Origin of the sequence: Streptomyces gottesmaniae, assembly GCF_031845845.1 — a bacterium.
Lineage (GTDB): Bacteria > Actinomycetota > Actinomycetes > Streptomycetales > Streptomycetaceae > Streptomyces > Streptomyces akebiae.
In genome coordinates, this window is the sequence record NZ_JAVRFJ010000043.1 from 57,672 (window position 1) to 101,585 (window position 43,914).

The 43,914-nt window shown below is 70.4% G+C and carries 46 protein-coding genes, 1 tRNA gene, 1 pseudogene and 1 riboswitch (1 of these 49 cut by a window edge); of the genes and pseudogenes, 16 read left to right on the forward strand and 32 right to left on the reverse strand.

Features of this window, described 5'->3' with window-relative positions; genetic code table 11:
* A protein-coding gene (locus RM704_RS36320; RefSeq protein WP_033531160.1) for an alpha/beta fold hydrolase crosses the window boundary here: on the reverse strand, positions 1 to 284 show its start. It extends 556 nt beyond the left edge of the window; 284 of the gene's 840 nt are visible here — the first part of the coding sequence; it begins with the start codon at positions 282 to 284; its stop codon lies beyond the left edge, outside the window.
* A gap of 74 nt (positions 285 to 358) precedes the next feature.
* Between RM704_RS36320 and RM704_RS36325 the strand changes: the two genes are divergently transcribed.
* Both RM704_RS36325 and RM704_RS36330 read left to right on the forward strand, forming a co-directional pair.
* Complete coding sequence (locus RM704_RS36325) at positions 359 to 556, forward strand: hypothetical protein (RefSeq protein WP_033531159.1); 198 nt, start codon at positions 359 to 361, stop codon at positions 554 to 556.
* A gap of 49 nt (positions 557 to 605) precedes the next feature.
* Positions 606 to 908: a hypothetical protein gene (locus RM704_RS36330; protein WP_033531158.1), complete on the forward strand. Its 303-nt coding sequence runs from the start codon at positions 606 to 608 to the stop codon at positions 906 to 908.
* Positions 909 to 939: 31 nt separating this feature from the next.
* On the opposite strand, the gene RM704_RS36335 is transcribed toward RM704_RS36330, so the two are convergent.
* A complete protein-coding gene (locus RM704_RS36335; protein ID WP_033531376.1) occupies positions 940 to 1,914 on the reverse strand; it encodes a GlxA family transcriptional regulator in 975 nt (324 codons plus the stop codon).
* 185 nt (positions 1,915 to 2,099) lie between these two features.
* Here RM704_RS36335 and RM704_RS36340 point away from each other — a divergent pair, with 185 nt between their 5' ends.
* Together RM704_RS36340 and RM704_RS36345 are read left to right on the forward strand one after the other, a co-directional pair.
* Positions 2,100 to 2,561 (forward strand): hypothetical protein, encoded by a 462-nt coding sequence (locus tag RM704_RS36340; RefSeq protein WP_033531157.1) that lies wholly within the window; start codon positions 2,100 to 2,102, stop codon positions 2,559 to 2,561.
* Positions 2,562 to 2,632: 71 nt separating this feature from the next.
* On the forward strand, positions 2,633 to 3,133 hold the full coding sequence (locus RM704_RS36345; protein WP_033531156.1) for a hypothetical protein: 501 nt from the start codon (positions 2,633 to 2,635) through the stop codon (positions 3,131 to 3,133).
* Between the two features lie 122 nt (positions 3,134 to 3,255).
* Here the strand turns inward: RM704_RS36345 and RM704_RS36350 are convergent.
* The 3 genes and pseudogenes from RM704_RS36350 to RM704_RS36360 form a co-directional block, all read right to left on the reverse strand.
* Positions 3,256 to 3,735 (reverse strand): annotated as a pseudogene (locus tag RM704_RS36350) (hypothetical protein); the annotation flags it as partial.
* Between the two features lie 62 nt (positions 3,736 to 3,797).
* A complete protein-coding gene (locus RM704_RS36355) occupies positions 3,798 to 5,264 on the reverse strand; it encodes an MFS transporter (protein WP_033531155.1) in 1,467 nt (488 codons plus the stop codon).
* 58 nt (positions 5,265 to 5,322) lie between these two features.
* Entirely contained in the window at positions 5,323 to 6,660 is a 1,338-nt protein-coding gene (locus RM704_RS36360; RefSeq protein ID WP_033531154.1) for a DUF445 domain-containing protein, read from the reverse strand.
* Positions 6,661 to 6,894: 234 nt separating this feature from the next.
* Between RM704_RS36360 and RM704_RS36365 the strand changes: the two genes are divergently transcribed.
* Positions 6,895 to 8,220, forward strand: coding sequence for an SGNH/GDSL hydrolase family protein (locus RM704_RS36365; protein ID WP_033531153.1), 1,326 nt, complete (start codon positions 6,895 to 6,897; stop codon positions 8,218 to 8,220).
* 89 nt (positions 8,221 to 8,309) lie between these two features.
* Here the strand turns inward: RM704_RS36365 and RM704_RS36370 are convergent, their stop codons facing one another.
* Genes RM704_RS36370 through RM704_RS36385 form a run of 4 tightly spaced genes read right to left on the reverse strand, consistent with a single transcriptional unit; the run spans position 8,310 to position 11,886 of the window.
* Positions 8,310 to 9,116: a DUF1707 SHOCT-like domain-containing protein gene (locus RM704_RS36370; RefSeq protein ID WP_033531152.1), complete on the reverse strand. Its 807-nt coding sequence runs from the start codon at positions 9,114 to 9,116 to the stop codon at positions 8,310 to 8,312.
* 34 nt (positions 9,117 to 9,150) lie between these two features.
* Positions 9,151 to 10,170 (reverse strand): ABC transporter ATP-binding protein, encoded by a 1,020-nt coding sequence (locus tag RM704_RS36375; RefSeq protein WP_033531151.1) that lies wholly within the window; start codon positions 10,168 to 10,170, stop codon positions 9,151 to 9,153.
* Between the two features lie 2 nt (positions 10,171 to 10,172).
* Positions 10,173 to 11,093, reverse strand: a complete 921-nt coding sequence (locus RM704_RS36380) for an ABC transporter permease (RefSeq protein WP_033531150.1) — start codon at positions 11,091 to 11,093, stop codon at positions 10,173 to 10,175.
* Entirely contained in the window at positions 11,086 to 11,886 is an 801-nt protein-coding gene (locus RM704_RS36385; protein ID WP_033531149.1) for an ABC transporter permease, read from the reverse strand. Before RM704_RS36385 ends, RM704_RS36380 begins: the two co-directional genes overlap by 8 nt.
* Before the next feature lie 298 nt (positions 11,887 to 12,184).
* On the opposite strand from RM704_RS36385, the gene RM704_RS36390 reads away from it, so the two are divergent.
* On the forward strand, positions 12,185 to 15,739 hold the full coding sequence (locus RM704_RS36390; RefSeq protein ID WP_311592159.1) for a transglycosylase domain-containing protein: 3,555 nt from the start codon (positions 12,185 to 12,187) through the stop codon (positions 15,737 to 15,739).
* A 10-nt stretch (positions 15,740 to 15,749) separates the two neighbouring features.
* Here the strand turns inward: RM704_RS36390 and RM704_RS36395 are convergent, their stop codons facing one another.
* The 3 genes from RM704_RS36395 to RM704_RS36405 all read right to left on the reverse strand — a co-directional run bounded on the left by RM704_RS36395 (position 15,750) and on the right by RM704_RS36405 (position 16,945).
* Positions 15,750 to 16,070 carry a DMT family transporter gene (locus tag RM704_RS36395; protein WP_033525046.1) on the reverse strand — a complete coding sequence of 107 codons (321 nt, stop codon included), beginning with the start codon at positions 16,068 to 16,070 and terminating at the stop codon, positions 15,750 to 15,752.
* A gap of 35 nt (positions 16,071 to 16,105) precedes the next feature.
* A riboswitch (guanidine-III (ykkC-III) riboswitch) is annotated at positions 16,106 to 16,179 on the reverse strand.
* Positions 16,180 to 16,251: 72 nt separating this feature from the next.
* Positions 16,252 to 16,593, reverse strand: a complete 342-nt coding sequence (locus RM704_RS36400) for a GroES family chaperonin (RefSeq protein WP_033525031.1) — start codon at positions 16,591 to 16,593, stop codon at positions 16,252 to 16,254.
* A 22-nt stretch (positions 16,594 to 16,615) separates the two neighbouring features.
* Positions 16,616 to 16,945: a DUF3618 domain-containing protein gene (locus tag RM704_RS36405; RefSeq protein ID WP_033525030.1), complete on the reverse strand. Its 330-nt coding sequence runs from the start codon at positions 16,943 to 16,945 to the stop codon at positions 16,616 to 16,618.
* Between the two features lie 104 nt (positions 16,946 to 17,049).
* Between RM704_RS36405 and bcp the strand changes: the two genes are divergently transcribed.
* The 4 genes from bcp (at position 17,050) to RM704_RS36425 (ending at position 19,082) form a co-directional block, all read left to right on the forward strand.
* Positions 17,050 to 17,517, forward strand: coding sequence for a thioredoxin-dependent thiol peroxidase (gene bcp, locus RM704_RS36410; RefSeq protein WP_033525029.1), 468 nt, complete (start codon positions 17,050 to 17,052; stop codon positions 17,515 to 17,517).
* 139 nt (positions 17,518 to 17,656) lie between these two features.
* Positions 17,657 to 18,298: an HNH endonuclease signature motif containing protein gene (locus RM704_RS36415; protein ID WP_033525028.1), complete on the forward strand. Its 642-nt coding sequence runs from the start codon at positions 17,657 to 17,659 to the stop codon at positions 18,296 to 18,298.
* Complete coding sequence (locus RM704_RS36420; protein ID WP_033525027.1) at positions 18,295 to 18,984, forward strand: HNH endonuclease signature motif containing protein; 690 nt, start codon at positions 18,295 to 18,297, stop codon at positions 18,982 to 18,984. The genes RM704_RS36415 and RM704_RS36420 overlap by 4 nt, the downstream gene beginning before the upstream one ends.
* A gap of 14 nt (positions 18,985 to 18,998) precedes the next feature.
* Positions 18,999 to 19,082: transfer RNA gene (locus RM704_RS36425), tRNA-Leu, on the forward strand.
* 45 nt (positions 19,083 to 19,127) lie between these two features.
* Here the strand turns inward: RM704_RS36425 and rdgB are convergent.
* The 4 genes from rdgB to RM704_RS36445 all read right to left on the reverse strand — a co-directional run bounded on the left by rdgB (position 19,128) and on the right by RM704_RS36445 (position 21,369).
* Positions 19,128 to 19,730, reverse strand: coding sequence for an RdgB/HAM1 family non-canonical purine NTP pyrophosphatase (gene rdgB, locus RM704_RS36430; RefSeq protein WP_033525045.1), 603 nt, complete (start codon positions 19,728 to 19,730; stop codon positions 19,128 to 19,130).
* 41 nt (positions 19,731 to 19,771) lie between these two features.
* On the reverse strand, positions 19,772 to 20,170 hold the full coding sequence (locus tag RM704_RS36435; RefSeq protein WP_033525026.1) for a hypothetical protein: 399 nt from the start codon (positions 20,168 to 20,170) through the stop codon (positions 19,772 to 19,774).
* 159 nt (positions 20,171 to 20,329) lie between these two features.
* On the reverse strand, positions 20,330 to 21,067 hold the full coding sequence (rph, locus tag RM704_RS36440; RefSeq protein ID WP_033525025.1) for a ribonuclease PH: 738 nt from the start codon (positions 21,065 to 21,067) through the stop codon (positions 20,330 to 20,332).
* 68 nt (positions 21,068 to 21,135) lie between these two features.
* Positions 21,136 to 21,369 (reverse strand): PTS sugar transporter subunit IIB, encoded by a 234-nt coding sequence (locus tag RM704_RS36445; RefSeq protein WP_033525024.1) that lies wholly within the window; start codon positions 21,367 to 21,369, stop codon positions 21,136 to 21,138.
* A 277-nt stretch (positions 21,370 to 21,646) separates the two neighbouring features.
* Here RM704_RS36445 and RM704_RS36450 point away from each other — a divergent pair, with 277 nt between their 5' ends.
* Positions 21,647 to 22,924, forward strand: coding sequence for a PTS transporter subunit EIIC (locus RM704_RS36450; RefSeq protein WP_033525023.1), 1,278 nt, complete (start codon positions 21,647 to 21,649; stop codon positions 22,922 to 22,924).
* 146 nt (positions 22,925 to 23,070) lie between these two features.
* Here the strand turns inward: RM704_RS36450 and RM704_RS36455 are convergent, their stop codons facing one another.
* The 11 genes from RM704_RS36455 to RM704_RS36505 all read right to left on the reverse strand — a co-directional run bounded on the left by RM704_RS36455 (position 23,071) and on the right by RM704_RS36505 (position 31,556).
* A complete protein-coding gene (locus RM704_RS36455; RefSeq protein ID WP_033525022.1) occupies positions 23,071 to 23,823 on the reverse strand; it encodes an MBL fold metallo-hydrolase in 753 nt (250 codons plus the stop codon).
* A gap of 453 nt (positions 23,824 to 24,276) precedes the next feature.
* The gene (locus RM704_RS36460) at positions 24,277 to 25,227 is read right to left on the reverse strand and encodes a PLP-dependent cysteine synthase family protein (protein ID WP_033525021.1); all 951 of its coding nucleotides are present in this window, start codon (positions 25,225 to 25,227) and stop codon (positions 24,277 to 24,279) included.
* Between the two features lie 6 nt (positions 25,228 to 25,233).
* The gene (locus tag RM704_RS36465; RefSeq protein ID WP_013003250.1) at positions 25,234 to 25,512 is read right to left on the reverse strand and encodes a MoaD/ThiS family protein; all 279 of its coding nucleotides are present in this window, start codon (positions 25,510 to 25,512) and stop codon (positions 25,234 to 25,236) included.
* A gap of 121 nt (positions 25,513 to 25,633) precedes the next feature.
* Complete coding sequence (locus RM704_RS36470) at positions 25,634 to 25,729, reverse strand: putative leader peptide (protein ID WP_309474684.1); 96 nt, start codon at positions 25,727 to 25,729, stop codon at positions 25,634 to 25,636.
* A gap of 157 nt (positions 25,730 to 25,886) precedes the next feature.
* The gene (locus RM704_RS36475; protein WP_033525020.1) at positions 25,887 to 26,954 is read right to left on the reverse strand and encodes a LacI family DNA-binding transcriptional regulator; all 1,068 of its coding nucleotides are present in this window, start codon (positions 26,952 to 26,954) and stop codon (positions 25,887 to 25,889) included.
* Positions 26,955 to 27,042: 88 nt separating this feature from the next.
* Positions 27,043 to 27,465 (reverse strand): M67 family metallopeptidase, encoded by a 423-nt coding sequence (locus RM704_RS36480; RefSeq protein WP_033525019.1) that lies wholly within the window; start codon positions 27,463 to 27,465, stop codon positions 27,043 to 27,045.
* A gap of 148 nt (positions 27,466 to 27,613) precedes the next feature.
* On the reverse strand, positions 27,614 to 29,059 hold the full coding sequence (locus RM704_RS36485; protein ID WP_033525018.1) for an amino acid permease: 1,446 nt from the start codon (positions 29,057 to 29,059) through the stop codon (positions 27,614 to 27,616).
* Positions 29,060 to 29,433: 374 nt separating this feature from the next.
* Entirely contained in the window at positions 29,434 to 30,036 is a 603-nt protein-coding gene (locus RM704_RS36490; RefSeq protein ID WP_033525017.1) for a DUF2017 domain-containing protein, read from the reverse strand.
* Between the two features lie 11 nt (positions 30,037 to 30,047).
* Positions 30,048 to 30,365, reverse strand: coding sequence for an ATP-dependent Clp protease adapter ClpS (gene clpS / locus RM704_RS36495; RefSeq protein WP_033525016.1), 318 nt, complete (start codon positions 30,363 to 30,365; stop codon positions 30,048 to 30,050).
* 213 nt (positions 30,366 to 30,578) lie between these two features.
* Entirely contained in the window at positions 30,579 to 30,764 is a 186-nt protein-coding gene (locus tag RM704_RS36500) for a hypothetical protein (RefSeq protein WP_033525015.1), read from the reverse strand.
* Between the two features lie 9 nt (positions 30,765 to 30,773).
* The gene (locus tag RM704_RS36505) at positions 30,774 to 31,556 is read right to left on the reverse strand and encodes a hypothetical protein (RefSeq protein ID WP_157856637.1); all 783 of its coding nucleotides are present in this window, start codon (positions 31,554 to 31,556) and stop codon (positions 30,774 to 30,776) included.
* A gap of 279 nt (positions 31,557 to 31,835) precedes the next feature.
* Here RM704_RS36505 and RM704_RS36510 point away from each other — a divergent pair, with 279 nt between their 5' ends.
* Both RM704_RS36510 and RM704_RS36515 read left to right on the forward strand, forming a co-directional pair.
* Positions 31,836 to 33,164 (forward strand): nicotinate phosphoribosyltransferase, encoded by a 1,329-nt coding sequence (locus tag RM704_RS36510; RefSeq protein WP_033525013.1) that lies wholly within the window; start codon positions 31,836 to 31,838, stop codon positions 33,162 to 33,164.
* Between the two features lie 313 nt (positions 33,165 to 33,477).
* Positions 33,478 to 34,065, forward strand: coding sequence for an isochorismatase family protein (locus RM704_RS36515; protein WP_033525012.1), 588 nt, complete (start codon positions 33,478 to 33,480; stop codon positions 34,063 to 34,065).
* A gap of 22 nt (positions 34,066 to 34,087) precedes the next feature.
* Here RM704_RS36515 and RM704_RS36520 read toward each other — a convergent pair whose 3' ends face one another.
* Both RM704_RS36520 and RM704_RS36525 read right to left on the reverse strand, forming a co-directional pair.
* Positions 34,088 to 34,441, reverse strand: coding sequence for a hypothetical protein (locus tag RM704_RS36520; protein ID WP_033525044.1), 354 nt, complete (start codon positions 34,439 to 34,441; stop codon positions 34,088 to 34,090).
* Between the two features lie 123 nt (positions 34,442 to 34,564).
* Positions 34,565 to 36,922 carry an immune inhibitor A domain-containing protein gene (locus RM704_RS36525; RefSeq protein WP_192829544.1) on the reverse strand — a complete coding sequence of 786 codons (2,358 nt, stop codon included), beginning with the start codon at positions 36,920 to 36,922 and terminating at the stop codon, positions 34,565 to 34,567.
* 426 nt (positions 36,923 to 37,348) lie between these two features.
* Here RM704_RS36525 and RM704_RS36530 point away from each other — a divergent pair, with 426 nt between their 5' ends.
* Positions 37,349 to 37,636 (forward strand): hypothetical protein, encoded by a 288-nt coding sequence (locus RM704_RS36530; protein ID WP_033525011.1) that lies wholly within the window; start codon positions 37,349 to 37,351, stop codon positions 37,634 to 37,636.
* A 108-nt stretch (positions 37,637 to 37,744) separates the two neighbouring features.
* Here RM704_RS36530 and RM704_RS36535 read toward each other — a convergent pair whose 3' ends face one another.
* Together RM704_RS36535 and RM704_RS36540 are read right to left on the reverse strand one after the other, a co-directional pair.
* Entirely contained in the window at positions 37,745 to 38,446 is a 702-nt protein-coding gene (locus RM704_RS36535; RefSeq protein WP_033525010.1) for an RDD family protein, read from the reverse strand.
* A gap of 93 nt (positions 38,447 to 38,539) precedes the next feature.
* Positions 38,540 to 40,279 carry an RDD family protein gene (locus RM704_RS36540; protein ID WP_078936912.1) on the reverse strand — a complete coding sequence of 580 codons (1,740 nt, stop codon included), beginning with the start codon at positions 40,277 to 40,279 and terminating at the stop codon, positions 38,540 to 38,542.
* Positions 40,280 to 40,555: 276 nt separating this feature from the next.
* Here RM704_RS36540 and RM704_RS36545 point away from each other — a divergent pair, with 276 nt between their 5' ends.
* Positions 40,556 to 40,969 (forward strand): SsgA family sporulation/cell division regulator, encoded by a 414-nt coding sequence (locus tag RM704_RS36545; protein ID WP_033525008.1) that lies wholly within the window; start codon positions 40,556 to 40,558, stop codon positions 40,967 to 40,969.
* Between the two features lie 10 nt (positions 40,970 to 40,979).
* On the opposite strand, the gene RM704_RS36550 is transcribed toward RM704_RS36545, so the two are convergent.
* Entirely contained in the window at positions 40,980 to 42,386 is a 1,407-nt protein-coding gene (locus RM704_RS36550) for an FAD-binding oxidoreductase (RefSeq protein WP_033525007.1), read from the reverse strand.
* A gap of 89 nt (positions 42,387 to 42,475) precedes the next feature.
* On the opposite strand from RM704_RS36550, the gene RM704_RS36555 reads away from it, so the two are divergent.
* Positions 42,476 to 43,914, forward strand: a 1,439-nt coding sequence (locus RM704_RS36555; protein WP_311592182.1) for a tetratricopeptide repeat protein, incomplete at its 3' end; no start/stop codon positions are given.

The following is a 43,914-nucleotide window of genomic DNA, read 5'->3' on the forward strand; positions in this document are numbered from 1 at the left end:
GCCAGGCCGAGTTCACTGATCACCGTCACCGCGTCCCGTACGCACGCAGCCCGGCTCATGTCCGCCGGGCGGCGGGTACTCGCACCGTGACCCCGGCCGTCGTACATCACGACGCGGTGGCCGTCCGCCAGGAGCGGCGGCAGGAGGTCGTCCCACTCCCCCATGTGGCCGGCAAGGCCGTGCAGGAGGAGGAGAGTGCGGTCGTGCGCGTGGGGCGGCGTGTGGTCGCGGTGGGCGAGGCGGACCCCGTCCGGGGTGGTGAGGCGGGTGGTGGTGGGCGGCATCGGCCGATGGTCTCAGTCGGCGGGGGTGCGGGGGCGGAGGCCTGGCCCGGGCGGGGGCGGCCCGGCCCGGGGGCGTGGACGGCGGCCCCATCGTCTCCGGCCGGGTCGCGTCCGCGCACCAACTCGGCGCGGCCGCCTCCGCGTTGCTAGGCGCCACGGCCCGCGATCTCTTCGGCGCGTACGACGTCGTCTGGACCACCCTCAGCGCGGTCTGCGGGGTCGGTCCCGGCCGGCCGTGGCCGTACGGGGGCCGAGGGGAGTCCGGCGGGTGACCGCGCAGTAGCCTCGGCCGGGAGACGTCGACGCAGGAGGCAGACAGGCATGGCGAAGGTTCCGACGGCGGCGGTGGCCGCGAGCGGGCTCATCGGCGGGTACGGGGTGGCTCGCTGGACGAAGAAGCGGCCGTTGGGCGGGGCGGTGCTGGCGGTGGCGGGAGCCGCGGCGGCCCGGCAGTGGCAGAAGGCGGCCGGGGGCAGGGCGGCGGGCGCGCTGACCGCCGGGTACGTGGCCGCGTTCGCAGGGTCGCATCCACTGGCGAAGAAGGTGGGGGCCTGGCCGGCGGTGTTCGGGGTCGCCGGGGTGGTGGCGTTGGCCTCCTGGGTGGTGACCGACCGGAAGGGTTAGGGGTTCCGTCCGGAAGAGGGGCAGGTGGCGTTCATGAACGCCCCCTCGGCCCACCACCCTCCCCCCGGAACGCCCGCCGGTACGCGTACGGGCTCGTCCCCACCACCCTCTTGAAGCGGTCCCGGAAGGCCGTCGGGGAGCCGAAGCCCGCCTGGGTCGCGATGCGGTCGACGGTGTGGTCGGTGGACTCCAGGAGGTACTGGGCGCGGCGGACCCTCGCCCGGTGCAGCCACCGCAGGGGCGTCGTGCCCGTCTGTTCGCGGAAGCGGCGGTTCAGCGTGCGGGCGCTGGTGCCGGCGTGGAGCGCGATGTCGTCCAGGGTCAGATCCCGCTCCACGTTCTGCTCCATCCAGCGCAGCAGGGGCTCCATGGTGGCGCCGGCGGGTGCCGGGGGCTGGTCCTGCACGATGAACTGCGCCTGGCCGCCCTCCCGTTCGAGAGGCATCACACACATCCGCGCGGTGAACGCGGCGACCGCCGAGCCGTGGTCCCTGCGGATCATGTGCAGGCACATGTCCATGGCCGCGGCGGCACCGGCCGACGTCAGGAACTGGCCGTTGTCGACGTAGAGGACGTTCGGGTCGACGGTGATCTCCGGGTGGCGGGCCGCCAGGTCGGGGGCCGCGATCCAGTGCGTGGTGGCGCGCAGCCCGTCCAGCAGGCCCGTCGCGGCGAAGATGAACGCGCCCACGCAGATCGACGCGATCCGCGTCCCGCTCGCCGCGGCGGCGTGCAGCGCCTCGGTCACCCCCGGCGGCAACGGCAGGGTCGGGTCGGCCGTCCCCGGCAGGATGATGGTGTCCGCCTCGGCCAGCACCTCCAGCCCGTACGGCGCCCGCACGCTGAACGGCCCCGCCTTCACCACCCCGTCCGCCGCCGCCGAGCACACCCGCACGCGGTAGGCCTCTCGCCCGTCCGGCAGCCGCGCCCAGCCGAAGGTGTCGACGGGGGCCGACATATCGAAGGGGATCACGTCGTCGAGCGCCAGTACGGCAACGGTGTGCATGGCGAGAGCGTAGGCCCGCACCTGATTTCCGCCAAGCCGCCCGGCAGCCCGTCGAACCCGCCCCGACCTCGTCGCTTCCTCACTTCGCCCCCTACTCACCCTCATCCCGGCCCTGGCGAGAATCCGTCGCCCTCTGGCAATCTCGCCACTACTCCCCCTCGTCACCCACCCCGTACGGTCCCCCCGTGACCAAGTTCCTCCTCTCCCTCCACGTCCTCGCCGCGATCATCGCCGTCGGGCCCGTCACCGTCGCGGCCAGCATGTTCCCGCCGAGCGCCCGCAAGGCGCTGGCCGAACCCGACAGCGAGCGGGCGGTGTCGGCCGTACGGCTGCTGCACCGGATCTGCCGGGTCTACGGCGGTGTGGGCATCGCCGTGCCGGTGCTCGGCTTCGCCACGGCGATGAGCATGGGGGTGCTGAAGGACGCCTGGCTGATCGTGTCGATGCTGCTGACCGCCCTCGCGGCCATGGTCCTGCTCGCGCTGGTGCTGCCCCGGCAGGAGGAGATCCTGGAAGGGATCGGGGGCACCGCCGTCGGCCCCAGGGCCACAGCCCGACTCGCCATGTTCACGGGCGTGTTCAACCTGCTGTGGGCGACGGTCACGATCCTCATGATCGTGCGGCCGGGTTCGACCACCGGAGCCTGAGACCTCCCCGAATCCGCAGGGGCCTCTCCCCCGGCTTCACATCGGCCCACCGGCGGGTGCATGATCCGGCCATGCATCCACAGCAGTCGCCCTCCCAGGCCTACCTCGCCTCCGTGGCCGCCCGTCTCGCCGCCGACGAATGCCGTACCTGGTGGGAGGAGTGGGCCGGGGTGCCCGTGCTCGTCGGGCGCCGGGCCGACTTCCGGTGGAGCTGGATGGGGACGAAGCTGCATCTGTTCACGGTCGCGGCGGCCGTCCAGGAGATAACCATCCCGACCATCGAGACCTTCACCGACCAGGTGCTGACGTACGCGAAGAAGACCAAGGGCGGTCTGCCGGTCGGCCTCCAGAACGGTGTCGCCGCGTTCCCGGTGCTGGTCAGCGACCGGGTGGACCCGGCGGCCGTGCGCTGGGCGGAGGCCCAGCAGCGCAACAAGTGGGCGTGCATGGCCCGGCCCGTGGTGGTCGACAGCGTCCAGCAGTACGTGGGCTCGTACCGGGGCACCCCGGCCATCGGCCTCGTCTACTCCTCGTACTTCGAGGACAAGGCCCGACGGTACTTCTACGGCTGACGGGCTCCCGAACGGCGGCCGGGCGGCGACTGCTCGGCGAACCGGGCGGTGGCCGATCGGTTCTGGGACCCAGCGGTGGCCGAACGGTCCTGGGACCCGGCGGTGGCCGAACGGTCCTGGAACCGGCCAGTGGCCGAACGGTCCTGGGACCGGCTGTGGATCAGCCACCGCTCGTCCACCGGATCCGTCCGGAACCGGCGTGCCACCGAGGACGCGACCAGCACCCACGCGCCGAGCACCAGCGTGAAGAAGGCCCAGGACAGAGGCCATACGGCCGCGTCCGGTGGCTCGGTGGGCGCGTGGAAGGACACGTACATCAGCGCGGACGGCGGCACGGCGACCAGGAGCAACGGCCAGGCCAGGGCGTCCCGGTGGCCGAAGTAGGCCGCGAGGACCAGCAGGACGAGGGCGAGGACGACGACCCCCGTGACGGTCACGGGGGTCGTCTCCGTGAGGGAGCCCTCCAGTTCGGGGCGGTCGCGCAGGTCCCAGGGGAGACACAGGCGGTACGTGGCCGCGGCGAGCGCGGCGCCGAGCAGGCGGGTCAGCCAGCGTTCCGGCCAGGGGCGCGTGCGCAGGGGGCGGAGCAGCTTCTCGGTCATGCGTACGAGGGTTCCCGTACGCGTGCCGAGCCGACAGAGTACGGATACTCAGTCCGCCCTACTCATGTCTCATCAGAACCCCGCGCCGACAACGGCTCCGCGATGTCCTCCAGCGACCGCCGCTCCGCGCGCACCGCGAGGAGCGCCGCCACCAGCCCCGCCGCGCACATCAGGCCCGCGCCGATCTGGAAGGCGAGGACGGTGTCGGAGACGACACCGGACTTCGTCAGCTCGGCGAAGATCAGCGGCCCGCTGATACCGCCGGCGGCCGTACCGATGGCGTAGAAGAAGGCGATGGCCATGGCCCTGGTCTCCATGGGGAAGACCTCGGAGACGGTGAGGTAGGCGCTGCTCGCCCCGGCCGAGGCGAAGAACAGCACCACGCACCAACAGACCGTCAGGGTCACCTCGTCGAGCGAACCCCGGTCGAACAGCCAGGCCGTGCCGAAGAGCAGCAGACCGGAGAGCAGATACGTCCCCGAGATCATGATCCGGCGGCCGACCGTGTCGAACAGCTTGCCGAGCAGCAGCGGGCCGAGGAAGTTGCCGGCGGCGATGAAGGCGAAGTAGTAGCCGGTGTCGGAGGTCGGGACGTCGTAGAACGTGGTGAGGATCGCGCCGAAACCGAAGGTGATCGCGTTGTAGAGGAACGCCTGGCCGATGAAGAGGGAGAAGCCCAGGACGGCACGGCGGCGGTAGCGGGAGAAGACCGTACGGGCGATCAGACCGAAGCCGACGCCGCCGCGCTGATGGATCGTCATCTCCCGGTCGGCCGACGGCAGCGGGCGGCCCTTCTCCTCCGCGACTTGCTCCTCCACCTCCGCCACCAGCCGTTCGGCCTCCTGTTCCCGGCCGTGGATCAGCAGCCAGCGGGGGCTCTCGGGGACGTTCCGGCGCACCAGCAGGATCACCAGGCCCAGCACCACGCCGAGGGCGAAGGTCAGCCGCCAGCCGACGTTCGCCGGGAAGAGGTCGGTGTTCAGGGCGACGATCGACAGCAGCGAGCCGCCGATCGCGCCGAGCCAGAAGCTGCCGTTGATGACGATGTCGACGCGGCCCCGGTACTTGGACGGGATCAGCTCGTCGATCGCGGAGTTGATGGCCGCGTACTCGCCGCCGATGCCGAAGCCGGTGAGGAAGCGGAAGACGAAGAACCACCAGGAGGAGAAGGAGACGGCCGTCAGCGCGGTCGCCACCAGATAGACCGCCAGCGTCACCATGAACAGCTTCTTGCGCCCGAACCGGTCGGTCATATGGCCGAAGAAGAGGGCGCCCGCACAGGCGCCCGCCACATACAGGGCAGCCGCTATGCCCGTGACCTGCGCGGACGTGATGGGCAGTCCGCTGCCCTCCTCGGAGAGCCGACCCGCGATGTTGCCGACGACGGTCACTTCCAGACCGTCGAGGATCCACACGGTGCCGAGTCCGATCACGATCGTCCAGTGCCAGCGCGACCAGGGCAGACGGTCCAGGCGCGCCGGCACGGCGGTGGTGATCACACCCGGTGACTTCGGGGCTGTGACGGACATGGGTTCGGGCTCCCTCCACATCGAGCGAACTCGCCCCGAGTGCCCTGCCGAACAGCGGTTACGCCCCCAACGCCCGCGACACCGTGTAGATGAGGAGCCCGGCCAGCGAACCCACGACCGTGCCGTTGATCCGGATGAACTGCAGGTCACGGCCGATGTTGGCCTCGATCTTCCTCGTGGTGTGCTCGGCGTCCCAGCTCGCGACGGTCTCGGTGATGAGGGAGGTGATCTCGGCGCGGTAGGTGGTGACGACGTGCACGGCCGCGCCCTCGACCCACTTGTCCACCTTGGCCTGCGCGCTCGGCTCGGTGGCCATCCGGGTCCCCAGCGACAGCAGGGACGCGCGGACCCGCAGCCGCAGTTCACTGCGCTCGTCCTCGGCTGCGGCCACGATCATCGACCGTACGGCCGTCCAGGCGGAGGCGATCAGGTCCTGGACCTCGCCCCGGCCCAGCACCTCGCCCTTCAGCCGCTCCACCCGCGCCCGGGTGTCCGTGTCGGACTGGAGGTCGGTGGCGAAGTCGGTGAGGAAGCGGTCGAGGGCGCCGCGCGCCGGGTGCGTGGGCGAGTCGCGCATCTCGGTGGCGAAGCGGAGCAGTTCCTTGTAGACGCGCTCGCCGACCTTGCGGTCCACGAAGCGCGGGGTCCAGCCGGGGGCGCCGCCCTCGACGGCGTCCATGACCTGCGTGTCGTGCAGCACCAGCCAGTCGTGGGCGCGGGTGCAGATCAGGTCGACGACCCGCCGGTGTCCGCCGTCCGTGACGACCTTCTCCAGCATCTTGCCGATACCGGGCGCGATCTCCTGCGCGTTCGCCCGCCGGGTGATCGCCTCCCCGACCACCGCCTGCACGTCCGAGTCGCGCAGCACGGTCAGCGCGCCCCGCAGCGCGGTCGCCAGTTCGGCCGTCACCCGGTCGGCGTGCTCCGGCTCGGCGAGCCACGCGCCGAGCCGGCTGCCGATGCCGACGGCCCGCAGCCGCTGCCGTACGACGTCCTGGGAGAGGAAGTTCTCACCGACGAACTCACCCAGCGAAACACCCAGTTGATCCTTCTTGGTGGGGATGATCGCGGTGTGCGGGATGGGCAGTCCGAGCGGATGCCGGAACAACGCGGTCACCGCGAACCAGTCGGCCAGCGCGCCCACCATGCCCGCCTCGGCCGCCGCCGCGACATAGCCCGCCCAGGCACCCGCACCCTCGTGCGAGGCCCACTTGGCCAGCACGTAGACCAGCGCCACGAAGAGCAGCAGCCCGGCCGCGATGAGTTTCATCTGCCGGACGCCGCGCTGCTTCTCCTCGTCGGCGGCGCTGAAAGTGGTCATGGTGCGGTGCGAGGCGCGCGCCCCGGCGCCCACCGCCGCCTCGGGCTGCGCTTCTTCCGCTTTCGTACGGTCCATTCACTCCACCCGTTCCCTGTCCCCCGTACACATTGTCCCGTTCCTCATCTCTTCACCGCTTGGTGAACGTGACCTACTCCATGACGTACTCCCGGAACGGAACAGGAGTTCCCCGCGTCTGTCCGGGCGGGGGAACCGATGGGGGTTCTCGCAAGCAACCCCCATCCCATGACGCATCATGGGGTGATCACATCGGAGCCTCGGGGCTCCACAGCCCGAGGAGTAACACACCGCATGACCAAGCAGCACGGTTATGCACTTCTGGCGGCCATGGCCGCCCTGATCGTGGCCGTCTCGGCCGCGATATACGTCGGCGTCGGCATCGACGACGGCACCCCGCGGCAGGAGACCTTCGCCCGCGCGCCCCACAACAGCGCCGCCCCCGCCTCCACAGGCGTCTGGGTCGGCGCCTGGGCCGCCTCGCCGAACGGGTCGGAGCCGGGCACCGAGCGGGACGGCCTCGCCGGCCGCTCGGTGCGCAACGTGGTGCACACGACCGCCGCCGGTACGAGTGCCCGCGTCACCCTGTCCAACCTCTACGGCCAGCAGCCGCTGACCATCACTCACGCCTCGCTCGCCGTCGCCGCTTCGACCGACACCCCGGCCGCGGCGGCCGAGACCATGCGCCGCCTCACCTTCGCCGGCAACCCGACGGTCGTCATCGCGCCGGGTCGGCAGGTGGTGAGCGACGCCGTACGGGTGCCGATCCCGCACGACAGCGACGTACTGATCACCACCTACTCCCCGACCCCCTCCGGCCCGGTGACCTACCACACGCACGCGCGGCAGATCTCCTACACCGCCGAGGGCGACCAGGTCGCGGACGTCACCGGTACGCCGTACACCACACAGTCACTCCACTGGCGGTACGTCACCGCCCTGGACGTGCTGAGCAACGAGTCCGAGGGCACGGTCGTGGTCCTGGGCGACTCCCTCACCGACGGCGTCTCCTCCACCGTCGGCGAGAACCGGCGCTGGACGGACGTCCTCTCCGGGCGCCTCCGCGCGGCCGCCGGCTCCTCCGACACGCCCCGCTACAGCGTCGTCAACGAGGGCATCAGCGGCAACCGCGTCCTGACCGACGGCAACGGACGGCCCGCCGAGAACCCCAGCGGCCTCTCCCGCTTCCAACGCGACGTACTGGGCCGAACGGGTGTCAAGGCCGTCGTCATCGACCTCGGCGTCAACGACATCCTCAGGAACCCGGGCCGCGCCGACCCCGAGGCCATCACCGAAGGTCTGCGCCGGCTCGTCGACCAGGCCCACGCCCGGGGCCTGCGTGTCGTCGGCGCCACGCTCATGCCGTTCCACGGCCACCGCGGCTACTCCGACCAGCGCGAGTCCGTCCGCCAGGCCATCAACGCCATCATCCGCTCGGGCAACGTCTTCGACTCCTACGTCGACTTCGACAAGGCCCTGCGCGACCCCTACGACCCCCGCGGCCTCCGCCCCGACTACGACTCCGGCGACCATCTGCACCCCAGCGACAAGGGCTACGCCCGCATGGCGGAGGTCTTCGACCTGGAGAAGCTGAAGGGGTCGGCACCGGCGAGGCTGTGACGCTCACTCCGGTTCAGGGGAGCGGCCCGTAAGGGACGCGGGGAACTGCGCGAGCCACCACAGCGCACCCGCACCCGGCACTACACGGTCTACCGCTCCCCATCCCTACGCCGCTCTCTCTCCCTGTCCCGCTCACGCCGCATCCCATGCACCTGATCACGACGGGAGGCATGCAACTCGCGCCGGGCTTCACGGCGCTCCAACCGCTCCTGCCGCCGCGCCTCCTTCAGCCGCTGCCGCTCGGCCTTGGGCACCTTCCGCTCCACCCCGACCCCGCCCCAGAAGGCGAACCCGGTGAGAACCACCCGCGGGGCGCCCGGCTCCCCCGGCACCCCCTCCTCGCTGTGGTCGAACCCGCCCATGACCCCGATGCCCCGGACCACGACCTCGACCCCGGGCGGCACGATCACATTGATCCCGCCCATGATCGCCACACAGTTGATGGTGACCTCTCGCTGCGCGAAGTACGCGTCCCGCAGGTCCAGTTCCCCGCCGCCCCAGAACGCGAAGCAGTCGAACCGCTCGGGAACGGTCCACCGCCCCTTGCGCTCGAACCCGGACATGATCGCCACGCCCCAGGTGGAACTGCCGACGCCGCCGACGATCCGCTCCGGCCAACTCTCGTCCACCGCAGGCCCCTTGACCAACGACACGGACGGCTGCGGCACGACGGCCGGCGGTGCCACGGCCCCCGCACCGGGCAGGTCCCGGGTGATCGGCGCCAACTCGCCGTACGTCCGGGCCTTGTACGTCGCGTCCAGCCGCTCCTCGAACTCCTCCATGTCGAGCCGCCCCTCAGCGAGCGCGTCCCGCAGCTGCTCGGAGACTCGTTCACGATCGGCGTCGGAGGCACGAAGATCCGCGGCGGCCGGAAGATCCGGCGTGTCGTCCGTCATACGAATCAGCCTACGAGGAACCCCGTCCGGGGTGCTACGACACGGCGGGCCCCGGCTCTCCCACCTGTTCCCCCGTGCGTCCCGCCACCCGCTCCGCCTGCTGCGCGTACATCTGGGCGATCACGGCCTCGATGTCCGGCTCCCGCACGGAGAGGTCCACCAGCGGATACGCGGACGCGATCCGCGCCACCAGCGGGGCCGCCGACTCCGACGCCGGGAACGCCAGCCACTGCCGGGGCCCCTCCACCCGTACGACCCGGGCGGGCGCGGCCTCGATCGGCGGCAGCTCCCGCTCCAGGTCCACCACGAGCGTCCGCTCGCTCTCACCCACCTCGTGCAGCCCGGCCAGCGGGCCGTCGTACATCAGACGCCCGTGGTCGATGACCATCACCCGGCGGCACAACTGCTCGATGTCCTGGAGGTCGTGCGTGGTGAGCAGCACGGTCGTGCCCCGCTCGGTGTTGAGGTCCTTGAGGAACTCGCGGACCTTGGCCTTGCTGATGACGTCGAGCCCGATCGTCGGCTCGTCCAGGTACAGCACCTCCGGGTCGTGCAGCAGAGCCGCCGCGATGTCCCCGCGCATCCGCTGCCCGAGCGACAGCTGCCGTACGGGCACATCCAACAGGGCCGCCAGATCGAGGAGTTCGACGCAGCGGTCGAGGTTCTCGCGGTAACGGGCGTCCGGGATGCGGTACATACGGTGCATCAGCGCGTACGAGTCGATGAGCGGCAGGTCCCACCAGAGGGTCGTCCGCTGGCCGAAGACCACCCCGATCCGCCGGGCCAGCCGCGTCCGTTCCCGGGAGGGGTCGATGCCGGCGACCCGCAGCCGGCCCCCGCTCGGTGTCAGGATCCCCGTCAACATCTTGATGGTGGTCGACTTCCCGGCACCGTTCGGCCCGATGTAGCCGACCATCTCGCCGCGCGCCACCGTGAACGAGATCGAGTCGACCGCCCGCACCTCACGCCGCTCCCGGCGCAGGAACCCGGTCTTCCTGCGGACGTCGAAGACCTTCTCGACATGGTCGAGTTCGATGAACGCGCTGTCTGCCACGCTTAGCTCCCTGTACTCCGATACGAACGCAGCCCCGCCCGCCAGGCCCACCCCGCCAGCGCACAGCACGCCACCCCGACCAGCGGGGGCGCGAAGGCCAGCCAGGTCGGCAGGTCGAGGGGGTAGGGGCGGCCCAGGACGTACAGTCCGGGCACCCAGTTGACGAAGGCGAGCGGCAGGACGAAGGTCACCCCGCGCACCAGGTCCTTGGCGAAGAGGGCCGGCGGGTACTGCAGGAGGGTCGCGCCGCCGTACGTGAAGGCGTTCTGCACCTCGGAGGCGTCCTGCGCGACGAACTGGAAGGCCGCGCCCCCGACGAACACCGCGGCGAAGATCAGCCCGCCGCCGCACACCATCAGCGGGATCATCAGCACCTTGAGCGGGGTCCAGGCGATGTCGAGCGTGACCAGGGCGTAGACGAGGACGAACAGCCCCTGGGTGATCCGGCCGAGGCGGCGCAGCGCGAACTTGTCGGCGGCGACCTGGGCGAGCACCGGCACGGGGCGTACGAGGAGGGTGTCCAGCGTGCCGTCGCGGACCCGGCGCCCGAGCCGGTCCATCGAGCCGATCATCAGATCCGCGAGGCCGAAGGCGACGGCGGAGGTGCCGTAGAGGAGAGCGATCTCGGACAGGCCGTAACCGCCCAACTCGTCGACCTGGGAGAACATCAGCAGGATCGCGACGAAGTCGAACGAGGTCGCCGCGAAGTTCCCGAAGGTCGTCATGGCGAAGGAGGCGCGGTAGGCCATCGTGGAGCGGATCCACATGGCGGCGATCATCCGATAGGCGCGCAGCCCGTCCCGTAGGCGGCTGCTCACGCCGTACTCGCCGAAGGGGTGCTGCTCCCCCGCCGTTTCGCCGGCCGCCCCACCGGCCGTCCGTCCGGCTCTCGTGACCTGCGGCACTTCGTCGAGGTCAGCCACCCTGGACCACCACCTTCCGGGTGGCCGCCGACTGGATCAGTCGTCCGACCGCGAGCAGGACCGCGGCCCAGGCGAGCTGGAAGGCGTACGTCCCCAGGGGGTCGGCCTCGCCCAGCAGGACGTCCGCCGGGGCCTGGAGCAGCGCGGACCAGGGCAGGACGCGGGCGAGGTCGCCGAGCGCGCCGGGGAAGACGCTCAGCGGGAGGAGCATCCCGGAGAAGAAGACTCCGGTGAGCCAGGTGATCTGCATCGCTCCGGCGCCGTCGAGGAGCCAGAAGGCCCACAGCGCGACGATGTAACGGATCGCGAAGCTGACGAGCGCGCCGAAGGCGACCGCGACGAGACAGGCGATCCACGGCAGCGGGCCGGAGGGCAGTGCCAGGTCGAAGAAGAGGGCACCGCACACCATGGGCACGACACCGCGTCCCAGCAGCTGGAACAGGGCGCGGCCCATGTCCGCGGCGAGCCACCACAGCTGGAGGTCGACGGGCCGGTACAGGTCGACCGCGATGTCCCCCGTCCGGATCCGCTCGATCAACTCCTCCTCGAAGCCGACGCTTCCCAGCACCATGACCGCGAACATGGCCTGGCCGACCCATACATAGGTGAGGGCCTGCGCCTGGTCGTAGCCGCCGAGACCGGGCTTCTCGTGCCAGAGGGCCAGGTACGTGTATGCGAGGATGAAGCCGAAGACGGTGTTGGTGAACACCCCCGCGGCGGTGGCCACCCGATATGTCGCGTACCGCCTGAAACCACCGGCGGCGACGGCGGCGTACAACCGCCCTGTGCCCACGAGGAAACCTCCATCCGCTGCGAAGAGTTAGGCGAAAGGCCGAGGCCTGGACCGATTCGGGCCGAAGCGAAGAAGCCTAGTCCGCGGCCGGAGTGGCCTGCCACGCGTTTTCGGGGCGGACCGCGGGGCGGACGGTGGCGCTCATGGGGCGCGCGGGGCACGTGCCGTGATCCGGGAACGGATCGCACGGTGCGAGAGTCTTCACTCAGGGGCACAGAACCGGCCCGGAGTGGGCGCAAAGCGTACGAGTCCGTACGGAAATGAACGTACGACGCGGAAACAGGAGCACGGCAGCACGATGAGCGACGAGCCGCAGCCGAAGCGGAACGGCCCGGGCTGGGCACCGAGAGACCCGGAGCCACGCACTCCGGGCACACCTCCGGGGCCCGGCGCCAACGCCGCCAGGAAAACGCCCACCGGCAACCCCGGCCCGGCCTCCGGCAAGGGAGCCGCGTCCGACGGGCAGCCGAACGGAAGGCCTCCGGCGTCCGGCACGCGTCCGGGCACGCATTCGGGCACGGCTTCCGGCGACGACGGACGGCCCGGCACGGGTTCCGGCGGACAGCCCGGCCCGGCGTCCGGCCGAGAGTCCGGCGCGGGTTCCGGGGGACGGCCCGGCGCGGCTTCCGGCGCGGGTTCGGGCGGACGGCCCGGAGCGGCGTCCGGCGCGCGGCAGGACAGCCCCGGCCCGGCCTCCCGCGACCGCGCGGCGGCAGCGCCCGGCGCCCGCCCCGGAGCACCCTCCGACGGCAACCCCGCCCCGGCTCCCGGCGCGCGTTCCGGTACGGCTTCCGGCACGGCTTCCGGTGGCGGTGGGAGGCCCGACACGGCCTCCCCCGGCAAGCCCGGCCCCGCGTCCGACGCACGGCCGGACGGACGCCCCGGAGCGGCCTCCGGCGGCGGTCGGCCTCAAGCGACACCGAGCGGCACGCCCGGTGGGCAGTCCGGTGCCGAGCCCGGCTCCACTCCTCCCGGCTCGGCACCCGGCGGAAAGTCCGCTGCGGCGGCCGGCCGGCCCCCGCGGGCCGAGTCGGCGACGCCCGCCGACCGCAAGTCCGCCCGGACTCAGGACGGTCGGACCGGCGGCGCGCGCGGCGGTGACGCCGCCGGAGTCCGTGACGCCGGGCACGACGGCGCAACAGCCGGGGTGCCGGACGCCAGGGCGGCGAGGGCCGCCCGCGCGGCCCGGGCCGCCAAGGCCGCCGGGATCACCGGGTCCGCCGGTGCGCAGGGCGGCGACCCGGCCGGTCCCCGCGACGGCAACACCACCGCGGCCTCCGTCACCAAGGCCACCGGCCCCCACACCCCCCGTACGCCGGGCGCGGCCGACGACACCCCCACCACCACCCTGGGGATCACACCGGCCCGGAAGCCGGCCCCCGCGCCCGCCCGGCCCGCCGCCGACACGCCCACCCAGGCACTCGGCGTCATCCCCGCCGAGAAGGCCGCCCCCAGGACCGCCCCCGCGACTGTCGGCGCGACCGCGGCCGCGCCCGCCGCCGTGCCCGACATCACCCCGGCCCCCGCCGGCGGCGGCAAGGGCAAGAAGCCCAAGCGGCCCAAGCGCACCGGCTTCAAGCGGCTGATCCCCACCTGGCGCATGGTGCTCGGCGCCTTCGTGGTCGGCGTCATGCTGATCGTCGGCGCGTTCGTGCTGGGCTACAACCTGGTCCACATCCCCAAGCCGCAGGACGCCGCGACCAAGCAGTCCAACGTCTACCTGTACGCGGACGGCACCCAGATCGCCCGCGACGGCGAGGTCAACCGCGAGAACGTCCCCCTGTCGAAGGTCTCCAAGGCGGCCCAGCACGCCGTCCTGGCCGCCGAGGACCGCGACTTCTACTCCGAGCCGGCCATCGACCTCAAGGCGATGGTCCGCGCGGCGTGGAACACCGCGACCGGCAAGGGCAAGCAGTCCGGCTCGACCATCACCCAGCAGTACGTGAAGAACTACTACCTGGCGCAGGACCAGACCGTCACCCGCAAGGTGAAGGAGTTCTTCATCGCGATCAAGCTGGACCGCGAGGTCACCAAGGACGAGATCCTGGAGGGCTACCTCAACACCAGCTTCTTCGGCCGCAACGCCTACGGCATCCAGGCCGCCGCCCAGGCCTACTACGGCGTGGACGCCGACGAACTCACCGCCGAGCAGGGCGCCTACCTCGCCGCCCTGGTCAACGCGCCGAGCATGTACGACGTCGTCGCCCACCCCGAGAACAAGGACGCGGCGGTCGCCCGCTGGAACTACGTCCTCGACGGCATGGTCAAGGAGGGCTGGCTCAAGCAGTCCGAGCGGACCGGCGCCAAGTTCCCGATGCCGAAGCAGGCCACCACGTCGACCGCCTTCTCCGGCCAGCGCGGCTACCTCGTCGAGGCCATCAAGTCGTACCTCTACGACCACAAGATCATCGACGAGGAGGCGCTGGAGAACGGCGGTGGCTACCGCATCACCACCACCATCCAGCCCAAGATGCAGGACGCCTTCATCAAGGCCGTCGACGACCAGCTGATGGACAAGCTCGACAAGAAGAACCGCAAGGTCGACAACTACGTCCGCGCCGGCGGCGTCTCCATCGACCCGAAGACCGGCAAGGTCATCGCGATGTACGGCGGCATCGACTACACCAAGCAGTACGTCAACAACGCGACCCGCCGCGACTTCCAGGTCGGCTCCACCTTCAAGCCGTTCGTGTTCACCTCCGCCGTGGAGAACGCCTCCAACACCCAGAGCGGCCAGGCGATCACCCCCAACACCGTCTACGACGGCACCAACAAGCGCCCCGTGGTGGGCTGGCCCGGCCCGGTGTACGACCCCGAGAACGAGGACTACGTCAACTACGGCAACATCTCCGTCCGCCAGGCCACCCAGAGCTCCGTGAACTCGGTGTACGCGCAGATGGCCGTGGACGTCGGCCCCGAGAAGGTCGAGAAGACCGCGATCGACCTCGGCCTGCCCAAGAACACCCCGGACATGAACCCGTACCCGTCCATCGCCCTGGGCACCGCCACCGCGAGCGTCCTCGACATGACGGAGGCGTACGCCACGCTGGCCAACCACGGCAAGCACGGCACGTACACCATGATCGAGAAGATCAGCAAGGACGGCGCGGTGATCAAGCTCCCGACCACGGAGTCCACGCAGGCCGTCAGCCGCAAGGCCGCCGACACCACCACCTCGATCCTGCAGAGCGTCGTGCAGAGCGGCACCGCCACCGCCGCGCAAGCCTCCGGCCACCCGGTCGCCGGCAAGACCGGCACCGCCGAGGAGGACAAGGCGGCCTGGTTCGCGGGCTACACCCCCGACCTCGCCACCGTCGTCTCCGTGATGGGCCAGGACCCCAAGACAGGTGCCCACAAGCCGCTCTACGGCGCGATGGGCCTGCCCCGCATCAACGGCGGTGGGGCGCCCACCGAGATCTGGGCGCAGTTCACCAAGGCCGCCCTGAAGGGCAAGAAGGTCAAGGAGTTCGACCTCGACCTCCAGGTCGGCGCGGACGTCGTGATCACCCCGCCCAGCACCCCGGCCGACGAGCCGGGCGCCACCGGCGAGGAGGAGACCGGCGACCCCACGGGCGACCAGGAGACCAGCGACCCGACGGACGGCGGCACCGACGACGGGACCGCCACCGGCGGCACACCCACGACCGACGGCGGCACCACCTCCACGGGCGGCACGGCGACGGACGGGGGCAGCACCTCCACCGGCGGGCCGACGACGGACGGCGGAGCCACCTCCAACGGCGGCGCGACGGCGGACGGAGGCACGACGGACGGCGGAGCCACGGCCGACGGAGGCACGACGGACGGCGGAGCGACCTCAGGGGGCGATACCTCGGTGGGGCCGTTCGGGTAGCCGCGGCTGCTCAGTGACCGGAGGTGGCCTTCAACCCCACCACGGCCACGAGCAGCAGACAGACGAAGAAGATCCGGGCGGCGGTGGCCGGCTCCCCCAGCCACACCATGCCGAACACCGCCGCCCCGGCCGCGCCGATGCCCACCCACACGCCGTACGCGGTGCCGATGGGCAGCGTGCGGGCGGCGTGGGACAGCAGCACCATGCTGGCGACGATGCCGGCGCCGGTCAGCACACTGGGCAACGGCCGGGTGAATCCGTCGGTGTACTTCATCCCGATCGACCAGCCGACTTCGAGCAGTCCGGCGACGACGAGCAGAACCCAGGCCACGACGAGCACCTCCGCGAGAGATCAACAGACCAACAGGTGCGTCGTCTTTTCCTTCTCGCCTGTCCCGGTACGGCGCGTCTCGTCGGGTCCTTCACCATAGCAAGCAGACAGCGTGAGGGGCTGGTGACCATGGTCACCAGCCCCTCACGCCTAGGAAAGCAATGCGCCTGAGGAAAACTCCTCAGAGATACAGGCCCGTGGAGTCCTCCGACCCCTCGAACCGGTCCGCGGCCACGGCATGCAGATCGCGCTCCCGCATCAGGACGTACGCCACGCCCCGCACCTCGACCTCGGCGCGGTCCTCGGGGTCGTAGAGGACCCGGTCACCGGGCTCCACGGTCCGGACGTTCTGCCCGACCGCGACGACCTCGGCCCAGGCGAGGCGCCGGCCGACGGCCGCCGTCGCGGGGATCAGGATGCCGCCACCGGAACGCCGCTCGCCCTCGGCCGTGTCCTGCCGCACGAGCACACGGTCGTGCAGCATCCGAATGGGCAACTTGTCGTGCTGGGTCTTCTCGCTCACACTCCGAACCTACCTGTCCCCGTCAGAGCCGACGACGCCGCGTGCCGAGGGCGAGGAGCCCGACCACGGCGACGACCACGAGGGCGACGGGCACGATGCGCTCGACCCGGGGCGCGCCGTCGTCGTCGACGAACTGGCCCCGGACGTCGCTGACGACACGATTGACCGAGACGTACGCCGCGCCGAGGGTGTGGTCGATGTTGGAGACGACCTTGGCCCTGGCGTCGCCCACGATGGTCTTGGGGTGTACCCGGACGCCGATCTCGTCGAGCGTCTCGGCGAGGTTGTCGCGGCGGCGCTTGATGTCCGCCTCGATCTCGGCCGGTGTCCTGATGTCCGAGCTCTCCGCCACCGCGGGGCCTCCCGTAGTCGGTTGTCCCTGAATCCCTTGGTTCCACACAGTCTGTCAGCTCCACCCGGCGCGGCACCGCCAGGGCCCGCCATTACGCTGGACCGATGAGCGAGCGACTCCAGCCCGGCGACGTGGCCCCCGCCTTCACCCTCCCGGACGCCGACGGCAACGAGGTGTCCCTGTCCGCCCACAAGGGCCGCAAGGTCATCGTCTACTTCTACCCGGCCGCCCTGACCCCCGGCTGCACCAAGCAGGCCTGTGACTTCACCGACAACCTGGAGCTCCTCGCGGACGCCGGGTACGACGTCATCGGCATCTCCCCCGACAAGCCCGAGAAACTCGCCAAGTTCCGCGAGAAGGAGTCCCTGAAGGTCACCCTTCTCGGCGACCCCGACAAGACGGTGCTGGACGCCTACGGCGCCTTCGGGGAGAAGAAGAACTACGGCAAGACCTACATGGGCGTCATCCGCTCCACGATCGTCGTGGACGAGGAGGGCAAGGTCGAACACGCCTTGTACAACGTCCGCGCGACGGGCCACGTAGCCAAGATCATCAAGGATCTGGGCATCTGAGGCCCGCTTGATCGTCTGAGAACGGCTCGTACCGAAGTGATCCGGTACGAGCCGTTCCGCATTTCGGGCGTGACTGTCCGATCGGCAGTTCGTTACTCCATACGAGCCACGAACTGATGGCCGGAAGGGAGGGGAACCGATGGGAACCAGTGCGTACCCGAAGGAGCGGCTGGAGGAGGCGGCCCTGGGGGCGCGAACGCTGTCGGAGGCGTTGGGAAGACTGGGGGTGGATTCGAAGAGTTCGACGCGGCGGTACCTCTTCGAGCGGATGAAGAGACTAGGGGTGGATGTCTCGCACTTCGAGCGGGAGGGCGTGAAGTGGACACAGGAGATCCTTCAAGAGGCCGTTGCGGCGTCGACGAACATGTGCGAAGTCCTTCGGCGTCTCGGGCTTGAGGTCGTCGGTGGACACCACACGCACATCAGTCGCCGGATCAAGGCGTACGGCATCGACACCTCGCACTTCCAGGTGCCGAACCAGCGGGGCAAGGCATGGCGTCCCCGAACGCCAGAAGGCCTGCTCGTCGAGCAGCGGACCGGCGAGGCTCGACGCATCCCGAGCGATCGGCTCAAGTGGGCGATGACGACCACGGGCGTACCGGAGCGATGCGCCATGTGCGGTACGGACGCGGTGTGGCGAGAGCGCCCGCTTCCCCTGGAGGTCGACCACATCAACGGCAACTGGCGCGACAACCGTATCGAGAACCTGCGGCTCCTGTGCCCCAACTGCCACTCGACGACGGACAGTTACCGGGGGCGCGGCAAAGGGCGCACTTCATGAGCAGCGGCGTGCAGTACACACGGGAGCGGCTGGAACAAGCAGCAGCGCAGTGCTCCGACATCGAGGAAGTCATCGCCTTCTTCGGCACCCGGCCATACGGCCAACTGCGCCGCCATCTCTTGCGGCGCTTCGATCACTTCGGGATCGACGTGTCGCACATGCCCCGTCAGAGGCGAGCGAGGGCAGCGCCGGCCAGACCAGCCGCCGACGAGCTGCGCCGAGCGGTCGAGGGAGCAACCTCCCTTGCGGATGCGCTCCGCACGCTGGGGATGGAGCCCTACAACAGCAGGCTGCGCGCCCAGTTCCGCTGCTGGGTGATCGAGGACGGTCTCCACACTTCCCACTTCCTGGGGCAGGCCCACCAACGAGGTCGGCCGGGCACCACACCTCTCAGGCACGCCGGAGACATCCTGGTCCGGCACGACGGCACCCGTCGGACGAGAACGCACCTGCTCCGTAGAGCGCTCTTGGAAGTGGGCGAACCCGAGGAGTGCGCCGAGTGCGGAATCGGACCCACGTGGCTCGGCAAGCCCATGACGCTGGAGGTCGATCACATCAACGGGGACTGGAGCGACGACCGGCGCGAGAACCTGCGGCTGCTGTGCCCCAACTGCCATGCGGTCACCAGCACCTGGTGCCGAGGCGGACAACGACGCTCTGCCCAGCGTACGCGGCCATACCGGTAGCATGGCGGGCGTACGCGGCCGTGGCGGAATTGGCCTACGCGCAACACTTAGGATGTTGTGGGAGAAATCCCTTGAGGGTTCGAGTCCCTCCGGCCGCACGCCATTGATTCGAAGGCCCGCCTCCACCAGGCGGGCCTTCGTCATCAGCCCAACAGCTCCCGCAGCACCGGCACCAACCCCCGGAACGCCTTCCCCCGATGGCTGATCGCGTTCTTCTCCTCCGCCGTCAGCTCCGCACACGTCCGGGTCTCGCCCTCCGGCTGGAGGATCGGGTCGTAGCCGAAGCCGTTCGTGCCCACCGGCGCATGCCGCAGCGCGCCCCGCAGCTGTCCCTCGACCACCCGCTCCGTACCGTCCGGCAGCGCGAGGGCCGCCGCACACGCGAAGTGGGCGCCCCGGTGTTCGTCGGCGATGTCGCCGAGCTGGGCCAGGAGCAGCTCCAGGTTGGCCTTGTCGTCGCCGTGGCGGCCCGCCCAGCGGGCGGAGAAGATGCCCGGGGCGCCGCCCAGGACGTCGACGCAGAGGCCGGAGTCGTCGGCGATGGCGGGGAAGCCGGTGGCGCGGGCGAGGGCGTGGGCCTTCAGCAGGGCGTTCTCGGCGAAGGTGACGCCGGTCTCCTTGACGTCGGGGACGTCCGGGTAGGCGTCCGCGCCGACGAGGTCGTGGCTCAGGCCGGCGTCGGCGAGGATGGCCTTCAGCTCGGTGAGCTTGCCGGCGTTGCGGGTGGCGAGGATCAGGCGGGTCATGCCCACCAGTATCGCGATCCCCGCCGCCCGGGTCGCTCGGGTTACGAGGTGCAGACCTTCGTCAGTTCGCCCGCGGCGTCGGTGATGCCGCTGATGTCGGGCGTGGTGTCGCCGTTCTCCACGGCGGTGCGGGTGTCGGTGACGGCCTTCTGGAGCGAGTCGACGGCCTTGTTGACGTCGGCGTTGTCGGTCTTGTCGCCGATCTCGTCGAGGTTCTTGTCGATGGAGGTGAGGGACTCCTCCAGCTGTGTGGGGTCGTCCGCCGCGGTCTGCACGGCCTGCTGGAGGTCGTTCACGCTCTGGGCGATGGCATCGGCGGTCTGGACGCAGTCCAGGGCCTTGTTCACGGCGTCGCAGCCGGTGGTGAGTCCGGCTGTCAGGGCGACGGCCGCTACGGCTCCGGCTATGGCGGTCGTACGACGTCGTCGGCTCGCGGCCATGGAACGGTCCTCCTGTTGGATGCAGGCCTGACGGCCCCGGGGTACGGCAACTGCCGATGTGGCCGGGTGCACGGTGGTGTGCCGTGCACCCGTATGTGCAAGGACGCGGGCGGGGCCGCGGTGGTTGCCACCGGCGGGCCGTCGCTCTTGGTGCATCCTTTACCTTTCGAGGACGGTATCAAGCGCCTTGCGCTGCAGGAGCGCCAGCTCCGTGCAACCGGAAACGGCGAGGTCCAGCAGGGAGTTGAGCTCCTCGCGGGCGAACGGCTCGGCCTCGGCGGTGCCCTGGACCTCGACGAAGCGGCCGTCGCCGGTGCAGACGACGTTCATGTCGGTGTCGGCCTTCACATCCTCCTCGTAGCGCAGGTCGAGGAGGGGGACTCCGCCGACGATGCCGACGGAGACCGCCGAGACGGTTCCGGTGAGGGGCTGCCGGTTGGCCTTGATCAGCTTCTTGCCCTGGGCCCAGGAGACGGCGTCGGCCAGGGCGACGTACGCGCCGGTGATGGCTGCCGTACGGGTGCCGCCGTCGGCCTGGAGGACGTCGCAGTCGAGGACGATGGTGTTCTCGCCGAGCGCCTTGTAGTCGATGACGGCGCGCAGGGAACGGCCGATGAGGCGGGAGATCTCGTGGGTGCGGCCGCCGATCTTGCCGCGTACGGACTCGCGGTCGCCGCGGGTGTTGGTGGCGCGGGGGAGCATGGAGTACTCGGCGGTGACCCAGCCCTCGCCGCTGCCCTTGCGCCAGCGCGGGACGCCTTCGGTGACGGAGGCGGTGCAGAAGACCTTCGTGTCGCCGAAGGAGATGAGGACGGAGCCCTCGGCGTGCTTGCTCCACCCGCGTTCGATGGTGACCAGGCGGAGCTGTTCGGGCGTGCGGCCGTCGATTCGAGACATGCCGCTGAGCTTAGGGGGTGTCGCAGGACACCCCCTCACCGCGTTCGGGGCCTCGGGGCCCAGGGGCGCTACATCATGTCCTCGATCTCCGCGGCGATGGGGTCGGCGTCGGTGCCGATGACGACCTGGATCGCGGTGCCCATCCTGACGACGCCGTGGGCGCCGGCGGCCTTGAGGGCGGCCTCGTCGACGAGGGAGGCGTCATGGACCTCGGTACGCAGCCGGGTGATGCAGCCCTCGACCTCGTCGATGTTGTCCAGGCCGCCGAGCCCGGCGACGATCTTCTCAGCCTTGGTGGCCATGGCGCTTCTCCCTGATGACCGTGTGGAGCGTTCCGAATCGTTCGCGACTGGTCTACACCACGCGGGGGTCACCCGCCAAGCGGGGGAGTTCGCCGGGCGGGAACGGGGGGCGAAGGCCCGGTGACATCACGAAGGCATAAAACGGGAATCGCGGGTTCCTTGGCCGACCCCTCGCGTGCTACAACAGGTCTACACCACTGAATGGTGTAGACCTCTCCCGTGCTGCCCTCCCCCACACTCCCGTCCCTGGGTGGCGCCCTGCCTGATGGAGGAAGTTGTGACCACGGCCAGCGCCGCTCCCGCGGCCGCAGACAACAAGGGCCCCGGCTGGGGCTCCCGCACCATGGCTGTGCTGCAGCGTATCGGCCGCAGCCTGATGCTGCCGGTCGCCGTTCTGCCGGCCGCCGCCCTGCTCGTCCGGCTCGGCAACGCGGACATGCTCGGCCGCGAGTCGTTCCCCGAGTTCATCACCAAGTTCGCGAGCTTCATGGCGGCCGGCGGCGGTGCCATCCTCGACAACATGCCGCTGTTGTTCGCGGTCGGCATCGCGATCGGCTTCGCGAAGAAGTCGGACGGCTCGACCGCCCTCGCCGCGGTCGTCGGCTACCTCGTCTTCCAGAAGGTCCTCGGCACCTTCACCGACTCGAACCTCCCGCAGGTGGCCACGGCCGTCGACGGCAAGGTCGTGATGGTGGACGCGAGTGTCAACGCCGGCGTCCTCGGCGGTGTGGTGATGGGTCTGGTCGTCGCCCTGCTCTACCAGCGCTTCCACCGCACCAAGCTGCCCGACTGGGCCGGCTTCTTCGGCGGCCGCCGCCTGGTGCCCATCCTGGCCGCCTTCGCGGGCCTGTTCATCGGCATCGTCTTCGGTTACATCTGGCCGGTCCTCGGCGCGGGTCTGCACAACTTCGGCGAGTGGCTGGTCGGTTCCGGCGCGGTCGGCGCGGGCATCTTCGGCATCGCCAACCGCGCGCTGATCCCGGTCGGCATGCACCACCTGCTCAACTCCTTCCCGTGGCTGCAGGCCGGTTCGTACGAGGGCAAGAGCGGTGACATCGCGCGCTTCCTGGCCGGCGACCCGACCGCCGGACAGTTCATGACCGGATTCTTCCCGATCATGATGTTCGGCCTGCCGGCCGTCTGCCTCGCGATCTACCACACGGCCCGCCCCGAGCGCCGCGCGGTGGTCGGCGGCATGATGTTCTCCCTCGCGCTGACCTCGTTCATCACCGGTGTCACCGAGCCGATCGAGTTCACGTTCATGTTCATCGCCCCGGTCCTGTACGCCATCCACGCCGTTCTCACCGGTGTCTCCATGGCCCTGACCTGGGCACTCGGCATGAAGGACGGCTTCGGCTTCTCCGCCGGCGCGATCGACTTCGCCCTCAACCTGGGCATCGCCACCAAGCCCTGGGGACTGCTCCTGGTGGGTCTGTGCTTCGGCGTCCTCTACTACGTGATCTTCCGGTTCGCCATCGTCCGCTTCAACCTGCCGACCCCCGGCCGCGAGTCGGACGAGGAACTGGCGGAGCTGCAGAAGGCGGAGGCCAAGTAGCCGCCACGGCTCCCCGAACACACGGAAGGCCCCCGGAGTCCGCTCCGGGGGCCTTCCTCGTACGTCGTGCTCGAATCGCGTACGCCGTCTCCGTTCGCGTACGCCGTCTCGGGTCGCGTACGTCGTGCTCGGATCGTGTACGGCGCTCAGATCTCGTACGACACCCTGGGCACCGCCAGCTCCACCGGGCCGTCGTACACCGCGCGGGCGTCGACGAGGTTGACCTGGGGGTCCGTCCACGGGGGGACGTGGGTGAGGACGAGACGGCGGGCGCCTGCCCGGGCGGCCGTCTCACCGGCCTCGCGGCCGTTGAGGTGGAGGTCCGGGATGTTCTCCTTGCCGTGCGTGAAGGCGGCCTCGCACAGGAACAGGTCGGCGTCGCGGGCCAGTTCGTCCAGGGTGGAGGTGACGCCGGTGTCCCCGGAGTACGTCAGGACCCGGCCGCCGTGTTCGATCCGGATGCCGTAGGCCTCGACGGGGTGGGCGACCCGTTCCGTGTGGACGGTGAACGGGCCGATCTCGAACGTGCTCGGCTTGACCGTGTGGAAGTCGAAGACCTCGCTCATGGAGGAGGCGGACGGGGTGTCCGCGTAGGCCGTGGTCAGGCGCTGCTCGGTGCCCTCCGGTCCGTAGACCGGGATGGGGTCGCAGCGGCCGCCGTCGTGCCGGTAGTACCGTGCGACGAAGTACGCGCACATGTCGATGCAGTGGTCGGCGTGCAGATGGCTGAGGAAGATCGCGTCGAGGTCGTAGAGACCGCAGTGGCGCTGCAGCTCGCCCAGGGCACCGTTGCCCATGTCGAGGAGCAGCCGGAAGCCGTCGGCCTCTACGAGGTAGCTCGAGCAGGCCGATTCCGCGGAAGGGAACGACCCCGAGCAGCCGACGACGGTGAGCTTCATGAGAGCTGGAACCTCCGCGCTGGCGTGAAGTCGTGACAGTCGTGTCAGTCGTGACGTGCAGACGGGTTGCGAATTGCAGTTGGCGGGGTTGCGAAGGACGGACATGGGTGCAGCACGAGTGGTGCGGTCCGTTGAGCGTAAGGCGCAAAAGGGTGGGTCGCTCCTCCGCCAGGGGCCGTTGTGGGCGAACTCACCTGTGCTGTCACCGGTTCGGCTGGTGGTGGGGGCGTCGGAGCGCGCGCGAGCCGGGGTGATGGGGTGCGGGAGGGCGTGGGGGCGTGCGGGTGGGTGCGTTGTCGGGTGCGGGTGCGTGAGGGTTGGTCGCGCAGTTCCCCGCGCCCTGAAAAGCAGGGGCTGCGCCCCGTGCTCTTCAGGCCCGCGGGGCCTTCAGGGGCGCGGGGAACTGCGCGAGAAGCCCCACGCGCCCGCAGCCGACGACACGGCCGGCAGGCGCTACGCCCAGAGCTGGCCCTGCAGCGTCTCGATGGCCTCTTCCGTCGTCGCGGCCGTGTAGACGCCCGTCGAGAGGTACTTCCAGCCGCCGTCGGCGACGACGAAGACGATGTCGGCCGGCTCGCCGGACTTCACGGCCTTGTTGCCGACGCCGATCGCGGCGTGCAGCGCGGCCCCCGTGGAGACGCCCGCGAAGATGCCCTCCTGCTGCAGCAGCTCCCGCGTACGCGTCACCGCGTCGGCCGAGCCGACGGAGAAGCGGGTGGTGAGGACGGACGCGTCGTACAGCTCCGGCACGAAGCCCTCGTCGAGGTTGCGCAGGCCGTAGACGAGGTCGTCGTAGCGCGGCTCGGCCGCGACGATCTTGACGTCCGGCTTCTGCTCGCGGAGGTAGCGACCCACGCCCATCAGGGTGCCGGTGGTGCCGAGACCGGCGACGAAGTGCGTGATGGAGGGGAGGTCCGCGAGGATCTCCGGGCCCGTCGTCGCGTAGTGGGCACCCGCGTTGTCCGGGTTGCCGTACTGGTAGAGCATCACCCAGTCGGGGTGCTCGGCGGAGAGCTCCTTGGCGACGCGTACGGCCGTGTTGGAGCCGCCGGCGGCCGGGGACGGGATGATCTCCGCGCCCCACATGGCGAGCAGCTCACGCCGCTCCTGGGAGGTGTTCTCGGGCATGACGCAGACCATGCGGTAGCCCTTGAGCTTGGCCGCCATGGCGAGGGAGATGCCCGTGTTGCCCGAGGTGGGCTCCAGGATCGTGCAGCCGGGGGTCAGCCGGCCGTCCTTCTCCGCCTGTTCGATCATGTGCAGGGCGGGCCGGTCCTTGACCGAACCCGTGGGGTTGCGGTCCTCCAGCTTCGCCCAGATCCGGACGTCGGCGGACGGCGACAGCCGCGGCAGGCGCACCAGAGGGGTGTTGCCCACCGCGGCCAGCGGGGAGTCGTAACGCATGGGTGATCAGGCCATGCCGCCGGCCACGGCCGGCAGGATCGTCACGTTGTCGCCGTCGGACAGCTTGGTGTTGATGCCCTCCAGGAAGCGGACGTCCTCGTCGTTCAGGTAGACGTTGACGAAGCGGCGCAGTTCACCGCCGTCCACGATGCGCGCGTGGATGCCCGTGTGACGGCTCTCCAGGTCGGTGAACAGCTCGGCGAGGGTGGCACCGGCCCCCTCCACCGCCTTCTGACCGTCGGTGTACTGGCGGAGGATGGTGGGGATGCGGACCTCGATGGCCATGGTGTGCGGCTCCTGTCGGGAGTGGTCGGGTCGGTGGGCGCGCGGCGGCGCGACGCGCGAGGTGCGTGGTCACACAGGTGAGGGCGCCGCGGCTCACAGCCGTACGGCGGCAGGATCGGCGTCAACAGATGGCGCTGGCAAGCCTGCACAGGTCGACGTGCAGCCGCGCCACGAGCAGTGCGCCCGGCGTCTTCTCGCTCACGTCGTCAAGAACCATGGGCTCATCGTATCGATTCCCGGTCCGGGTCCCGGAATGTGATCCCACATGCCGGACGGTTTCGGGCCGGGGAGTGAGACGGCGCACCTCAGCGGCCGCGCGGTCGTGTGCTCGACGGCCGCCCGGCTGTGCGACGGTGCCCCCTGCGGCGCCTGCCTCAGGCGGATCGCCGTACGACGAGCCGGGTCGGGGTGACCACCGAGGACCGGGGGCCGGGCGCCGTCGCCCGGCCGTCCGCCGGGCCGTCGTCCGTGTGGCTGAACAGCAGCCGGGCCATCAGCCGGCCCATGCCCTCGATGTCCTGGTGGACGGTGGTCAGCGGCGGGTCGGTGTGTTCGGCGATGGCCGCGAGGTCGTCGAAGCCGACGACGGCGACGTCGTCCGGCACCCGTCGGCCCCGCTCGCGCAGCACCTGGAGGGCGCCGGAGGCCATGAGGTCGGAGGCGACGAAGACGGCGTCCAGGTCGGGGCGGCGGTCGAGGAGCGCGGCCATGGCGTCGACGCCGCCCTGCCGGGTGTAGTCGGAGTGTTCGACGAGGAGGGGCGACGCGTCCGGCAGGACGTCCCGGTAGCCGTCCAGGCGGTCGAGTGCCGAGGCCTCCTGGCTCACGGGTCCGGTGACGGTCGCGACGCGTTCCCGGCCCAGCGAGACCAGGTGGCGGACGGCCTCGCGGGCGCCGCCCCGGTTGTCGGCGTCGACGTACACGCGGTCGTGCGCGGGCTCGCCGTCGCGGACCAGCGGCCGGCCGCCGAAGACGGCGGGCAGGCCGAGCCGGTCGATCATGCCGGGCAGCGGGTCGTCGGCGCGCAGGGAGAACAGCAGGGCGCCGTCGACGTGGCCGCCGCCCAGGAAGTCACCGACCCGCGGGTACTCCTCGGGCTCCTCCAGGAACAGCAGGACGGGCTGGGCGCCGTGGGCCACCAGTTCCTTGCGGATGCCGCGGAGGTGGAGGTCGAAGAAGGGGTCGATGAAGAGCCGGTTCTGCGGCTGGCTGGCGACGACGGCGATGGCGTTGTTGCGGCGGGTGACCAGCTGGCGGGCGGCGGAGTTCGGTACGTAGCCCAGTTCGGCGATGACCTCGCGGACCCGTTCGACGACCTCCGCGCGCACCTTGTCCTCGCCGTTGATCACCCGCGACACGGTGGACTTCGAGACCCCCGAGCCACGGGCCACGTCGTCGAGGGTGGGGCGCCGGCCGGGCAGTCGTCGCGTCTGTTGTGTCAACACCGTCTCCGTCGCGGGCCGTTGGGTGCGTGCGCGTGCGTACGCGTGGGCACGACCACCGTAGCCGCGAACGGGGCCCGCCGACGGCTCAGTACGCGTCGACGATCTTCACTTCCTCCTCGGTGATCTCGCCCTCGACGATCCGGTACGAGCGGAACTGGAAGTCGCCGAGGCCGTCGGTGTCGGCGGTGGAGACGAGGACGTAGTGGGCGCCGGGCTCGTTGGCGTAGGAGACGTCGGTGCGTGAGGGGTAGGCCTCGGTGGCGGTGTGGGAGTGGTAGATGACCACGGGCTCCTCGTCGCGGTCGTCCATCTCGCGGTAGAGCTTGAGCAGGTCGCCCGAGTCGAACTCGTAGAACGTGGGCGACATGGCCGCGTTCAGCATCGGGATGAAGCGCTCGGGGCGGTCCGAGCCCGCCGGGCCGGCGACGACGCCGCACGCCTCGTCGGGGTGGTCCTTGCGCGCGTGGGCGACGATCTGGTCGACGAGGGCCTGGGTGATGGTCAGCATGTTCGCAAGAATAAGCAGGCGCGCGAAGCGCTCGTTCGGGGTGGTGGTGGGAGACGGGCGGGAAAGCAGAGGGCCGCCCCGTACCGAAGAGTGGTACGGGGCGGCCCACATGCTGGGAACAGGGGCGCGGGGCCCTTGGGGTGTCGGGTCAGCCGACCTTCTCGAACTCCGTGTCGCGGCGCCCGGTGACCTCCGGGTTGCGGGTCTTCAGCACGGCCCAGCCGATGCCGAGGGCCGCGGCCCAGCCCGCCATGACGTAGAGGCAGACGCGGGAGTCGGCGTCGTAGGCGATGAGGCCGGTGACGAAGAGGAGGAAGACGATGGCGACCCAGCTGCACTTCGCGCCGCCCGGGGCCGGGAAGGACGAGGCGGGCAGGCGGCCGGCGTCCACGCCGCGGCGGTAGAGGACGTGGCTGATCAGGATCATCAGCCAGGTCCAGATGCCGGCGGCGGTGGCGACGGAGACGACGTAGCCGAAGGCCTTCTCGGGGACGATGTAGTTCAGGATCACGCCGATGCCCATGAAGAGCACGGAGACGGTGATGCCGAACGCCGGGGTCTTCGTCGACGACAGCCTGCTGAAGATCCGGGGGGCTTCGCCGTTGTCCGCGAGGGTGCGCAGCATGCGGCCGGTGGAGTACATGCCCGAGTTGCAGGAGGACAGGGCCGCCGTCAGCACCACGAAGTTGACGATGGCGGCGCCCGCCGGGATGCCGATCTTGGCGAAGGCGGCGACGAAGGGGCTCACGCCGGGCGCGAACTCGGTCCACTTCACCACGCAGAGGATGACGGTGAGGGCGCCGACGTAGAAGAGCGCGATCCGCCAGGGCAGGGTGTTGATGGCCTTGGGGAGGGTCTTCTCCGGGTTCTCGGACTCACCGGCGGTGACGCCGACCAGTTCGACGGCGAGGTAGGCGAACATCACGCCCTGCAGGGTCATCAGGGAGGAGCCGATGCCCTTGGGGAAGAAGCCGTCGTAGGCCCAGAGGTTGGAGACGGCGGCGGTGTCGCCGGCGGCGCTGAAGCCGAAGGTGAGGACGCCGAGGCCGATCACGATCATGCCGAGCAGGGCGGTGACCTTGACCATCGAGAACCAGAACTCGATCTCGCCGAAGAGCTTCACCGAGATCAGGTTGGCGCCGAAGAGGATCACCAGGAAGACCAGGGCGGTCACCCATTGCGGGATCTGGGGCCACCAGTAGTTGACGTAGATCGCGGCGGCCGTGAGTTCGGCCATGCCGGTGACGACCCACATCAGCCAGTACGTCCAGCCGGTGAAGTAGCCGAAGAACGGGCCGAGGAACTCGCGGGAGTACTCCGCGAAGGAGCCCGACACCGGGCGGTACAGGAGCAGCTCGCCGAGCGCCCGCATGATGAAGAAGATGATGACGCCGGCGAGGGCGTACATGAAGATCAGACTGGGGCCGGCCTTGGCGATGTTCGCCCCGGCTCCCAGGAAGAGGCCGACGCCGATGGCGCCGCCGATCGCGATCATCTGGACCTGGCGGCTGCCGAGCCCGCGCTCGTACCCCTCTTCGGGTGCGTCGCCGCGCACGGCTTCGTCGCCGTTCTTGTTGACCTGAGCGGAGGTCATGTGTGGTGCGCCTTTCTCCACGCTGGGCCGATCCGAGCCGTTCGTCGACCCCGGATCGGGTTCCGATCCCCCCGGATGTGATGGAGCAGTGCCTGGTCGGAGATGGCCGACTCGGTGGCGCACCCGAGCGGACATGGGTGGCGTCCGTCGGGCGGTCGTGAAGATTTAACACGGCCGCCCCGGTGATCGACTGGACGTCGTGTGGCGCAGAGCACAGGGAGAAGCGGACAAAGAACACCCGCGAGGGCATCCCTCACGGGTGCGGTGACACGATCGTTATCCGGATTTGAGTGTCCTCTGAGCGAACACGAGGCGAATCCGGGAGGACCCGAAGAGGCGAATCCGGGAAAGTCCGAAAAGGCCACAAAGGGTACTTAAGGCATCAACGTCGCGACGAGCGAGTCCTGGAGGCCGCCCAGCCACAGATAGGCCATCACCATCGGCTTGCGCGGGTCCTCGTCCGGGAGGCGGTAGAGGAGGTCGGTGTCCTCCTCGTCGACGACGTCGAGCCGGGAGCCGATGGCCAGACGCAGGTCGTTGAGGCAGCCGAGCCACTGCCGGGACTCCTCCGCCGACAGCTTCAGCACGGCCCCGCCCTCTCCGGTCGCGGCCAGCGCGTCCAGGGAGTGGATCACCGCGAGGGCGTTGTCGCGCTTGCCGGCCCGCAGGTCGTTCTCGGTGAAGCGGCGGAACTCCGAGGAGTACGCCCGCTGCTCCTCGGCCTCCTCGGCCGTCGGGGTGCCCTCGGGGTCGCTGTAGGCGTCCGGGAACAGCCGGAGCAGGACGGGGTCCTTGGGCGGTTCGCTCGGGCCCTCGGCGAAGAGTTCGGCGAGCGGATCGTCGGAGGCGTCCTCGGCCGGTCCCGGACCGATCAGCTCCAGGAGCTGCACCGCCAGCGAGCGGATGATGGAGATCTCGACCTCGTCGAGCGCGACGGCCGCGCCGCCGCCGGGGAGCGCTTCGAATTGTCCTGGCATCAGGTGCGTCGCTACTTCCGGTCCTGCTGGAGGGTGGCCCACAGACCGTAGCCGTGCATGGCCTGCACGTCGCGTTCCATCTCCTCGCGTGTTCCGCTGGAGACGACCGCGCGGCCCTTGTGGTGGACGTCGAGCATGAGCTTGGTGGCCTTGTCCTTCGAGTACCCGAAGTACGTCTGGAAGACATACGTCACATAGCTCATGAGGTTCACCGGGTCGTTGTGGACGATCGTCACCCACGGCACGTCGGGTTCGGGTACGGCGAAGACCTCCTCCGCCGACTCGGTCTTCTCGATCTCCATGGGTACGGCTGCCGTCACATGACCCATGCTGCCACGCGAGCTCCGTTCACGCGGACACCACCCCGGACGGCTGAGTGGGTGTGGGTGCCCTTGCCAGAAGTCATGCTCAGCGCGTCCTGCCGGACGTCGGACACCCACGGCTGCCGCTCATAGATCGTAAAGAAACCAATGTTGCTCCATCTCACAGATGGAGCAACATTGGCTATCACTTTTCCACGAATTACGGTATCGGAGACGGCGCTATTGATTGCGAGCAGCTCCAGCGACCGTGCTCCTCCTGTACCGCACAGAGAAGAAGGCGATGACAGCGATCTGAGCCACAAGCCAAACCGCCAACTCAATCACCCCGAACCTCCCACCCATTACCGTCAGGATCGCAATAAATACGGCGACGGTCAGAGCGATCTTCAGGACGAGCATCTTCATGAAATTCCCTTAAGATCCGGTGCTGAACGTGACTTTCCCGCTTCCCCTCACCTTTGTCTTCACCCAGGGGTAGGTGTAGGCGCATGCGATGTTACCTATGTAGCAGTGAGCTATCTTCCGCTTCATGTAGGACGTGGCAGAGGATGCCGGAACAGCACTCTTCTCGTTCTTCATGCGCTCCTTCACCTCGATCCAATCCAGGGCGTTGGAGACGTCATCGGCCCTGTACCGCCACGCCCTGACCTTACCGTCCTTGTAGTTGAACTCGGCCCAGTGGTGGTACTTGTAGATGACATCGCGGGCGTAGCTGTAGTGGGTCCTGGTGACGTGCGTCTTCTTCCACTTGCCGCCCGTGATCTGGATCCCGAACCGGTTGGGTGCCGCAACCTCCGTCTCGGCCGGCGTCGTCACCGCGTCAGCGACAGAGCTGTCCGCCCCCGCAGACGGCGTCAGTTCCGCGAGTTCCTCGGCAGTCAGCGGTTCCCCATTGATGGGTGAAACCAGTTGACCACTGTCGGTGACCTCGGCCTCCTTCACCACGACCGTCGGCTCCTTGCGCGGGTCGGGCAGAGCAGCTGCTAGATCAGGGTTGGTCATGATGAGATCGATGTCAGCCTGCGTCCAGCCACCCTCGAGGGTTCGCTTGATCGCGGCTTGCACGGCCGGATCGGCCGGATCGGCAACAGATTCAGCAGCAGAGCTCACTGGCGCCAGCACCGTCAGCAGAACTGCGAAAGAAGAGAGTGCGCCAGTAGCCAGGTAGCGCTTCTTGCGAGGCAGAGTTGCCTTCATTACGTATCCCCCATTTATCGACTCGGAAAGCGCAGCCGTCAGGTTTCTGCGCCGCCGATCTGTTCGACAGACTAAGCCGCCCACTTACGGCTTTACAAGAGCGATTTCGCGTACCCATCAGCAGTTTCCCGCCACCCCATGACGCCCCGCAGAAATGTCCTTGATTCCGATTTGACCACTTCCGTTCACTGCGGTACGAGCCGAAAGCGCGACTCCACAACGCCCCGACACCCAGAAGGGAAATCGTCAGAGTGACGAGATGGGGGTACCATCGGTGCCATGGATACAGCGGATCTTGGGTTGCCGGTGGACGTTCCGTCAACGGCGCTCTTCACCGATCACTACGAGTTGACGATGTTGCAGGCCGCCCTCACAGCGGGCACCGCCGGTCGACGTTCGGTCTTCGAGGTCTTCACCCGGCGACTGCCGGAGGGACGCCGGTACGGCGTGGTCGCCGGCACCGGGCGGGTACTGGACGCGGTCGAGAACTTCCGTTTCGACCCCGGCGTCCTCGGCTTCCTGCGCGAACGCTCCGTCATCGACGCCGAGACCCTCGACTGGCTCGCCGGCTACCGCTTCGGCGGCGACGTGTGGGGCTACCAGGAGGGCGAGGTGTACTTCCCTGGCTCGCCGATCATGCGGGTCGAGGGCACCTTCGCGGAGTGCGTGCTCCTGGAGACCGTGATCCTGTCCATCCTCAACCACGACTCGGCGATCGCGGCCGCCGCCTCCCGGATGTCCAGCGCCGCCGGGGGGCGCCCGCTGATCGAGATGGGCGCCCGGCGCACACACGAGCTGGCCGCCGTGGCCGCCTCGCGCGCCGCGTACGTCGGCGGCTTCACCTCCACCTCGGACCTGGCCGCCGGCTTCCGCTACGGCATACCGACGGTCGGCACCAGCGCCCACGCCTTCACGCTGCTCCACGACCGCGAGCGGGACGCCTTCCAGGCCCAGGTGGACTCGCTGGGCCGCGACACCACGCTGCTCGTCGACACGTACGACGTCACCGAGGCCGTACGGACGGCCGTGGAGATCGCCGGGCCCGAGCTCGGCGCCGTGCGCATCGACTCCGGTGATCTACTCCTCGTCGCGCACCGGGTGCGGCAGCAGCTGGACGAGCTGGGCGCGACGAACACCCGAATCATCGTGACCTCGGACCTCGACGAGTACGCCATCGCCTCGCTGGCGGCGGCGCCCGTGGACGCGTACGGCGTCGGGACGCAGCTGGTGACCGGCTCGGGGCACCCCACCTGCTCGATGGTCTACAAGCTCGTCGCCCGGGCGGAGTCCGCGGACCCCACGGACCCGCTGGTCCCGGTGGCGAAGAAGTCCAGCGGCGGGAAGACGTCCGTCGGGGGCCGCAAGTGGGCGGCCCGGCGGCTGGACGAGCACGGCGTGGCGGAGGCCGAGGTGGTCGGCACCGGGCCGGTGCCGGACGACCTCCGGGAGCGTCAGCTGCTCGTGCCCCTGGTCAAGGACGGCCGGGTGCTCTCCCGGGAGCCCCTGGACGTCGTACGCGAACGGCACGTGAGCGCGCGGGCCGGTCTGCCGCTGTCGGCGACACAGCTGTCGCGCGGCGAAGCGGTCATTCCGACGGAGTACGTCTGAGCCGCTCGGCTCGGCGCTGGAGGGCGGCGGGCGGGGGCACGCTGGGGGTGAGCCGGAGTTGAATGTGGCCGGCGCGCTCTGCCGCGAGCCCCCGAGCGCCCGCGCGGTGGGTCTGTGACCCGGTCCGCGCATCGGGCGAGCGCCGGATGCCCCCTCCCGAACAGGCCTCGAAGTCTCTAGGCTCGGAAGTTCGTAGTTTCGAGTGCCGAGAAGTACCGAGTCGTACCGAGAAGTGCCGAAGTGACGAGTCCTGCCGCCCGTACCCGCACCCCACCCACACCCGAGAACCGAAGAGTCTAAGGACACCGACACCATGCGCCGCGCCTTGATCGTCGTCGACGTGCAGAACGACTTCTGCGAGGGGGGCAGCCTCGCCGTGGCCGGCGGTGCCGATGTGGCCGCCGCCATCACCGAGCTGATCGGCCAGGCGGCCGGTCCCGGCTACCAGCACGTCGTGGCCACCCGTGACCACCACATCGCACCCGGTGGCCACTTCTCCGACAACCCCGACTACGCGCACTCCTGGCCCGCCCACTGTGTCGCCGGCACGGAGGGGGTGGGCTTCCACCCGAACTTCGCCCCGGCGGTCGCCTCCGGCGCGGTGGAGGCCGTGTTCGACAAGGGGGCGTACGCGGCGGCGTACAGCGGTTTCGAGGGCGCCGACGAGAACGGCGTCTCCCTCGCCGACTGGCTCCGCGCCCGCGACATCAGCGAGGTCGACGTCGTCGGCATCGCCACCGACCACTGCGTACGCGCCACCGCCCTGGACGCCGCCCGCGAGGGCTTCCGCACCCAGGTCCTCCTGGACCTGACCGCCGGCGTGGCCGAGGAGACCACGGAGCGGGCCCTGGAGGAGCTGCGCGAGGCGGGCGTGGAGCTCTCGGGCAAGCCGGTCGTGTAGGCCCCGACGGGCGCCCGGCCGCTCACACCCGCACGGTCGGCCTCCTCAAAAGTGCCCTGATCGGGTGCCACAGTTCCGGCGTCGTCGAGGCCGGGCAGACCGCGGACGTGCGCCATATCAGGCCGTCCGGATGGTGCAGGACGGCCGTGATCTCGTCCAGGGTCGGGGGCGCCGCGTTGCCGCGGAGGTAGATCGCCCGCATGCCCAGGTTGCGCAGCCGGGTCAGGGCCCGGGCGCGGTTCGCGGCCAGGACGAGAACCCGCACGGAGCCGTCGTCCTGCGGAGCCCACGACGTGCCCGGAGTGGTCGCCCCGGGCAGGTTCAGGGCCACGACGACATTGCCGTCCGGCAGTTTGCAGAAACCTCCAGCGGCCATGCAGGTCACACCCCCGTGAGCGTCAGTGTCAATAAGAAAACCACACCACGCACCTAAACACGTCCGGCCGCGACCCGCCAAGAGGGTCACGGCCGGACATGCTCTGACCTGCGGAAACGCTGTTTACTTCACCGCGGGGCCCACCTGGACCGAGATCGTGGAGCCATCCTTGGCCTCCTTGACGATCTTGATCTTGGTGTTGGTGTCAGTGATCTTGACACCGGCGAGCGGGGTCGTCTCGTCGTAGTAGGTGCTGGTCCGGTCGTTGAACGTGGACACACCCTTCGACGACGGGATCTTCGTCAGGACGTCCGCCTTGTGCAGCTTCAGACCGTCGGTGCGGTAGAGGCTGAAGGGCGAGTCGTAGGACTGGATCCGGCTGCGCATCACCGTGCCGTCGGCCCACTTCAGCGCCGTCGGGTGCGAGTCGACCGGCAGGACGAGACCCGTACCGGGGTGCACGCTGGTGTTGTTGTCCGCCTGCGAGGTGTCCCACTTCCAGATCAACAGACCGTTCTGGTAGGGGAAGTGCTCCACCCAGGACGGACGCGTGGTCGAGAAGCCGAAGTTGTACGGGCCGACCTTCAGCGTCTTGTCGTACGACACGTACTGACGGTTCTCGGCGATGTAGTACTGCGCGTAGTCGTCCGTGATCGATGCGCCCACCCGGGAGAAGCCCTTGGCGGTCCAGGCCGCGTCCGCGCTCTCCGCGTCGTCCGCGAAGACTGCGGAGCCGTCGGCGGTCACGGTGATCGAGTCGGCCGTGAAGCCCTTGGGGGACACGCCACTGTCCGTCTGGTAGCGGAAGCGAAGGTCGACCTTCTGGCCCGCGTAGGCGTCCAGGGAGTACGACAGCTTTTTGTGCGCGGCGGAGGAACCGGTCAGCGCGGGCTTGCCGCTGGCGTCGCGCGGGATCGCCGCGCCGTCCATCGTGCCGTCGACGGCCGTCCAGTTGGCACCGCCGTCGGTCGACACCTCGGTGTAGAGGTAGTCGTACTTGTTCTCAATGTCGTACCAGGCGTCGAATGTGAGCACGGCCGAGGACTTGCCCGTGAGGTCAACGGAACGGGTCAGGGTGCTGGAGAGGTTGTTCCCCCTGCCGCTCCACCACTGCGTCGACCCCTGCGTCGGCTCGACGATCTCGGTGGTGACCTTCTTCTTCGGCAGCTCGACCACCAGGGCCTGCTTGTCCTTGGTGTTGTACTCCGCGACCCCCAGCTTGTGCTTCGACTTCGTCGCGGCCTTCGCCGTGTCGTAGTCGAGCCAGCCCAGCTGGAGCTTGTCCCAGGCGGTCATGTCGCCGGGCAGGTCGCCGATGGCCTCCTTGCCGGTGCCGAGCCAGGAACCGGAGGACATCAGGGTCCAGAATCCTGTGGAGTTGTCGCCGTCGCCGGTGGTGTCGTAGTGGTCCGGCAGACCGAGGTCGTGGCCGTACTCGTGGGCGAAGACACCGAGGCCGCCGTTCTCCGGCTGGATGGTGTAGTCGCCGACCCAGATGCCGGTGTCACCGATCTTGGCGCCGCCGAGCTTGTTGCCGTCGGGGCCCGTGGCGCCCGCGTCGGAGCCGAACGCGTACCAGCGGTGCGCCCAGATGGCGTCCTCGCCCTGCGCGCCGCCGCCCGCGGACTCGTCCTCACCGGCGTGCACGATCTGGAAGTGGTCGATGTAGCCGTCGGACTCGTTGAAGTCGCCGTCGCCGTCGAAGTCGTAGCGGTCCCACTGGTCGAACTCGGCGACGTCCGCCTTGATCTCCGCGTCGGTGCGCCCCGCTGCCTTCTGCTGGGCGACCCAGGACGTGAGACCGTCGCTGACCACGTTCCACACGCTGGAGCAGGTGGACTGGCCGCAGTAGTTGGAGCCGTAGCGGGCCTCGTTGTAGGGGACCTTGACCCAGTCCGAGACCTCGCCCTCGATCGAGTAGCGGCCCGAGGACTGCTTCTCGTAGTACTTCTTCATCGACTCGGTCTTCTTGCCGGTGCCGAAGTACAGGTCCTGGAAGTGCGCCTGGTCGTAGTCCGCCTGCCAGGCCGTGGAGTTGTCCTGGGTGCGGTCCGGCTCGGCTATCTGGTTGTGCAGCGGACCGGGGGTGCCGCCGTAGCGGCTGTCGATCTCGTCGCCGAACTCGACGAGGATCGTGAAGATCTTGTCGGTCTTCTCGCGGCCGAGCTCGACGTACTTGCTCTTGCCCTTCTTGCTCTTCAGCTGCACGACCTGCGAGCCCTCGCGGTTCTTGACCGTGGCGTCGCCGGATATGACCTGCTGCAGGGCCTCCTCGCGCTGGGCCTCCTGGGTCTTGCTCAGGGGGCCTTCGAGGTCGTGGTCGTCGGCGTGCTCGTGGTCCGCCGGGTCGTGCCGGTCGACGGCCGACGCGGGAGCGGTGTCCGCGGCCTGCGCCACGGTCAGGGCGGACATGGTCGCCGCCGCCGTGGCGAGTGCGACGCCGATCGCCGCCGCTCTGAACGTCCAGGGTTTGTTGCTCACTTGAGTTCCTCCCCCGCGTACCGTTCGCGCGGAAGGGGGATGGCCCCGGTCGTGGAGGTCCGCGCGCGGTATACGCGTGTAGTCAAGTGGCGCCATTCGACCGGAGTTTCGACATAAAAAACAGATCTTGACTTGGACAGGTCAAGTGGATTATCGGCGTCCAGGGGAAGCGGTTGTTTGTTACCCGGTCGTTATGCGGGCGACTCACCCGCCCTCCCGAACCGGCGCGCATATGCGGCCCCTTGCCGGACCCCATGAATCCGTGCGCCCCCCGTGCACCCGGCACCGTGTGTCAGGTCACGCTTACCCGTCGTTCCACTCGGGCACCCTGGCGAATAGAGTCGATTGGCGGAGCGCCGGAGGTCGGCAGAAGCCAAGCCGACCGCACTGCTTTACCTTTGATTCCCACCCGAGGACACGATTGCCATGCCTCGTCCGACGACCGCACAGCTCGCCTACGGCTCCTGCACCGTGATCTTGTCGACCCTCGCCATGCTGCTGCTGTCCCAGACGAGTTCCGGTGTGGGCATCGCGGTGATCGCACTGTCCGCCCTGGCCCTCGGCCTGCTCGTCGCGCTGACGGTGCCGCTGCCCAAGTCCGCGGGCGGCGCCGCCACCCGCCCGAGCCCGAGGGCCGCCGCCCCGGCCCGGAGCCGGGTGGCCGCGCGGTCCGAGCCGGTACGGGAACCCGTGCACGAGCGCATGAGTTCCTGACCCTGCACTCGGTGACAGTGTGACGAAACGCTTCGGCGGGCCCGTGGACCACGGACCCGCCGTCATCGTGCGCCCCCCGTGCTCGACCGGTCGGCTGGACCGGTCCGCTCAACCGGTGCTGACCACCACTGTCTTGGCCGCCTTGTCGTGCAGACCCTGCTTGTAGGGCTTGTCGAAGAAGCTCCAGCCGCCCGCGATCGCCGTCCAGATGCAGGCACAGCAGAAGGCGAAGGGGATCCACAGCACGGCAGCCCGGATCAGCGCGGTCTGCACGGAGGGCGTGGAGCCGTCGTTGAGGTTCGCCACCCGCAGTCTCATTAGCTTCTTGCCGAGGGTCTGGCCGTTCCTGACGGTGAAGAACGTGTCGTAGGCGATGTAGAGGACCGCCGCGAGCGCCTCCTGGCCCAGGGACTTGCCGAACTCGAAGTCGTCCGAGTCCACCGTGTACTGGCTGATCCTGAACGCCCACGCCAGCAGCCCCACCACGATCCCCACCAGGATCATGTCGATGATCCGCGCGAGCACCCGCTTCCCGCTCTCGGCGAGCGGCGGCATGCCGGAGAGCGGGTCGTTGGGGTACGGCCCACCGCCATAGGGGTCACCGCCGTAGGGACCGCCGCCGTAGGGAGGGGGCTGGTCACCGGGCGGCTGACCGCCGAACGGCGGTTGCCCGCCGCCGCCCCCGTACGGCGGTTGCCGGGGCGGCGGGTCGTACGGGGAGCCGCCGTCCTGCCGGGGCGGGGGCTGCTTCCTGAACGGGTCCTCGTCCGGGGACTGACCGGAGCCGAAGGGCGGCGGTTCGGTACTCATGGCCCGAGTCGACCGCGAACCCCCCGGCGCCGCATCCGGCGCGGGTCCGTCCGGGGTACGGGGTCGAGGGGCCGGTGTGTGGGCGGGTGACCGCTAGTCGCCCGCCACGAAGGTGCGGGCCGCCTTGTCGTGCCAGCACTGGCGCCACGGCTTGTCCCACACGCACCACAGGACGCCGATCACACCGATGCCGAGCAGCCCGGAGACGGTGTGGACGAGCCAGCGGCGCAGGGAGCCCGCGAACGACGGGGGTTCCAGGCCCTCGATGTCCCGGACCTCGATGCCGAGCAGCCTCTTGCCGAGGGTGCGGCCCCACTTGGCGGTGGGCAGCACCTCGTAGAGGGCGCTGACGAGGAACAGGACGCCGAGGATGATGCCCAGATAGACGGAGGTCGTGCCGTCGACCAGCCAGACGGTGACCTTCTCGCCGGAGAGCTTGGCCGCGTCGATCTTCTCGTCGATGTGGTCGACCGCCTTGGTGCCGAACGGCACGGCGGCCACGGCCGTGACGCCGCCGACGACCAGGCTGTCCACCAGCCGGGCGGCCAGCCGTCTGCCGAGCCCCGCGGGCCTGGCCTCGGACTGCCGTCGCGCGGCCGCCTGGAACGGGTCCTCGACGACCGGCTTCCACGGCGCGACCGGCTGCTCCCCGTCGCCCCCGGCCAGCCGGTGCACCTGCTGGGCCCAGGAGGGCTGCCCGCCGCCGATGCCGACGGCCATCGGGGTGTCGGCGGACTGCGGGGCCGCTGACTGCTGGGGCACCCCCGGAGCGAGTTGCGGGGCGGGCGCGGCCTGCGGGGACTGGGCGGACTGCGGGGCAGGTGGGAAGCCGCCACCGAACGCGGGCTGCGGCTGCGGGACCGGGACGGCGGGGTTCGCGGGGGCGGCCGGACCGACCGCCGAGGGGCCGGGGGCCGGAGCGGAGGCCGCTGCCGCCGGGGCCGTGCCGCCCGACTGCGGGCCCTGCTGCGGCACCGAAGGGCCCTGCGCACCGGGCGGAGCCTGCGGGCCCTGCTGAGGGCCGGACGGTGCCGACGCGGGCGCGGAGGACTGCGGGGCGAGGCCCAGGGCCTGTTGGGCCGCGACCTGGGCCGGGGTCAGGGGCACGCCGAAGGGGGCCGGGGCCACGGGGGCGGCCTCGTCCTGCTGCCCCGTGCGCGAGGACGACGGACGGAACGTCATGGTGCCGTCCGACGGCGGGGTTTCCGCGCTGTCGGACGCGTCCGGGCGCCCGGAGGTGTTCGGGCGCCGGAAGACCACCGTGCCCGGCGTGGACCCGGCCTCGTCGTCGGAGTCCGCCGGCGGGATGGTCGCCGTGCCGTCCGTGCTCGCCGTACGCCCGGGGTCACCGAAGCCCGCGGCGCCGGTGGGGCCGGCTGGGACGCCGGTGTCGTCCGCGGCGCCTCCCGTGTCCCCCGTACCACCCGGGCCGGCCGAGAGGGAGAGACGAGGGTCGGCGCCGGGGGCGGAACCCCAGGACACCCGGCGGTCCTTGTCGCCGCCGAACCCGGTCTGGCGGGAGCGGTCGGCGCCCCACGCGGAGGCGGGCTCGGGGCGGGAGCCGTGCAGGGCGTTGTCGGCGGCCGGCCTGGCCGTGTCGCCGTCGCTCGCGGGGTCCTCGTCGAAGAAGTGCGGGCCCGTCTCCTCCACGGCGCCGGGCGGGCCGGAGCCGGGCGGCGGGGCGAGCGGCTCACCGTCGGAGGGCGCCGGACGGCTCGTACCCGGCACCCAGGCGGCGCCGTTCCAGTACCGGACATATCCAGGAATGGACGGGTCCGGGTAATACCCTTCGCGGGGCCTGTCGTCGCCGGGGGCCGGGGTTGGGGCGCTCATGTCCGTCGTCCCGTATCTGCTCGTGGGTTTGGTGGAGGCATCCAGATCTACCAGACGTCGGCACGGTCCATGACCGCTGCCTCCGGACCCGCCCCATTCGCGCACGGATCTGCTACGGCGGAGCGGGCCGCCGGCTGCCGGGAGCCGGTGGCGGCCGGCCGGTCGGTGGACTCGTCGGAAAAAGTTTCGTGATTCCGCGTAATGCTTCGTGGCCCACGCCCCTCTCACTCGTACGGGCCCGCCCCCGGGCCCTCTCACGAGAGAGGAACGATCACCATGCGGCACACCGTCGTGGAGCGCGAACTGGAGCTCAGACTCGTCCTGTCGCCCGAGCGCAGCATCCCCGTGCCGGCCAAGCTGGGCTACCGCGGCGACGACCCGTACGCCGTCCACATCACCTTCCACGTCAACTCCGACCGGCCGGTGCACTGGACGTTCGCGCGGGAGTTGCTCGTCGAGGGGGTGTTCCGGCCGTGCGGGCACGGGGACGTGCGGGTGTGGCCGACGAAGGTGTCGGGCCGGAGCGTGGTCCTGATGGCGCTCAGCTCGCCGGACGGGGACGCGCTGCTCGAAGCGCCCGCCGCCGCCGTGTCGGCCTGGCTGGAGCGGACCCTGCGGATGGTCCCGCCGGGCTCGGAGTCCGACATGCTGGGCATCGACGACGGCCTGGCCGAACTCCTCGCCCAGTGAGGGAAGGGCGTCAGAACAGCTTGCCCGGGTTGAGGATGCCCAGCGGGTCGAAGACGGACTTCACCGCCCGCTGCATCTCCATGCCCACCGGGCCGATCTCCCGCGCCAGCCACTCCTTCTTCAGGATGCCCACACCGTGCTCGCCGGTGATCGTGCCGCCGAGTTCCAGACCGAGGGCCATGATCTCGTCGAAGGACTCGCGGGCGCGCCGGGACTCGTCGGGGTCTGTCGCGTCGAAGCAGACGGTGGGGTGCGTGTTGCCGTCGCCGGCGTGTGCGCAGACCCCGATGGTCAGGTCGTACTTCTCGGCGATGCGGTCGACGCCGTCGAGCAGCTCGCCGAGCTTCGAGCGCGGCACGCAGACGTCGTCGATCATCGTCGTGCCCTTCACCGCCTCCAGCGCGGTGAGCGACAACCGCCGTGCCTGGAGCAGCAGTTCGGACTCCGCCTCGTCGTCCGCCGGAACGACCTGGGTGGCGCCCGCGGCCTCGCACAGCGCCCCGACGGCGGCGAGGTCGGCGGCCGGGTCCGGGGTGTCGAAGGCGGCGAGCAGCAACGCCTCGGTGGTCTCCGGCAGCCCCATGTGCGCGAGGTCGTTGACGGCCTTCACCGTCGTACGGTCCATGAGTTCGAGCAGTGACGGGACGTGCCCGCCGGCCATGATGCGGCACACCGCGTCGCAGGCGGCGGCCGCCGAGGCGAACTCCGCCGCCAGCACCAGTTGCCGGGGCGGCCGCGGCTTGAGGGCGAGGGTCGCGCGGACGACGACGCCGAGCGAGCCCTCCGAGCCGACGAAGAGCCGGGTGAGGTCGTAACCGGCGACGCCCTTCGCGGTGCGCCGGCCGGTCGACATCAGCCGGCCGTCGGCGAGCACGACGTCCAGGCCGAGGACGTACTCGGCGGTCACCCCGTACTTCACACAGCACAGGCCGCCGGAGGCCGTGCCGATGTTGCCGCCGATCGTGCACATCTCCCAGCTGGAGGGGTCCGGCGGATAGTGCAGGCCGTGCTCGTTGACCGCCCGGGAGAGGGCCGCGTTGACGACGCCGGGTTCGACGACGGCGATGCGGTCGACCGGGTTGATCTCCAGGATCCGGTCCATCTTCGTGAGGGACAGCGCGATACAGCCCTCGGACGCGTTGGCGCCGCCGGACAGGCCGGTGCGGGCACCCTGCGGGACCACCGGGACGCGCAGTTCGGTGGCGGTCCGCATGACGTGCTGCACCTGTTCGACGGTCCGGGGCAGGACGACGACCGCCGGGACGGCCGCCTCGCAGAAGCTCGCCATGTCGTGTCCGTACGAGGCGGTGACGTCGGGATCGACGAGGACCGCCTCCGGTGGCAGGCCGCTGAGCAGGCGGTCGACGAGGTTGCCGGTCGTCTCGTCGGGCGGGGCTTGGATACGGCTCATGATCACAGGTTCGCACTCGCGGCCATCGGTGTGAACCCGTCGGCGCGAGCGTTCGGGTGCCGGATGTGGTCGTCGTATTGACGCACAGTGACGGCATGTCTGTGGAGAACGAGGAGCGGGCGGCGCGGACGGCACGGGCGGTGCGGGCGGCACTCGTGGCGCGGTGGCCGGGGCGGGTGCCCGGGCGGGGGCGGTACCGGGGGCGCGGTGGTGGGGTGGTGGGGGCCGTCGTCGGGTGCTTCGTACTCGGGGGCGTGCTGATGGTGGTGCCGCCGGACGGGGGCGCCAGGGGCGGCCCCGGGGAGACGCGGGTGGCGGGCGCGGCCGGGCCCGGACGGGAGGGTCGGCGGGCGGCGGCCGTACGGGGGACCGGGGTGTCCGCCGTGGTGTCCGCCGGGGTGCCTGCCGCGCTGCCCGATGTGGTCGCGACCGTGCGGGAGCGGAAGGCCCGGGTGCGGGCCCGTCCGCGTGACCACGTCTCGTGGGCGGTGCTCGGCGTGGCGTACGTCGAGCGGGCCCGCCGGACCGGCGATGTCACCGACTGTTCCCGGGCCGAGCGCGCCCTGCGCACCTCGCTGCGGCTCCGGCCGAGCGGCAACGCGGACGCCCTCGAAGGCCTCACCGCCCTCGCGGTCGCCCGCCGCGACTTCCGGGCGGCGGAACATTGGGGCGAGGAGGCCGTACGGGTGGCGCCGGGGCGCTGGACGTCGTACGCCCTGCTCATCGACGCGTACGACGGGCTCGGCCGGTACAAGGCCGCTCGCGCGACCCTGGGCAGGATGCTCGCCGTCGACTCCGGGCCGGCGGCCAGGGCGCGGGCGGCGCGGGTCCACTGGGACCAGGGGGCGCGCGAGGACGCGGCGGCGGCGCTCTCGGACGCGGCGGCCACCGAGACCTCGGCCACGGGGCCGTCGGCCGCGGGTGCGGCGTGGTGGGTCAGGGCCGGCGAGCTGGCCTGGGAGCGGGGCGAGGCGGAGCAGTCGTTGCGGTACTGCGAGGCCGGCGGGTCCGCCGTGGCCGGTGGTGAGCCGGAGGCCGGGCCGTGCCGGGCGCGGGCACTGGTCGCGCTGGGGCGGACGACGGAGGGGGTGCGGGCGTACCGGGTGGCGCTGTCGCGGCGGCCGTCCGCCGAAGTGGCCCTGCGGCTGGGTGAGGTGTACGAGTCGCTGGGGCGGGCGAAGGAGGCGCGGGAGCAGTACCGCGTGGCGCGGGCGCTGGTGGCGCGGTCCGCCGCGGCCGGGGTGAACGAGTCGCTGGTCCTCGGGGCGCTGGAGGCGGACCACGGGGATCCGGCGGAGGCGGTGCGGGTGCTCCGTGCGGAGTGGGAGCGGCAGCCGGGGTTGCGGGTGGCCGATGCGTTGGGGTGGGCGTTGCATCGGGCCGGGGAGGACCAGGAGGCGCTGGGGTTCGCGCGACGGGCGACGGACCGGGCGCGGGGTGGGGAGGTGCGGAGTGCGGCTTACGCGTATCACCGGGGGGTGATCGAGCGGGCGGTGGGGTTGGAGGCGGCGGGGCGGCGGCATCTGGAGGAGGC

What these genes read in the sequence shown, in the direction of transcription:
- RM704_RS36330 (WP_033531158.1), top strand. Translation starts at nt 606, where the DNA reads ATGGCGAAGGTTCCGACGGCGGCGGTGGCCGCGAGCGGGCTCATCGGC.
- RM704_RS36335 (WP_033531376.1), bottom strand. Translation starts at nt 1,914, where the DNA reads ATGCACACCGTTGCCGTACTGGCGCTCGACGACGTGATCCCCTTCGAT.
- RM704_RS36345 (WP_033531156.1), top strand. Translation starts at nt 2,633, where the DNA reads ATGCATCCACAGCAGTCGCCCTCCCAGGCCTACCTCGCCTCCGTGGCC.
- RM704_RS36355 (WP_033531155.1), bottom strand. Translation starts at nt 5,264, where the DNA reads ATGTCCGTCACAGCCCCGAAGTCACCGGGTGTGATCACCACCGCCGTG.
- RM704_RS36360 (WP_033531154.1), bottom strand. Translation starts at nt 6,660, where the DNA reads ATGGACCGTACGAAAGCGGAAGAAGCGCAGCCCGAGGCGGCGGTGGGC.
- RM704_RS36365 (WP_033531153.1), top strand. Translation starts at nt 6,895, where the DNA reads ATGACCAAGCAGCACGGTTATGCACTTCTGGCGGCCATGGCCGCCCTG.
- RM704_RS36370 (WP_033531152.1), bottom strand. Translation starts at nt 9,116, where the DNA reads ATGACGGACGACACGCCGGATCTTCCGGCCGCCGCGGATCTTCGTGCC.
- RM704_RS36390 (WP_311592159.1), top strand. Translation starts at nt 12,185, where the DNA reads ATGAGCGACGAGCCGCAGCCGAAGCGGAACGGCCCGGGCTGGGCACCG.
- bcp (WP_033525029.1), top strand. Translation starts at nt 17,050, where the DNA reads ATGAGCGAGCGACTCCAGCCCGGCGACGTGGCCCCCGCCTTCACCCTC.
- RM704_RS36415 (WP_033525028.1), top strand. Translation starts at nt 17,657, where the DNA reads ATGGGAACCAGTGCGTACCCGAAGGAGCGGCTGGAGGAGGCGGCCCTG.
- RM704_RS36420 (WP_033525027.1), top strand. Translation starts at nt 18,295, where the DNA reads ATGAGCAGCGGCGTGCAGTACACACGGGAGCGGCTGGAACAAGCAGCA.
- rdgB (WP_033525045.1), bottom strand. Translation starts at nt 19,730, where the DNA reads ATGACCCGCCTGATCCTCGCCACCCGCAACGCCGGCAAGCTCACCGAG.
- RM704_RS36435 (WP_033525026.1), bottom strand. Translation starts at nt 20,170, where the DNA reads ATGGCCGCGAGCCGACGACGTCGTACGACCGCCATAGCCGGAGCCGTA.
- rph (WP_033525025.1), bottom strand. Translation starts at nt 21,067, where the DNA reads ATGTCTCGAATCGACGGCCGCACGCCCGAACAGCTCCGCCTGGTCACC.
- RM704_RS36445 (WP_033525024.1), bottom strand. Translation starts at nt 21,369, where the DNA reads ATGGCCACCAAGGCTGAGAAGATCGTCGCCGGGCTCGGCGGCCTGGAC.
- RM704_RS36455 (WP_033525022.1), bottom strand. Translation starts at nt 23,823, where the DNA reads ATGAAGCTCACCGTCGTCGGCTGCTCGGGGTCGTTCCCTTCCGCGGAA.
- RM704_RS36460 (WP_033525021.1), bottom strand. Translation starts at nt 25,227, where the DNA reads ATGCGTTACGACTCCCCGCTGGCCGCGGTGGGCAACACCCCTCTGGTG.
- RM704_RS36465 (WP_013003250.1), bottom strand. Translation starts at nt 25,512, where the DNA reads ATGGCCATCGAGGTCCGCATCCCCACCATCCTCCGCCAGTACACCGAC.
- RM704_RS36470 (WP_309474684.1), bottom strand. Translation starts at nt 25,729, where the DNA reads ATGGTTCTTGACGACGTGAGCGAGAAGACGCCGGGCGCACTGCTCGTG.
- RM704_RS36480 (WP_033525019.1), bottom strand. Translation starts at nt 27,465, where the DNA reads ATGCTGACCATCACCCAGGCCCTCGTCGACCAGATCGTCGCCCACGCG.
- RM704_RS36485 (WP_033525018.1), bottom strand. Translation starts at nt 29,059, where the DNA reads ATGACCTCCGCTCAGGTCAACAAGAACGGCGACGAAGCCGTGCGCGGC.
- RM704_RS36490 (WP_033525017.1), bottom strand. Translation starts at nt 30,036, where the DNA reads ATGCCAGGACAATTCGAAGCGCTCCCCGGCGGCGGCGCGGCCGTCGCG.
- clpS (WP_033525016.1), bottom strand. Translation starts at nt 30,365, where the DNA reads ATGGGTCATGTGACGGCAGCCGTACCCATGGAGATCGAGAAGACCGAG.
- RM704_RS36500 (WP_033525015.1), bottom strand. Translation starts at nt 30,764, where the DNA reads ATGAAGATGCTCGTCCTGAAGATCGCTCTGACCGTCGCCGTATTTATT.
- RM704_RS36505 (WP_157856637.1), bottom strand. Translation starts at nt 31,556, where the DNA reads ATGAAGGCAACTCTGCCTCGCAAGAAGCGCTACCTGGCTACTGGCGCA.
- RM704_RS36510 (WP_033525013.1), top strand. Translation starts at nt 31,836, where the DNA reads ATGGATACAGCGGATCTTGGGTTGCCGGTGGACGTTCCGTCAACGGCG.
- RM704_RS36515 (WP_033525012.1), top strand. Translation starts at nt 33,478, where the DNA reads ATGCGCCGCGCCTTGATCGTCGTCGACGTGCAGAACGACTTCTGCGAG.
- RM704_RS36520 (WP_033525044.1), bottom strand. Translation starts at nt 34,441, where the DNA reads ATGGCCGCTGGAGGTTTCTGCAAACTGCCGGACGGCAATGTCGTCGTG.
- RM704_RS36530 (WP_033525011.1), top strand. Translation starts at nt 37,349, where the DNA reads ATGCCTCGTCCGACGACCGCACAGCTCGCCTACGGCTCCTGCACCGTG.
- RM704_RS36535 (WP_033525010.1), bottom strand. Translation starts at nt 38,446, where the DNA reads ATGAGTACCGAACCGCCGCCCTTCGGCTCCGGTCAGTCCCCGGACGAG.
- RM704_RS36540 (WP_078936912.1), bottom strand. Translation starts at nt 40,279, where the DNA reads ATGAGCGCCCCAACCCCGGCCCCCGGCGACGACAGGCCCCGCGAAGGG.
- RM704_RS36545 (WP_033525008.1), top strand. Translation starts at nt 40,556, where the DNA reads ATGCGGCACACCGTCGTGGAGCGCGAACTGGAGCTCAGACTCGTCCTG.